Here is a 57,671-nt window from a genome sequence, read left to right on the forward strand (position 1 = left end):
CCCGCAGGATGTGTTCTTTGATAATGTAGTGGTGATGAGTACCCCTGGGCCGGTGCTGGAAGAGACGCATTATTATCCATACGGGCTCACCATGGCGGGGGTCAGTAGTAAGGCTCCGGGGAAGCTGGAGAATAAGTATAAGTTTACAGGCCAGCTATTGGACGATGATTTGGGCTGGAATACTTATCAGATGAAATGGCGAACGATGGATCCACAGATCGGGAGATTTTTGCAAATAGATCCTGTTGCAAGCAGCTATGTTCATAATAGTACATATGCTTATGCTGAGAATAAAGTAATTACTGGAATTGATTTGGAGGGCCTTGAGTGGGTGTCTAAAATAGACGGTTCCGGGGCGACTAATGTAAGTGTAAATGTGAATTTTAGCGTCGATAAGAAACTAAAACTTTCGCCGGAGCAGATAGCAGCGTACCAATATGCCATTAGTAGCCAGTTAAACAGCACAATGCAATTGTCATCAGGAGGAACAATGTCAGGCAAGGTAACATACAATGGGGGTGATCCCCAAGCATTAGGGGTTGTTGTTCCAAGTTTGAGCCTCTATGGAGAAGCTAGTATAATTGGAGGTCAATCTACATTTTCTGCAACAAACGTAAATGTTTTTGACAAGGACGGAAATATGCGATCTCCAGAAATGGTGGCTAAAGACGCTACTCATGAACTTTTACATACTTTAAGACTTGAACACCCATTTGAAAAAACACAAGGAGCAGATACAAAACTTGTTAGCGAAGGGAAAGATAATTATTCAACCACACCTACCACAGACCCAAAAATTCCATTTAATATAATGATTTATCCAATGATAAAAATAAACGGAACAAAGGCAGGCGATTTATGGAAAAGTACGGGGCAGAAACCCTCTTATTTAACCAAAGATCAAATTAAAATGTTATTAAATGAAATTAAGTTACAGAATAATGGAGTTGGTGTTCCTTGGCGTTCAGATTTTTTTAATTATTGGCTTAACACCCCTGGAGAAGAGGTTAAAAAGAAACAAAATGAATAAGGCTGTATTATTGTTTTTGCAACTCTGCATGTTTTCGAGTTGCGATGCACAACATAAAGTTAATAGTACCACGCAAATTTGTAATCAGGAATATGATTCCACCTTGCAACGCTGGGTATATACTACTGTAGATAAGATGCCTGAATTTGAAAAGGGAGAGGTTGGCCTTTTGGAGTTTTTTAAAAAAAATTTTCGATATCCTGAAAATCAGGATTTTTTTCAAGGATCGATCAATTTAGTATTTATAGTTGATAATAAAGGACTAGTTACAAATGGTCATATTCTAAAAAAATCAAAGGCAGAATTAACTTTAGTAGATAAAGAAGCATTGCGTGTGCTATCTAATATGCCCAGATGGAAAGCCGGAAGTTGTGAAGGGCGAAAAGTTCCAGTAAGAATATTTTGGCCTGTTAGGCTTTAGAACGAGGACCGGTATTGAAAAGATGCATTATTATCCGTTTGGATTGACCAGGGATTCCACCAAGGCCGCAGGAAAGTCAGAAAACCGGTACAGGTTTAATGGTATTGAGAAGATCGGGGATTTTGGATTGGAAAATTATGATGCAAAGTTCTGGAAACTCGATCCACAGCCTGGTAGATAGTTGCAAGTAGACCCGATTATTGAAAATATGGAGGCATAGTCTCCATATACGGAGAACAAAGATAATTCAATAAGGTTTTAGTGACTTTCTCGCGATGAGCCCGATGATGACGACTTTTAACCTAATGAGCTGCAGACACTGATCCGGGGTAAGCTGGTAATATTGATTTGGTAAAATATTTGAGAAGCCGGAAGTAAAAGTGACAGTTCAAAATTAAAGAGAATGAAAACCATAATGTTATTGGGCAGTTTTCTTTTAACTTATTCTATTGGGTGCCGTCAGGTTGCTAAGAGCAAATTTTCGGAAGAAGAATTAAAATGGCTGAATGCATACAATGCAGGTGATACTTTGATCTTCAGGTCAGATACTGGAGAGTTTGACACATCTTTTATTGTTGATAAGAAGATCTATTACCCTGAGTTTATTCCGATCGAGGTTCATGATAAATACCTTCCACATACGGGATTTGTCACATACAAAAATGCAGCAGTGAAGAATGTATCTAAGGGCGAAAAGCTCATTTATATGGTCAAAAATTTCCCCAACAAGGACTCCCGGCTTTTTATTGATTATTTAAATTCAGGCATTATCATATCTGACTTGACGAAAAAAGATTTTGAAAAATACAAGAACGGAAAAATATTTACATTCAATACATATCATCCCAAAGCTGGCCCTGACGAACCAAAAGAAATAATTTGACATGAGGACCACGGAATAGTTAAATACGTTAATCACAATGGAATGATATGGGAACGAATTAATCTTCCCCAAAAATAAACAGCGTAGATAAAACGAAAGCCCCGGCAAAACGCCGGGGCTTTCGTCTATAATTTCATCGCTTTACTCCAACTCCACCACCAGATCATCCTGCTGCACCATCGTCCCCTCCCGCAAATGTATCGCCTTCACCTTAGTATCCCGTGTAGCCGTCACCGTTGTCTCCATCTTCATCGCTTCGATAATGAACAGCGGCGTATTCGCGCTGATGCTGTCGCCGGATTTTACGAGTAGCTTAGAGAGTTTGCCCTGCAACGGCGCGCCCACTTCGATATCGGGATTGCTTACTTTTTTGTTGACGGGAACCTCGCTTTTTACTGACCGGTCGCGCACCTGCACGCGGCGGGTGTAGCCGTTCAGCTCGAACACTACGGTGCGCATGCCGCTTTCGTCCGCAGGCAATACATACAGCAGTTTTACGATGATGGTCTTGCCTTTGCTGAGGGTGATCAGGATCTCCTCTCCCAGCCTCAGCCCGTAGAAGAACGCGGGCGTGGGAATGGCTTCCACGTTGCCGAACACTTGCGCGTGCTGGTAATATTCATCGAATACTTTCGGGAACATGTGGTAGCTCAGGTAATCCAGGAACTCTGCCAGCGGGTATTTCAGCTGGAAGGCGGCGAAATCGCTGTCGAAGTCTACGGGGGCGAGATGTGCGTTGGGTTTGCCGTTCAGCGGCTGCTGCCCTTTCAGCACGATCTTCTGCAGCTTCTGCGGGAAACCGCCGTAGGGCTGGCCGATCTCGCCTTTGAAGAAACCCTGTACAGACGCGGGGAAAGCCAGGTTGCGCGATTCGTCGAGCACGTCGGCTGCCGTCAGGTTGTTGGAGGTCATGAACAGCGCCATGTCCCCTACTACTTTCGAGCTGGGCGTTACTTTCACAATATCGCCGAAGAGCTGGTTTACCACGGCGTAGTTGTGCTTGATGGTCTCCAGCTTGTCGCCCAAACCGAGCGACTCCGCCTGCTGGCGCAGGTTGGAATACTGGCCGCCGGGAATTTCGTTTTCATACACCTGCGCGGTGCCGGCTTTCATATCGGATTCGAAGGGATAGTAGTACTCGCGCACGTCTTCCCAATAATTGCTGTATTCGTTGAGCGATGCCAGGTTCATCGGCTGGCTGCGCTCGTGGCCCTCCAGGATGGCGGCCATGGCATTGAGATTGGGCTGCGAGGTGAGCCCGCTGAGCGATGCGATGGCACAATCTACCACGTTCACACCTGCCTCGATGGCTTTGAGGTAGGTAGCGGCCTGGACGGACGCAGTGTCGTGCGTATGCAGCACCACGGGCAGCTTCACGGCTTCGCGGAGCGAACTTACCAGCACGGTGGCCGCCTGCGGCTTCAGCAGGCCCGCCATGTCTTTGATGCAGAGCATGTGCGCGCCGGCGTCTTCCAGGCGTTTGGCGAGGTCCAGGTAATAATTGAGGGTGTATTTGCTGTTGTCCTTATTAAGGATGTCTCCCGTATAACTGATGGCTGCCTGTGCCAGCGAACTGGTGTTGTTGCGCACGAAACCGATGCTGGGCGTCATGGCCCCGATGTCGTTGAGGGAATCGAAGATGCGGAAGACGTCGACGCCGTTCTCGGCGGCTTTTTCGATGAACTTCGCGATCAGGTTTTCCGGGTAAGCGGAATAGCCTACGGCATTGGAGCCGCGGAACAGCATCTGCAGCAGCACGTTGGGCATGGCCTGGCGCATGAGCTGCAGCCTGCGCCATGGGCACTCGTGCAGGAAACGCATGGCCACGTCGAAGGTGGCGCCGCCCCACACTTCCATGGAAAAGATCTGCGGGTTGTTGCGGGTGTAGCCTTCGGCCACGGCCAGTATATCCTTGGTGCGCACGCGGGTGGCCAGCAGGCTCTGGTGCGCGTCGCGGTAAGTGGTGTCTGTAAAATAAACGGGCTTTTCGTTGCGCAGCCACTGGCTGAATCCTTCGCGGCCCAGGTCCAGCAGCTTGTTGCGGCTGCCTTCCGGCACAGGGGCCAGCGGGTCGAAGGAAGGGATATGCGGGGTGCGGAACTTGCGGCCATCGTGTTTGCCTTTCACATCGGGGTGACCATTCACGGTCACATCGGCGATGTACATGAGGGTTTTGGTAGCGCGGTCGCGGATGGGCGAAAGCTTGAACAACTCAGGGTGCTGGTCTATGAAACCTACGGTGCAGTTGCCTTTGCGGAAGGTGTCGTGGGTGATCACGTTCTCCAGGAAGCGGATGTTGGTTTTCACGCCCCTGATCCTGAACTCTTTCAGGGTGCGGAGAAGGCGGCTGGCCGCGCCGCTGAGCGTACGGCCCGAAGCGGTCACTTTCACCAGCATGGAATCGAAGAAGGGCGAGATCTTCACGCCGGAATAGGCGCTGCCCTCATCGAGCCTGATGCCGAAACCGCCGGCATTGCGGTAAGCGATCACGGTGCCGTAGTCAGGCGTGAAGTTGTTCTCCGGGTCTTCCGTGGTCACGCGGCACTGGATGGCGAAACCGTTCAGGCGTACATCGTCCTGGCTTTTGAGGAAGATCTCGGGGTCAGACAGGTGGTGCCCTTTGGCGATAAGTATCTGCGAACGCACGATGTCGATACCGGTCACTTCTTCCGTAACCGTATGCTCCACCTGGATGCGCGGGTTCACTTCAATGAAATAAACCTTGTTCTGGCGGTCTACCAGGAACTCTACGGTACCAACGTTATTATATTTTACTTCGCGGGCTAACGCCAGCGCATACTCGTAAATCTCATTCCTTGTTTCAACGGGCAGGTTGGGCGAAGGGGCGATCTCCACCACTTTCTGGAAACGGCGCTGCACGGAGCAGTCGCGCTCGTAGAGGTGAACGATGTTGCCGTGGTTGTCTCCCATCAGCTGCACTTCAATATGCTTGGGCTCTTCAATGAATTTTTCGATGAAGATGGTGTCGTCGCCGAATGCTTTGCCGGCTTCGCTGCGGGCTTCGAGGAAGGATCTCTCCAGCTGGGTCTCGTCGCGCACTACGCGCATGCCGCGGCCGCCGCCGCCTGCTGCGGCTTTGAGGATCACGGGAAGACCGATGCGGGCGGCTTCTTTTTTCACGGTTTCCACACTGTCCAGCTTTTCCTGGCTGTCTTCGATCAGCGGCACGTTCACCCTGCGGGCCAGCGTTTTGGCGGCTACCTTGTCGCCCAGCTGCGCCATCACTTCAGGGTCGGGCCCTACGAAAATGATGCCTTCTTCCTTGCAGCGGCGCGCGAAGGTCACGTTTTCGCTGAGGAAGCCGTAGCCGGGATGGATAGCGTCCACCTGCTGCGTCTTGGCCAGGTGAATGATGGCTTCAATGTCCAGGTACGGCTTCAGGGGCTCTTCGTCTTTTCCTATCTGGTAAGCTTCATCCGCCTTGTAACGATGGAGGGAATAACGGTCTTCATAGGTGAAGATCGCCACGGTCCTGATCCTTAATTCCGAGGCTGCTCTTAAAATCCGCACGGCAATCTCGCCGCGGTTAGCTACTAACAGCTTATGTATCCTTTTTAGCGAATCCGACATAACAGTGGTTTGGCAGTCAATATAACATTTATGCTAAAAATCAGCGGGCATAAAAGTAGTAAAAGAAACCTGTTTTTTCTTGGTTTATTTCTAAAAATACTTACTGAACAGTAAAATATATTCAAACAAGAGCAGTTTAACAGCCTGTTTGTCCAAAAAGAAGTCAAATTATACAAAAACTATATAATACGTGAAGGATGCTGTGTAGGGAATACGCTATGGCTGCGGTTATTGGCGGATCACTGAATGTTGTTTTTGTTTAATGTATGCTGAAGCCGGTTTTAGCCGGGAAGATATTATATTGTGCCCATGTGGGATGCCGCGATCAAAGGATTCAAGATACACCTCAAGCTGGAACGCTCCCTGTCTGCCAATACCATCGAGGCATACGAGCGGGACGTGCTGGCGCTTACCCGTTACCTCGTCATGGAAAACAAGCCCCTGGCGCCGGAAGAAGTGACGCTGGCGGAGCTGCAGGCCTTCGTGCAGTGGATCGCCACGTTGGGCATGACGGCCACTTCGCAAAGCAGGATCATTTCCGGGATCAAGACCTTCTTCCGCTTCCTGCTGCTGCAGGACATGATCAAGGCAGACCCCACCCAGCTGCTGGAAGCGCCCAAGGTGCGCCGCAAGCTGCCGGACTTCCTCAGTTTCGAGGAAATAGAGCTGCTCATCGGCCAGGTAGATCTCAGCAAGCCGGAAGGCCACCGCAACAAAGCCATCCTTGAAACCATGTACAGCTGCGGCCTGCGCGTGAGCGAGGCGGTCAGCCTTCAAATATCCCATCTATATTTCAGCGAAGGGTTTATCCGTGTGATCGGCAAAGGCAACAAGGAAAGGCTGATACCCATCGGCAGCTCCGCCATCAAACATATTGAACTGTATTATGAAGGCACCCGCCGGCATATGGCGGTGAAAAAGGGGCATGAGGATATCCTGTTCCTCAACCGCCGCGGCGCGGCGCTCAGCCGGGTCATGATCTTCCTGATGATCAAGGAGCTGGCGGGCAAAGCGCAGATCAACAAGACCATCTCGCCGCATACCTTCCGGCATTCCTTCGCCACCCACCTGGTGGAAGGCGGGGCCGACCTGGTGGCCGTGCAGGAAATGCTGGGGCACGAAAGCATCACCACCACCGAGATCTATACCCACCTGAACCGCGAATACCTGCGTGACATGCTGCAGCAATACCATCCCGGGTTTTAAAGCAGGAAGGCCGGATCATCCCGACCATTAAGGGCATACTTCCAGTAAAAAGATTTTGAAGAACCTCCGGCCACAGGCGGAAGGAAAGAAAAAAACAGCTGCCCGTGGGAGGCTTGGCTGAGGATTAGGCAGCTGTTTGTATAATTGGGGCTTTTCCAACATTGGAGGACTAGTACATGACGTACCGGTCTTTATAATTGCTTTTTGTGCTTTTGTTACTGATAAAATCACTGATCCACCCGGTGAGCCTGGCCGCCTTCTTTTCCCCGGCGCTGGGCACCACGGCGAGATTTATCTTTGTGCAATGGGCGATCTGCTGCCTTTCGGGCTGCAGGGCATTGTCCGGGTTTTCGCTCCAGATGAGGCCATGGTTGCCAAATACCTTGAAGTATACATCCGGCCCGTGTTTGCCGCCGATGCGGTTGAAATATAATTTATAGCGCCCGTTCTCGCCGGTGAAAGCGATGGCCAGGGGCTTTTGTGTAAGCGCGTTGTATACCTCCACCCTCACGCCTCTCAGCGCCTCATGCGTTTCGAAATGCCGCACGGTACCTGCAACGGCCCACGCGCCGAACTCGCGGCGGATGGCAGACCATTTCTCCGAGGGCACCACGTAGGCAAAAGCGGCCAGGTACTTGTCGCGCGAGCGCTTCCAGTGCGGCACGAAAGTGCTCAGGTGGTACTGGATCCAATCCTGTTGGCCTTGATCCCTGCCGGGAACATCGTTCAGGCAGATATCCATTTCCAGCGGTTCGGTGAACAGGTGCAGATCGTCCCAGCCAATGCTGAAATTCCCCCGTTCGTCCAGCCGGGATTCGGCCAACAGGCGTTCCTCCTTGGCTTGCACGTCCCTTTCAGACAGCTGCCTCAAATCTTTAAAGATGCCTACCGCCAGCTCGTCTGCCTCGTAAGGCGTACCCGGAAGATAGATCCGGATGCGGGCGTTGGCCAGGGGTTCAATACACTCTTCACAGATCAGCGCAGAAATGTTTCCGATCAATAGATAACTCATAAGCGATCAACTTTTGATTCTACAAAATGGGGTAACGTTCTTCTCCTCATGCGCCGGTTTCAGGGCAACCGGCCCGCCCTCTGCATACTAACGAAACAAACGATGGTAGAAAGGCCCGAGTGCGTGTAAAAAAATTGGAATTAACACGGTCTATAACCCTCCTTAACGTCTTCAATGTTCACTCCTACAAAGGTTAAAAAGAACCCGGTGCGGGTCAAGCGTTCAATCCCTGGAAATACGAATGCGTACTTCTACGCATTTTATGCGGAAAAACCCGTAAAAGGCCATCCCCATGAATGGGTATGCACCATCCGGAATCCGCAGTGGACGGGCATATGATTGACATACAAGGGCTAACTCCACGCTGGGCCGGAGCCCCGCCCCGGCTTTGAAAAGTGGGATTTTGTAATAATTTTACCGGCGACATTTTCTAACTAACTCTTAAAAAGCAACACATGTCAAAGTTCTCCAAAAGCGCGGGAGTATTTCTCTCCCTGCTGAAAGGCGCCAAACAAACGCAGGCCTACCGCATCGACCAGGTAGACCGCAAAAAACACAAAGATCCCTTACTGTCCGGCTTCTTCGGTATCGACAAGATACATGAGCTGCTGGCCGACAAACCTACCGCTACCGGCATCCGCATTTATTATGGACTGGATATCAACGGAGACGGCAAGCGCGACAAAAAATTCATCATCGTGGCCACAGACGCTGAAGGCAACGACATTATCCCTTCCGCTGAAAAAGGCCTGGGAAAAGACGGCGAACCTGTCAAAGACATCCTTGGCACCGACACTTATTGCCCCTTCGATTGTCCTAAAGCCAATCCTTTAAATTCAGATAACTAGGATAAAGACTACTAAGTGCCGCTTCATCACATTTTTTGGTATTGCATGTTGGGGATCGAAACCCTGCTTTTGATCCCCTTTGCAATAAACTCCAGACTGTTCAATAAAGAACAACGGATCATATACATCTACCTGATCTCCGCCGTATTTTACGGTATCGGATGTGAAGTGTTGGCACGCCTTTACGGCAACAACATGGCTTTCATTTCCTGTATGATGCTGGTCCAGTTCTATATTTTGTCCCTCTTCTATCTAAAGGTCCTCAAAAGCGAAAAGGTCCACCGGTACATCCGGATCCTGCTCGTGGTGTGCACGGCGATCTTCGTCGCAGACATCACCGTACTGGAAGGTCCGCTCAAATTCAACTCCATATTTATCTCTATCCGCACCTTCGTACTGATCGTGTATGCGATCCTCTTTTTCCTGCAGCTCATGCGGGATGAAAATCTCATAGAACAGTCCATTTTCATCAATTCCCTGCCGGTTTTCTGGTTCAATGCCGGGATCTTCGTGGAAATGTGCTGCTCCTTTATGCTGAACCTTTCCTTCAACATGCTCCAGCAGATGGGCGTCCAGGACCTATGGATATCCATTTACCGCATTACAGCCGCTTTAACATGGATTGCCGGCATAATTCAGGTCTTTCTTTTTTATATTGGGCTCCGAAAGATTAAAAAAGCGAAGGCATGAACACCCTGCAACTAATATTGATCGGTACTATCGTGATGCTCAGCCTGGGCATTTTCGTAGTGATCATGGTCGTTTTGCAGCAAAAGCAGGTGGTGCAGTACAAGCTCATCCTGAAAGACAAAGACCTGCAATTGCAGAAAGAGCGCCTCGTGGCCGTGCTCCAGGGGCAGGAAACAGAGCGCAAAAGGATCGCGGAAGACCTGCATGACGAAGTGGGCGCCCAGCTGTCCGTTCTCAAACTTTCGCTGAACCACCTCCAGCAGCTGGCCGGCAACGGGGAAAAGGAAAAACTCAGGGAAACGAAGGAGTTTGCGGACACCATTATCCAGCAGCTCCGGTTCATCTCCCAAAGCCTGCACCCCACCACCCTGGAGAACCTCGGGCTCAGCCATGCGCTGGATTCCTTTTCCAGCCTCATGAACAAGAACCGCGAGATACTCATCACCTTCCGGACAGACGGCACCTCCTATAACGTGGACCGCGAGAAGGCCCTGAACGTATACCGCGTGGTGCAGGAGCTGATGAACAACATCCTCAAACACGCCGAAGCCCGCAACGTGCTGATCACTTACCAGAGCACCCCTTCCACCCTGACCATTAAAGTGGAAGACGACGGCAACGGCAGGCTGGTCGATAAATTCGAAGAGTCCAGGAAAAAGACCGGGCACCTCGGTTTAAAAAATATCGAGAGCCGTTTGAATATTATCGGGGGAAACATCACCTTTGTAAAGAATTCTCCCGCCGGTACAGTGGCCGAGATCACCGTGGAGAACTACCAGCCTCTTGTTTAAAGCAAAAAATAACCATTATTTATGCTGCCGCCCATTAAAGTTGCGATTGCAGATGACCATAAGATTTTCCGCAGCGGGGTGATCAACACCTTGACCCCGTATGATAATATCAACGTGGTATTCGAAGCGGAAGACGGCGAGCACCTGCTGCAGATCATGCAGGACCAGCAGCCGGACGTGATCCTCATGGACCTGAAAATGCCGAAAATGGACGGCATCCAGGCCACCATCAAAGTAAAAGAAAAGTACCCCCAGGTAAAGGTGATCATCCTCACCATGTATGAAGACGACAACTTCATTGTCCATCTCGTGGAAAACGGCGCCAATGCCTACCTGCTCAAGAACAGCGAGCCCGAAGAAATATACGAGGCCATCTGCACCACGTTCGACAAGGGTTTTTATTTCAACGAGAACGTGAACCTCGCCCTGCTCAAAAAAGTGCTGCATAAGAACAAGCAGCAATTCAAGCCTACCTTCAAGAACGAAGTGCAGCTCAGCGACCGCGAGCTGGAAGTGCTGAAGCTCATCTGCAACGAATACACCACCCAGGAAATAGCAGACCAGATCTATCTCAGCTCCCGCACGGTGGAAGGTCTGCGGCAGAAGCTGCTTGAAAAACTGAATGTGAAGAACACCGTCGGGCTGGTGCTCTATGCTTTCCGCAACGGCCTCATTGAATAGTCAGCCGGGATTTTTGACGTTTCACCAGGATTTAATGACCACTACCCGTTTTTCTTCCGCAAAACCGGCATAAATTGCAGTGCAATTTTTTTATTACCACCAATAATATGCGAATTATGAAGCAACTATCCGCGTTTCTTTCCGCCGTGGCACTCTGTGTTATGACGGCCGCCGCTGCGCAGGCGCAGGGCATCAAGATGCCTGCACCCAGCCCCACCCAGACCATCAGGCAGGATTTTGCCCTGTCTTCTGTTGAAGTAACCTACAGCCGCCCGCTGGCCAAAGGCCGCGTGATCATGGGCGACCTGGTGCCTTACGGCAAACTCTGGCGCATGGGCGCCAACGCCGCCACCAGGATCAAATTTGGCGAAGACGTGAAGCTGAACGGCACGCCCGTTCCCGCAGGCGAATACGTGCTGTATGGCATTCCTTCCCCGGAAGGCTGGGAACTTGTGCTGAACAAGGGCCTGAAGAACTGGGGCATCGACGGGTACAAAAAAGAGGAAGATGTAGCCCGCTTCAAAACCGAAACACAGGAACTGCCCTTCCCCATCCAGTCGTTCATGATCCTGTTCGAGAACGTGCGCCCGGACGCCATGACCATGATGATCAGCTGGGACAGGACCCTGATCCCCGTGGAGATCACCGCAGACATCGACGGTAAAGTAATGGCTTCCATCGACGCGGCCATGAAAACCGAGAAGAAACCTTACTTCTCCGCCGCCGTGTACTACTACGAAACTAACCGCGACGTAAAAACCGCGCTGGATTACATCACCAAGGCTACCGAGCAGCCTGAGAACGCCAAAGCTTTCTGGGTATACCACTGGAAAGCCAAGATCCAGGCTAAATCCGGCGACAAGGCTGGCGCCAAAGCCACTGCCGAAAAATCCATCGCCATGGCCAAAGAAGCCAACAATGCCGATTACGTGGCACTGAACGAGAAGCTGATCGCTTCTTTGTAAGTTGAAAAGATATTATAGAAAAACGGCTGCTTCAAAATGAAGCGGCCGTTTTTTTATGAATTCTCCATAATGAGGAAAACGCTTTATTACGGAGCGTTACGGGTTTCGTCATTGCTCCAAAGTCCGTCATTGCGAGAAGCCGCGTGGGTTTTGTGCGGGGCGCGACGAAGCAATCTCTTCCATAGCCTGGAGTACGCCAATTCAACGCAGGAGATTGCTTCGTCACCCCTCCCGCTTTGGCTCGGCTGCTTCTCGCAATGACGCGCAATTGGCTAATGAGCAGACAAAATAACCTGCTGCCCTTTGATCAAAGCCTCATCCGCATCCAGTGTAGACACAACGTTGATGCCAAGGGCTTCACATGCCAGCGCATACAGCGGCGTATGCAGCGCGCCGCCCAGCAGGTGTACGGGCATACCGGGCTTCAGGGTACGCAGTTCTTCACCGATCAGCAAGCCGCTGAGGTAATAATAGTTTTGTTCCGCAGATAATCCTTTGAGCAATTGGTTGGTGCGCACTTTGAAGCTATGCGCCAGCAGCGAAACTTCCCTGCTGCGCTGTACCGCGTTGATAAAACTTTCACGGTCGGCGGGATCTGCAAGCTTTCCACCTTCCGCTATGGAACCGGCCAGGATGCTACTTCCTGATAGCAGCGCGAAGAATTCCCCGGTCATAAATGTCTGGAAAGCCGTTACCTGCCCATTGCGGAGCCATACATGCTTGGAATGCGTGCCCGGCAACAATAACAATTGTTCCTCCCCTGCATCCGGCAACGAAGCCGCGGCGCCTACGATCTTGGTTTCTTCGCCACGCATCACATCATCCTCCGTACAGGCGCCGGAAATGATCAGCAGCGGGTTTTGATTGTTTTGAAGGGATTGTACCGACAGGTCTGTGCCAGCTGTGGAAAAGGGCAATTTTTTATAGGGTAACTCCATCAGCCCGATGGAAGATGAAGCCATGCCGGATAATACGACCGGTATTCCATCGGGCGCTTTGCCCAGTTGGTGTGCTATTTCAGCGATCTGCCGGTTTAAGAAACCCGTATAATAATCCTGCCGGCTGATGCCGTGTTGTTGCAGCCAGGACCTTGCCAATTGAGAAATGCCCTGGTCGTTCTGCACCACTGCCAGCGTCTGCAGATCTGCTATACGCACGCAGCGCAGCCTGAAATTGCTGGTTCCCCAGTCGCAGCTTAAAAAAGTATCCATGTTCTTTCGACGTTAATGAACCGGTGCTGTTTTGGGCGTTACCCGCTCCACGTTTCCTACAAGGAAAAGATAAGAGCAGGCGCCCAGGCCGCCCAGCACGGCAATGAAAATAAGCGCTGGCGCGAAATTACCGCCACTCGCCAGGAACCCGATCGCGATAGGCACCACGATACCCGCCAGCTGGCCGATAAAATTAAACACCCCTCCCGTTACATCGATCAGGTGTTTTGGCGCCAGCGTGGATACGAAGATCCAGGTGATGGAAGCGAAGCCCACGCCAAAAAATGACAGCGACATAAACAGGATGATCAACCCCGGCGTATGCACATAATTGGCGCCGACGATACTCACAGAAAGCAGCAACCCCGCAATGATGGGCGTTTTGCGAGCCCTCGCTGCAGGCACTCCCTTCCGCACCAGGTGATCCGACAAAAAGCCGGAGCACAGCACGCCTGCAAAAGCCGCCAGGTAAGGCAAAGAAGCCCAGTAGCCGGATTTGATAAAATCCAGGCCGCGGTAGTCCACCAGGTATTTGGGAAACCAGGTGAGGAAAAACCATAGCGCGCCGTTTACCGCGAACTGGCCCAGGTAGATGCCCCACAATTTCCGGTGCGATAATACTTCCCTGAGGTCAGACCATTGAAACCCGCTCCGGGCGCTATTTCCGGGCTGGTTGCCCAACAGTCCTCCCCCATTTTCGATATGCGCCAGTTCTGCTTTATTGGCCCTTTTATGCCGGAGCGGATCGCGGTAGAAAATATACCATACCAGTCCCCATGCCACACCGATCAGCCCCGTTATCACGAACAGACCTTTCCACCCTGCCTGGTACTGGATCTTTGACAACACCGGCATCAAAAAAGCCAGGCCGAGGAATTGCCCCGAAGTATACACCGCGATGGCCGAAGCCCTTTCCTGGTTGGGGAACCAGCTGCTCACCACGCGGTTGTTGATGGGAAAGGCCGGCGCTTCCAGCGCGCCGGTGGCCATGCGCAGCCCGAACAGGGACACGAAGCCTTTTGCAAAACCCTGCAGCACGGTGGCCAGCGACCAGCTGACGAGGCTGATCGTATACAATATCCGTGGGGCAAATCTTTTCACGAGAATGCCGCTGGGTACCTGGAAAAGCAGGTAGGTCCAGCTGAAGGCGGAAAAGATCAGCCCCATCTGCACGGAAGAAAATTGAAATTCTTTACTGATGTCTGTTGCAGCCACCGCGAGGTTGCTGCGGTCCATGTAATTGATGACCACATTGACAAACAGGAGGAAAAGCACCTGGTAACGGACGCGGGTGGGTTTCATAACGGGTGTGGACGTGTGCATGTTGCTTTGTTTTACCATTCTGCGATGCTGCCATCGGTATGGCGCCATACCGGGTTTTTCCAGTTATGGCCAATGGCGGCCATTTTTCGTACATGCGCCTCATTTATTTCAATACCAAGGCCGGGCTTGTCAGGTATATTCACATATCCGGCCTTGTATTCAAAAACGGTTTTGTCGGCGAGATAATCCAGCAGGTCGCTGCCCTGGTTGTAATGGATGCCCAGGCTCTGCTCCTGTATAAATGCATTATGGCAGGTAGCATCCACCTGGAGGCAGGCGGCCAGCGCAATGGGGCCCAGCGGGCAATGCGGGGCAGCGGCCACATCAAAGGCCTCCGCCATGGAAAAGATCTTCTTGCATTCGGTAATGCCCCCCGCATGGGAAACATCCGGCTGGATGATATCGGCCACACCGGCGGTGAGCAGGTCTTTGAACTGCCATTTCGAAAACATCCGCTCTCCCGTGGCAATGGGTATTGCTACGTGGTTGGCGATCTCCCGCAGGGCTTCGTTGTTTTCAGGCAGCACCGGCTCTTCGATGAACATGGGTCGGAAAGGCTCCAGTTCTTTTGCCAGCAGCTTGGCCATAGGCTTATGCACCCGCCCGTGGAAATCGATGCCGATGCCGAATGCCGGGCCGGTGGCTTCACGCACCGCTGCAATGCGGGCAACAGCCTGGTCTATTTTGTCGTAGCTGTCTATGTATTGCAGCTCTTCCGTTGCGTTCATTTTCACCGCCAGGAAACCCTGCTCTGCCATCTGCCGCGCAGCCGCGCCTACATCCGCAGGCCGGTCGCCGCCGATCCAGGAGTATACTTTCATGGAATGGCGGGCCTTGCCGCCCAGCAGCTCGTGTATGGGCGCATTGTGGTATTTCCCTTTAATGTCCCATAGCGCCTGGTCGATGCCGGCGAGGGCGCTCATCAGTATGGGGCCGCCGCGGTAGAAGCCTGCGCGGTACATTACATTCCAGTGGTCTTCAATGGGCAGCGGGTCTTTCCCCACCAGGTATTCCATCAGCTCGTCCACCGCAGCTTTTACAGTGGCCGCCCGGCCCTCTATCACCGGCTCTCCCCACCCCGTGATCCCTTCATCGGTTTCGATCTTTAAAAAAAGCCAGCGTGGCGGTACCTGGAAAAGTTCATAGCTCTTGATTTTCATAGTCCTGTTTTTATGCATGAACGGCCTGTACAAATTGACGGGCCAGTTCTCTTAAACGATCGATGTCTGTTGCGGTTATTTTTTGTTTGATGTTGACCAGCGAGCTGCCAACGCCGAACCCAACGGCGCCTGTATTGAGATAGGCGCTGATATTGTCCAGCGTAATGCCTCCTGTCGGCAACAGCGGGATATGTGGAAGCGGGCCGGACATATCTTTGATGTAAGATGGTGAAGTAGCCGGGAATACCTTGATGATGTCGGCGCCTGCTTCGTAGGCGGTATAGATCTCGGTAGCCGTATAAGCCCCGGGAATGCTGGTAACGCCGAGTTCTTTCGCTGCGGCTATTACGGACTCCTTCACAATGGGGGAAAGGATAAACCGGGCGCCGGCGCTCACCGCATCAGCCGCCGTTGCAGGGTCCAGTACGGTTCCGGCGCCGATGACCATGGAATCGCCGAGCCTGGCAGCCACCTGTTCTATTGCCTGCAGCGGCGCTTCAGAGTTCATCGTGATCTCCAGCAGCCGGATGCCGCCTTCATACAAAGCGGTGGCGATCTGCACAACATCCGCGGGTGGAGCGCCCCTGAGGATGGCAATGATCTTATGTGTCGTAATTAGTTCGTATACCGCCATGATATTTTTATTTTAATGCTACTTTCAAAACACAATTATCGGCTGTGATGAATAGAGTTTTCTGATCACCGGAGAAAGCGCAATTGGAAGTAATGAGGTTGGTTTTGATCCTGCCCAGCGCTTTACCGTTCTTATCGAAGATCCAAACCCCGCCCGGGCCGGGTGCAAATACGATCCCTTTTTTATTGATCTTGATCCCGTCAGGACTGCGGGGTTCTTTTTTAAAAATGGCCGTGCCATCAAAGAAGATCCTTCCGTTGATGAGGTTTCCTTTTTCATTAAGGTCATAAATGTACCAATGCGGCAGCTGCGGGTCTGAATTGGCGATGAGCAGGCTTTTTTCCCCGGGAAAAAAGGCAATGCCATTGGGCCGGGTCAGACTGTCGGTGAGCAAAGTAACCGCCCCGCTTTTCGCGATACGGTACACGCCCTGGTAAGAAATTTCCCGTGCGGGATCCTGCGGGCCTTTTTCCAACCCGTAAGGCGGATCGGTGAAATAAATATCGCCGTTGCTTTTGATGGCAAGATCGTTGGGGCTATTGAATCTTTTGCCGTTGTAATTGCCGGCCAGCGTGGTAAACCGCGGCTGCGGATCAGCCGTTGCTGCGTTCATTACAGCTACGCGCCGGTCGCCATGCTGGCAAAGCACGAGCTGCCCCTGCGTATTCACTGCCAGCCCGTTCGAGCCCAGTTCTTCGCCGCGCGGCGCGGGCTGTGTATAGCCGGAAGGTTCCAGGTATAAGGTGGCGCCTTTTTGCGCGGTCCATTTGTAAATGCGGTTCCGCATTACGTCTGAGAACAAGAGCATTTTTTCCTTTTCGATCCATACAGGGCCTTCCACCCATTCAAAACCATCAGCGATGACAGCGACTTTAGCATTCACATCTATCACCGCATCCAGGCCGGGGTGTATCCTTTCTACCACGGCCACCGGCAGTTGCGCCTGCATGGGGGCAGGCATGAAAAAGAAGAGAGAAGAAAGGAGCGCGAGCATATTGTGGAATCTTGTTGAATCCCAAAATATACAAAATGATGCGGTTATTCTAAAACTTGCAGATTATTCCTTTGCCGCGATGAAGTTCTCAACAAATTGCCATAGCCCAGCGAAAAGCATTACCAGCGCGCATCCTATCAGGTTCAGCCAGAGGAACGACACGAGGTTAAAAGCATAGATGCCTACAATGAAAACCTCTGCCAGCAAAGCTCCCCAGAATACGGCATGGCCTTTCACGGATTTCATGGAAAATGCTGTTACGAAAATGCCAAGGATGGTGCCGTAGAACAATGAGCCCAGTATATTCACCGCTTCAATAAGGCTGCCCAACCCCGAAGCAAACTGCGCGACGGCAATGCTGAAGATGCCCCAGAAGAGCGTCCAGGCTTTGGAGGCGCGCAGGTTTTGCGCGTCCGTGCCATCCGGGCGGATCATGCGCTGGTAAATGTCTACCATCGTAGTACTGGCCAGCGAATTGAGCGCCGCGGCAATGCTGCCCCAGGAAGCCAGGAATATGATCGCGATGAGCAAGCCCACCATGCCTTTCGGCAGGTTGTTCACCACGAAGTGCAGGAAAATGTAGTTGGTATCATTCACTTCCGCCAGCGGGTCCGCTTTTTTTATCAGCCTGCCCGCCTGCGCACGGACGGTATCTCCCGCGGTTTCAGCGGCTTTAAGAGAGGATTTTACTTTTTCGATCTCGCTTTCATTCTCCGTCTTCAGCGCGGCGGCAAGGGCTTTTACATAACCGGCCTTCTGCACGGAAAGGGAATCGTAGCGCTGCTCCAGCACCTGCATTTCAGGGGCGTATTCGGAGTTATGCACTTTGTTCAGCAGCCCCTGGTTGAAGTTGATCGGCGCGCGGAAATACAGGTAGAACACGAATACCAGCGCGCCTATCAGCATAATGAGGAATTGCATGGGCACTTTCACGAGCCCGTTCATCAGCAGGCCCATACGGCTTTCGGTAAGCGTTTTGGCGGTAAGGTAGCGGCCCACCTGGCTCTGGTCTGTCCCGAAATAAGACAGTGCCAGGAAAAAACCGCCGATAACCCCGCTCCAGATGTTATAACGGTCGTTCAGGTCAAAGTCTGTCACGATCACGTTCAGCTTGCCCATTTTGCCGGACACATGCAGCGCTTCAGAAAACCCGATGTCTTTGGGCAGCAGGTGCATCACCATCCAGCCGGCGAGGAACATGCCGGAGAAAATAATGGCAAGCTGCAGGCTCTGCGTGTACGACACGGCTTTGGTGCCGCCGTACATCGTATAAATAATGAGCAGCCCGCCCATGAAAAGATTGGTGTAATAGATATTCCAGCCGAGCAGTGAAGAAAGGATGATACTGGGCGCATAGATGCTGATACCCGTGCTGAGCGCGCGCTGCAGCAGGAAGAGGAAACTGGTGAGCACCCTCGTTTTCAGGTCGAAGCGCTGCTCCAGGTATTCGTATGCGGTGATCACCTTCAGCCGGTGGAAGATGGGCACAAAAAAGATGCAGATCACGATCATGGCCAGCGGCAGGCCAAAATAATATTGCACGAAACGCATCCCATCCGAATACGCCTGCCCCGGCGCGCTCAGGAAAGTGATGGCGCTGGCCTGCGTGCCGATGATAGACAGCAGGATGATATACCAGGGCATGGAACGGTTGCCCAGGAAATAGCTGTCCAGGTCTTTCTGGCCGCGGCTTTTCCAGACGCCGTAAACGATGATGAAGATCAGGGTGCAGGATAGAACTATCCAGTCTAAAAAGCTCATGAATAGTTTTTAGTGAACAAATAGAAAAAGACGATCAATGCGGCCAATACGCCGGCCACCAGCCAGTACCAGGCGGACCAGCGGGAAAATACCGGCGGCTTTTCTTCAGGCGTCTCCTGCATTATTTACCTCTTTTGGATAATAAACCTCCGCCCAGCAGGCCCAGCGCCAGGCCGATCATTAAACCGATGTGCACGCGTTTGATCAGGAAACCGATCACCAGGCCGATGATAATGCACATGGCAGCGGATATCGTCACTCTTTCGTTTCTCATTGTCCGTTATTTAGAGAGCATGTTTACAAATAACCTGTAAGCGCCCGGCACTCCTGCGGGCAACTGGCGGAAGAACGACAGTCCGGTATAGATGTATCGCCCCTGGCCGTATGCGGCTACGATGGTAGAGCCATCCATGGGCTTTTCACCGGGATCGTTCATGGCAAAGGGCTGCTGGTATTCGCTGCCCAGGTCAGACGGGAAATAAAGCCCCCGCTCCTGCACCCAGCCCTCGAAGTCTTTTTCCGAAATGGCGTTGGGATAGGTGAACAGCTTGTCTTGCGGGCGGAGGAACTTCACCGGCGCATTTTCATTCGTCACCCTGTTCCGGGACAGCTTGAAGGGATACGGCCCCAGCTGATCCGTTACCAGGCCGCCGTTGGTATTGTATTGCACCACCAGCGTGCCGCCGTTCTTCACGTATTCCAGCAGGCGCGGCTGCCAATAGCGGAGCCTGTCCTGCGTATTATAAGCGCGCACGCCGGTAATGATGGCGTCGTAGTCTGTCAGGCTGCCGTTCATGATGTCTTTTTCTGAAAGCAGTGTTACGCTGTAACCCACCTGCCGCAGTGATTCCGCCACCTTATCGCCCGCGCCGGGGATATAACCCAGCCTGCGGCCGTTGTATTTCAGGTTCACGGTCACCAGCCTTGCGCTGGCTTGCGGGAAAATATTGATAGCGGGAATGTGGTCGTATTCGATGGTGGTAATGCTGTTCGTATAGGCCGTGCCGTTAACGTCCAGCACAACGGTCATGGTATCGGTGATGTTCTGCCCGTTCACTTTCAGCGGCGTCACGGTGAAGTTCACTTCGGTTTCATCCCCTTTGCGGTTGAGGTTGAAGGGAAGGGAAGCCTGGTCTGCCCTGAAACCCGCCGGCAGCTGCAGCTTCACGGTACCGCTTACTTTCTCTTTCATGGCCCTGATCTTCACCGGCACGGTTTGCGGCGCGGCCTGGGTGTAGATGTACACCTGGTTGTCCAGCTGGGCCACTACCGGCGGCGCTATCACCAGCGGGCGGAACACCTCTCCTTTTACAGGATCGGTGAATTTGTAGATGAAGGGACGGGTAACGGCGATGGTCTGCGTGCCTTTGCCGGTACCGAATTCGAGGAAGAAGGTGGCGGTGAGTGAAGGAATATTTTCAGGATTGCCAATGAGCGCTTCGTTGCGGATGCTGTACATGCCCTGCGGGTGCGGGTCCTGCAGCCAGTAAGGCTGCGAAATGGGCGTTTGCGCTGGCACAGTCACTTCTTTTTCCACGGACAGGAAGGCGTTGTTCACCAGGTCTTTTTTCACAGACTCATCTTCCTGGCCATTGATGGCCACTTTTTGCAAACGCACCGGTGTGAAGCTGCGGTTGATCACCTGCAGGTTACATTTCATGGGGCTGCCGGGCACCACTTCCGCGGAAGAAGAAAATGCTTCCGCCCAGATGCCGGCGCAGGCCAGGATGAGCTGTTCGGTCTCTTTGAGTTTCACCGTTTTCCAGTAACCATCCGGCAGGGCCATGAGCGAAGATCGTATAGCCAGCAACGTTGGTACGCTTGCGGCAGGGTTGTTCATATCATAATTCTCCGCCGCAGCCGCGGTTTGCGCGCCAATGGCCGCGCCGCCGGGCACGCGTTCCCAGGAGGTCTGCACGTCTTCCATCAGGTCCTTTTTAGGTTCGGGACCTTTAATGGTCGTGAAATATTCAATGGCAGTGCCGCGGGAAGAAGGTACGCCGAAGCCCTGGCTCTTGTGCTGGGAGCGGCTTTCAGCGGCTATTTCGCCATACCCGCGCCCCAGCAAGGGGTTGAAGGAACCCGCGTCTATCTTGAACTGGTCTTCGGATGTATTATTATTTCCGCCGAAATTATAGTTGTTCCACAACAGGCGTTTTGCCTGCCAGGGTTTGACGCTGGCAAGCTGTTCCGGGTATTGCGAAGGATCTGCCGCCGCGGTGAACGCTTCTGCGGCCAGTATAGCGGATGCGGTGTGATGGCCGTGCCCCGCCCGGCTGTCTGCCGGGAAGCGGCAGATGATCACATCGGGCTGGAATTTGCGGATCACCCATACTACATCGCCGAGTATTTTTTTACGGTCCCAGATGGTGAAGGTCTCTTCAGGATTTTTCGAAAAACCGAAATCATTGGCGCGGGTAAAGAACTGTTCCGCCCCGTCTATCCTGCGGGCAGCCAGCAGTTCCTGCGTGCGGATGAGGCCCAGCAGTTCGGCCTGTTCGTTGCCGATAAGGTTTTGTCCGCCGTCTCCCCGCGTGAGGGAAAGATAGCCGGTGCGGTAGCGGCTTTCGCGGGCGAGGTAGGCCAGCAGGCGTGTGTTCTCATCATCCGGGTGGGCGGCTACGTAGAGCACGCTGCCAAGGGTATTGAGTTTCTTAAGCTGCACCTGTATATCTGCGGCATTCATAACGGGGGCGGTCTGCGCATGAAGGCCCGAAAGGCCCGCCAGCACAGCAACAGCCAACCCGATTGCGGATCGTATCTTAAACATGGGAATAGTTACCAATTTTATCAAGTTGTCAAAAATAGTGATTTATCCCGGCAAGTGTTTACCGCTGGTGGATTAGGCCACAGCCCGTTATTTTTTGAACATAAAATAAACCGCGCCCAGCAGGAGCGAAAAGGAGATCAGGTAATTCCAGCGCAGCGGCTCCTTGAGGAACAAAATCGCAAATACGCAGAACACGGTGAGCGTGATCACTTCCTGGACCATCTTCAGCTGGAAGCCGTTAAACCCGTCCAGGTAACCCAAACGGTTGGCCGGCACCATAAAACAATATTCAAAAAAAGCAATGCCCCAGCTTACCAGCACTACTTTCCACAAGGGCACATTCGTGTTCTTCAAATGCCCATACCAGGCGAAGGTCATAAATACATTGGAGACCAAAAGCAGGATTATCGTACGCATTCCCGAAACTAATAATTTTTACGCTATGTTCTCCGCCGGACATCCATTGTACATTACCGGACATAAATTATATTATCAATATATATATCCAACTCGTTACAAAAAGCCTTTATCTTGGCACCTGCTTTGAAAACAGCAAAGCACCTAAATTACCGGCATGATCCGCAACTATCTTTTGCTTGCCTACCGCAACATTGTAAGGCACAAATTATTTACCGCTATCAACCTCATCGGGCTGGCTATGAGCATGAGTCTTTGTATGATGGTGATATTGCATGTGGCGGATAGTCTTTCCTACGACCGTTTTCACCCGCACCCCGACCGCACTTACCGGCTGCTCACGGAGCTGCGCAACCCTGAAGGCAAAGCGTTCCTGCTGGCCAGCTCCCCGCTGCCGCTGAAAGACGCCATGCTGGGCGACAGTGCCCTGGTGGCGGATGCGGTGAGCCTCTACCCTGCCCTGAAAGGCAATGCCCGCATCGGCGACCGCTCGCTGCCGCTGTACGGCGCTTTCACCACGCCGTCGTTTTTCAACATGTTCGGCTTCAGGCTGGCCAAAGGCAATGAAAGCACGGCGCTGGCGCAGCCTGGCGGCATTATCCTTTCGCATGAGGCCGCGCAGCGTTATTTCGGCACGGCAGACCCTATGGGCAAAACGCTGGAAATAGAGTCGCTGGGAGCTTTCCAGGTAACCGGCGTGCTGGAACCGCAAACGCAAAAATCGCATATCTCCTTCGATGCATACGCGCCCGCAGCGTCTGTGGCGCAGCTGGAGAAGAACAAGCTGCTGCCGGAGAAGATACAGTCATGGAATACTTACGCAGACGCCTACACGTACGTGCTATTGCAACCCGGCGCCGGTAAAAAACAGCTGCAGGCTTCGGCAGACCGCCTGGCCCGTACGCTTTACAACGATCCCAAACAGGGCACGATCTCCTTCCCTGTGCAGCCTTTCAGCCACATCACGCCCAGCTGGGAAGAGACCTATAACAACATCGGCGGCGGCCAGAGCTGGGGCAAGGTGCTCGCGGAGATCGGGTTGGGACTGATCATTTTGATATCCGCCTGTTTCAACTATACCAACCTTTCCATTGCCCGCTCCCTGTCCAGGGCCAAAGAAGTAGGCATCCGCAAAGTGGCCGGGGCCTCGCGCTGGCAGGTATTCGGGCAGTATATCATGGAAGCGGTAATGATCACTTTCCTGGCGCTGGTGCTGGGGTATTTCGGGCAGATCATTTCCCGCCATTATAATCTTTTTAATGCCAATACAGGTGAAGTGAACGAACTGACGCAATGGAGGATACTCGTGTCTTTCGGCGTATTCAGCCTGTTCACCGGCCTGCTTGCCGGCACCTTGCCGGCCTGGATATTATCCGCTTTTAATCCCGCGGAAGTGCTGAAGCGCCTTCCCTCCCACCGCGTGTTCGGGAAAATGGGATTGCGCCGGAGCCTGCTGGTGTTCCAGCTTGCGCTGTCGCTTATCATCACCGTGTTCCTTTTCGCTTTTTACCGCCAGTTCTCCCATATGGCCGCGGCCAACCGGGGTTACCAGGCGGATAACGTGCTCACCATAAGCCTGCAGGGCAATCCTGACAATTTGCTGCGCCAGGAGATTGCCTCCCTGAGCGGTGTTCAGGCCGTAGCCGCGGCCTCGTACGATTTTAAGAAATACCTCGGCGGCCATTTGTCCATAAAAAGCGCGCTGTCTAAAGAACCCGCTTCGATGGATTATTACGCTGCCGATGAGAATTTCGTCCCGGTGATGGGCCTGCGGCTGGTTGCGGGGCAGAACTTCCATGCGGGGCAAACCGGGCAGTTACTGATCAATGAAAAAGCGGCGCTCAGCCTGGGTTTCAAAGATGCTGCCAGCGCAGCGGGCCAGCAAGTGCAGGTGAGCGACACGGTTACCGCCACCATAGCCGGCGTGCTGAAAGATTTTAACTACCAGCATCTCGGCCAGCCCATCCGCCCCATGGCCATTGTGGCCAACGGCGGCGGCTATACGCTGTTGCAGGTAAAAACTGATCATACGGACCATGCGCAGTTCGGGCAGAAGGTGAAAGCGGCCTGGGCAAAATTATACCCCGGCCAGCCTTTCCAGGCGGAATGGCTGGCGGAAGAACTGTACCGCAATCAAAAGCAGGGAGACAGCGTGTCGTTCCTGGGTTATATTTCCATCATGACCGTGCTCATCGCCGTGATGGGGCTCCTGGCCATGGTAGTATATTCTACAGCTTTGCGCAAAAAAGAGATCGGCGTCCGGAAAGTGATGGGCGCCGATGTGAAAAGCCTGGTGCTGCTGCTTTCCCGCGGGTTCCTGAAACTGGTTATCATTGCGGGCTGCATTGCATTGCCGCTGGGTTGGCTGGCCAGCAATTTCTTCCTGGACAGTTTTCCTTACCGCATCCACTTCGGCCTGGGAAGTGTAATGATCTGCTTTGCCGCGGTGCTGGCGGTTTGCCTGCTGGCCATTGTTTCGCAAACCTGGCGGGCGGCCAATGCTGACCCTACGGATAGTTTGAGGAATGATTAACAGACAATTCTTTCACTGGTGACCCATAAAAAAATCCCGGCGTATTGCCGGGATTTTTGGTTTTTATGTTCATTCGTTTGTGTGCTATTCGTTCCTGCCCAGCAGGTACAGTACGGCCATGCGGGTGGCCACGCCGTTCTCCACCTGGTCCAGGATGATGCTCTGGCCTGAGTCTGCTACATCGGAACTGAGTTCCACGCCCCTGTTGATGGGGCCCGGGTGCATGATCACGATGTCTTTTTTGAGGCTGTCCAGCAATTTGCGGTTCACGCCGTATGCGAGAGAATATTCGCGGAGGGAGGAAAACAGGGGCATGTTCTGCCTTTCCAGCTGGATGCGCAGCACGTTGGCCACATCCGCCCATTCCAGGGCTTCGCGGATATTGTAGCTCACATTCACGTCCAGCGCCTGGGCAATGTGCTTGGGGATCAGCGTGGGCGGGCCTACTACAGTCACTTCCGCGCCCAGTTTCTTGAGGCAGTAGATGTTGGAGAGAGCCACGCGGGAATGCATGATGTCTCCACAGATGGCGATCTTCTTCCCTTCCACGCCGCCCAGCTTCTCGCGGATGGAGAATGCGTCCAGCAGGGCCTGGGTGGGGTGTTCGTTGATGCCGTCTCCTGCGTTCACGATCGGCACATTGATGTGCTTGCTGAGGAAGTGCGGAGCGCCCGTGGCGGAATGGCGCATTACCACCATATCCACTTTCATGGACAGGATGTTGTTCACCGTATCGATCAGGGTTTCGCCCTTGGATACCGAGCTGCCCGACGCGGAAAAGTTCACCACATCGGCTCCCAGCCGCTTTTCAGCCAGCTCAAAGGAAATGCGCGTGCGCGTGGAGTTCTCGAAAAATACGTTGACGATGGTAGTATCCCGGAGGGTGGGCACCTTCTTGATAGGACGTTGTAAAACTTCCTTGAATTGATCGGCGGTTTGAAAGATGAGCTCTATATCCTGACGCGTCAGATCGCGTATACCCAGCAGATGTTTAACAGACAGTGACATTCTAAGGTGCAAATATAAGAGGTTTAAGCAATCAACACAACTTCATCTTTACCATCCCTTTCTTTCCAAAGCACTTTTACGCGTTCTGTAATGATAGCGTCGATGGTGCGGCCTGTGTAATCTGGCTGTATAGGCAGCTCCCGGCTGAAACGCCGGTCTATCAGCACCAGCAGCTCCACCCTGGAAGGGCGCCCGAAGTCCAGCAGGGCGTCCATGGCCGAGCGGATGGTCCTTCCCGTGTACAGCACGTCGTCTATCAGTATCACACGCTTGTTATCTATGGAAAAATCGATATCGGTCTCATTAGGCACATGCAGGCTCTTGCCGGACTTGTAATCATCCCGGTAAAAGGTAATGTCTATTTTACCGTACGGGATGTCCGTGCCCGGGAGCAGCTGTTGCAGGTTATGATAGATCCTGTCCGACAGGTAAATACCCCGGGGCTGCAGGCCGACGATCACGGTATTGCTGAAGTCCAGGTGATTTTCTATCAGCTGGTGGCTTAATCTTTCAATGGTAATTGCTAATTGCCGGTCTGTGAGAATAGATTTCAAAACAAAGGGTATTTAAATAAAGGCCAAAAATAAGGATTAATGTAATTTTGAGCATATAATCATTGCAATCATGAAAATCCTCCAAACCATGCTTATCACCCTGGGGCTCTTCGGCCTGTTCTCCGATGCCAAATCACAGATCGCTACAGGCGCCACCGTACCGGATTTCTCGCTGCAGGACCAGGATGGGCAGACCTTCAAACTGTCTGACGCGCTGGCCAAAGGCCCGGTGGTGGTATATTTTTACCCGAAAGACGATACGCCGGGCTGCACCAAGGAAGCCTGCTCATTCCGTGATTCCTTCACCGAATTCCAGGACGCCGGCGTGCAGGTGGTAGGTATCAGTTCCGACGATGTGGCTTCCCACAAGCAATTCGCCGAGAAATACAAGCTCCCCTTCACCCTGCTGAGCGATACCAAAGGCGAAGTGCGCAAGCTTTTCGGCGTGCCCAAGACCATGATGATGCCCGGCCGTGTAACCTATGTGCTGGACAGCAAAGGCAAAGTGGTACACCAGTTCAATTCCATGACACAGGCCACGCAGCACGTGGAAGAAGCCATGGCAGCGATCAAGAAGCTGAAAGCATAAATTACAGGGATTCCCCGGCAGGCGTCTGCCGGGAATCCTTCCGTTTGCTTCAAAAATAAAAGGCTGTCCGGATGGACAACCTTTATTTCACAAATAACTGTACAAAATCAGTTCACCCAGTCCGGGTTTTGTTGCAGGTTGATGTTCATTTGCACCTCCTGCTCGGGTATGGCCCAGTTGTAGAGGTAATCGCCCGTCCAGAGGTAAGGAATATTCACGTTACCCCATATCTCTTTTACCCCGTTGCCCGGGTAGAATACGGTTTCTTTCCAGGTTTTCCAGCGCATTTCGTCGAAGAAGCTGATGCCTTCGTTCGGGAACTCCACTCTCCGTTCGTGGCGGATGCGGCGGCGCATATCTTCCTGCCCGGTGACGGTGGTGGCGGGTGAAGAATTCAGCAAACCTACGCCTGCCCTTGCTCTCACTTCATTCACCAGCGCGATGGCCTCGTCTGTTTTACCCTGTTCGTTCAGCGCTTCAGCCCACATCAGCAATACGTCCGCGAAGCGGATCAGCGGGAAGTCTGTAGGACCGGTAATGCGGTCCGGCAGTTCGGTGCTGCCGAGGTATACGAACTTGCGGTGCAGGTAGTAGAAGAACGTGCGCGTGTCCGTGGTAAGGTCCAGCGTGGGCAGGTTCTCGTTGCGGTGCGGCCAGCGGTAGGTGAACACGCGGTCCGCGCCCTCTATCGGGCGGCCCAGGTAAGTGGCATAGGGCGTGATCACGTTGGCCGTAAGGCGCGGGTCACGGCCGGCGTATACTTGTTTGATACGTTCTTCGTTGCCTGTGGGCAGGTAGGCGTCCATATTCACGCCCCTGTTCTTCGCAGCGGTGATCTCCGCGGCGGTAAGGTTGTTGCGGAAGAAATACACCTCGCGCTGTTTGGCGGGCATGGCGCTGTAACCCGGTATTACGGCATCCCAGTTAAAAGGGCTGCCATCCTGGTTTTCATACATATCCACCAGGTCGGGATGCACCATGAAAGAATTCCAGCAGGAGCCGAAGGAAGAGCGTGTGCCGGTGTAGAACTGCGTGGTGGAGCCGAAACCCGCCAGGTTTGTATGCTGGATGGAAAAGATCATTTCGTCGCACTGCTCATTGGCCGGGCGGAACAGGTCGTAATAATTGCCGAAAAGAGCATAGCCCGCTTCGCGCACTTTCTGGAAATCGGCCGCAGCCAGCGCCCATTTTTGCTGGTACATGTAGGCTTTGCCGCGCAGGGCATATGCTGCGCCTTTTGTAGCATGGCCGTTGGCGGCATTGCCCTTCGCGTATTTCAGCGGCAGCGCGGGTTCGCCGATGGCGTCCGTCAGGTCTTTTATCACCTGGTCCCACACTTCCTGCTCGGTAGAGCGGCCGCGGTTCATCTGGTCTACCGGCAGGGGCTCCAGGTAAATGGGCACGCCTTTCCAGAGCTGGTTCAACCGCATATAAAAATAGGCGCGCATGAATTTCATTTCTGCGATGTAACGGGCCTTTTTCTCTGCGGGCGAAGGGGATTTGACGGGAATGTTGGTAATGGCGTCGTTGGCGCGGTGTACGCCTTCATACAATTCTTTCCATACGTTGGAAAACATGCCATTGCCCGTGGTGGCGGTGCCTTGCAGCAGCGCGTCGCCGTCGCGGCCGATGCTGGTCACGAACCGGTCGTACATGTAAAGCTCGCGGCCGCTGGCCCCGCCGGTGGCGATCCCCAGGCGGAGCGCGTTATAAACTCCCGCTACGCCAAGGTCCGTCAGGTTGTCGGTGGTCCACATCGTGGAAGAGGCAATGTTGCCGGGAGGCACGGTGTCCAGCAGGTTGCTTTTGCAGCCGCCGAGGAAACTGGCGCCGCCTGCTATGGCCAGTGCCAGGAATGATTGCTGTATATATCTTTTGCGTGGTTGTTTGTTCATGATCGTCTCCGGATTAGAAGTTAACGTTTAAGCCCAGGGCAAACTGCTGCATGGTCGGGTATCCTACGTTCGGGCCCACCTCGGGATCCAGGCCCGGGAAGGCGGTGAAGGTGAGCAGGTTTTCGCCGGTGAAGTACAGGCGCGCTTTCGTGATCTTCAAACGGTCCGTCCAGTGTTTGGGGAAGGTGTACCCGATCTGCGCGTTCTTCAGTCTCACCCAGGCCGCATTGTCCATCCAGAAAGCATTTGCGGTGTTGTTGATGGCGTCGTTGTTCAGCTTCAGCCGCGGGAAAGTGCCGTTGATGTTGTTCGCAGGATCCGCCGCATTGTCTGGATTGTAATAGTAATGATCGTCTGCCATGCGCGTGCCTGCGGCGTTGCCGTTGCGGAGAATGGAGTTGTTGTACCCCTCCCCGTTCCAGTAGTATTGCATGCCCGCCATGCCGGCCCAGATCATGGACAGGTCGAAGCCCCTGTATTCCGCCGCGAGGTTGAGGCCGAAAATGAATTTCGGCTCTGTGCGGGCGTTGGTCAGGTATTGGTCGAATGCATTGCCGTAAACGCCGTCGCCATTCCTGTCTGCAAAAATGAAATCGCCGTAATAGAGTTGCGCCTTACCCACGGTGTTCACCGGCGAAAAGCTGTAACCCGCGGCTTTCATGGCATTCACCCAGGCGAGGTCTTCCGGTGTGCGGATCATCCCCGTTTGCGGGCCGCCATTGATGTTCACGCTGCCATCTGCATTGAAGTAGGAACCGTTGCCGGCATACAGGTCGCGGAGATAGTAGGAATTGATGCCATAACCTTCCACGATCCGCTCCAGGCCGCCGGATGATACGTCGCCAATGTTGCTGCTGTACACGTTATTCCCCGCGCTGTTCTTGCTCCAGCCTTCTTTCAGCGCGCCCTTGTATTTGTCCACCACGTTGTAATTGTACGCGAAGTTGGCGCCAACGGAGTAATTGAAATCGCCTTTATTGTCGCGCCAGTTGAGCGCCACCTCTATCCCGCGGTTCAGCACGGCGGCGGTGTTGCGCGTGGGGCCGGCCTGTGTGCCGGCAGTGAGGTAAATGGGCGGCACGGTAAGAATGCCGTCTGTATAGCGGCTGTAATAATCCATTTCAACGGATAGGCGGTGGTGCATCATGCTGAAATCAAGCCCCACATCGGTTTGCGTGGTCTCTTCCCAGCTCAGCGCGGCGTTGGCGTATTTGCTCTGCGCCAGGCCGATCACCGGCGAATTGTTGTAGGCATAGTTTACGCCGCCATAAGTGGCCATATAATCGTAATTGCCGATGTTGCTGTTGCCCAGCTTACCCCAGGATGCGCGAAGCTTCAGGTTCTGGAAAATGCTGGTCAGCCCTTTCAGGAAAGGCTCTTCTGAAAGCCGCCACCCTGCGGAAAAAGACGGGAATGTACCCCAGCGGTTATCTTCAGCGAAGCGGGAAACCCCGTCGTAGCGCAGGTTTGCTTCCAGCAGGTATTTCTCTTTATACCCGTAGTTTACGCGGCCAAAGTAAGAACGGTAGGCATAGTCGTACCCGCCGCCTGTAGTGGACACCATTTCCGTAGCGGAACTAAGCGTGGTCACAGACGCATCTATCAATCCCCTTTTCTGGGCGTTCACATCTTTGTAATGGTAGGCATATTCGTTGTAACCCACCAGCGCGCCGATGTTATGCATTTTATTGATCACGGTGCTGTAGCGCAGCACATGGTCGAAGGTGAGCTTGTTATTCTTGAAATAATCGAAGGTGGTGCCGAGCGTGTTGGGCAGGCCGGCGGGAACGATGATGGTGTTCTTCGCAAAATCCCAGCGGTCCAGCGGGATGCTGAAGCTGCTGCCGTCGAACTGGTTCATCTGGTAATTGATCTTGCTTTCCAGCTGCAGGCCTTTCCAGATATTGAGTTTGGCATACACGGTTGAGTTGAAGCGGGAAGTCTGTTCGTTGCCGCCATTGCCGTAAAGGTGCACCAGCAGGTTGTTCAGGCCGGCAGATTCGTCGGGAGACGACGGCGCCCCGAAACGCCCCTCGTACAAGGGATACAGGCCGGGCGTGGTTTGGCGGAGGAAATTGAAAGTATTGTCTGTATTCCCTTTCTGGCGGTCTTGCAGCGAACCGAAGGTTTGGGTGCCAAGGGTCAGGAAATCGGTGACCTTCACTTCCAGGTTGGCGCGCAGCTCGTACCGTTTGAGGCCGGTATTGTGCATCAGGCCGGGGTTGTTGAGGATGCGCGCGGATATGTTGTAATTCACGTATTCACTGCCGCCCAGGACGGAGAGGTTGTGGGTCTGCACAATGTTCTTCTCAAATATCTCGCTGCCCCAGTCTGTATTCGGGTAAGCCACGTAATTGGGAATGCCGTGCTCGTTCAGCGCATTGGGATTTTTATTGGCTTCCGTCCACAGGTCGATGCTGGCCTGGGAATACACGGGCGACTGCCCGAGGTTCCTGGCCGCTTCGTTGTAAAGGTTCATATGCCGCACGTAGTCGGATACGAACGTAGGCATGTTCGTGGGCTGGGTGATGGACAGCACGGAGGAATAGTTCAGCGAAGGTTTCCCCGTTTTGCCACGTTTGGTGGTGATGAGAATAACGCCGTTGGCCGCCAGCGAACCATAGATGGAGGCGGAAGCCGCGTCTTTGAGGATGGAGATGCTTTCCACGTCGTTCGGGTTCACGGCGTCCATGCTGCCGATGATGCCGTCTATCAACACCAGTGCATCGTTGTTGTTCAGCGTGCCCTGGCCGCGGATGCGGATGCTGGCGCCGTCGCTGCCGGGACGGCCGGAGCTCTGGCGTACGGCCACGCCGGGGGCAAGCCCTGCGAGCGATGAAGATACGTTGGTCACGGAGCGGTTCTCAATTTCTTTGCTGTTCACTGTAGCGACGGAACCGGTAAGATCCACTTTTTTTTGCGTGCCGTAACCTACTACCACCACTTCACCCAGATCCGATTCCGATTCGCTGAGGGTGATGCTCATCGCAGTGGGCCGCACGGGCGTTTCTATGGTCTCATAACCGATGTATTTGAGGATGAGTAATGCGGACGGGCTTTTCACCTTCAAGGAAAATTCGCCGTCTTCGTTGGTCACCGTGCCGTTGGACGTGCCTTTTTCGAGGATGCTGACGCCGGGAAGGCCTATGCCTTTTTTGTCCGCGACTTTTCCTTTAACGGTCAGCGAGCTGTCTGCCACGGCAGGCACGGGCGCTGGCAGTTCCACCCTGCGCATCACGGTAATAGTGCGGTTTTCGATGGAATAAGAAAGGGAGCGGTTCTTCAACACTTCGTTGAGCACCAGCTCCACGGGCGCTTTCTCCACGTCTATGGTCACCGGCGGCACATCTCTCAGGATGTTGGCGTCATAAAAAAAGCCATAGCCCGCCTGCTTTTCGATGGCTTTAAAGACCCTGGCCAGCGAGATCTTGCGGGCGGAAAGTGTAACGGTTTGCGAGTAGCTGCTGGCGCTTACATGCAGGGAACCGATCAGAATGAAGGCTGTTAATAACCTCATGGTCCTCCAGAATTTGGATGATAGGGACGTTGCGCCAAGGCAATGTTGGCGCAAAGCGGTTAAATTCATAACTTAGATTTGGGAATTTTAAAAATTGTTTACCATACAGTTTTTTTGCCCATTGCCGGGCCCGATGCCAGTCGGGTGCCGGTTTTTTATGGCGTCTTGATTTTGGCGACTCTTTAAGCGATACGTGAAATGTTTTAAGTGAACGATTTGGTTTCTATGGAATCAATGTCAGTTGTTTTCCTTCCAGCTTTGTATGTACGCCGCTCTTTTCCAGTATCCCCAACACCTGCACCAGCGTAAGGTCCCGCTGGATCTTTCCTTCAAACACCCTGTCAGGCACAGGCCCGGCGTATTTCACTTCCACGTCGTACCAGCGGGCCAGCTGCCGCATCACATCCGGCAACGCAGCCTGGTTGAACTGGAACCAGCCTTCTTTCCATGCCAGCACTTCGGCGGGGTCCGCATCGTTGCTGATAACAATGTTCCCGGACACGGCCTGCTGCGCCTGCTGCCCCGGGCGCAGTTCCTGTGCGGCGCCGTCTTGGGCGGAGACCTTTACTTTTCCTTCCAGCAAGGTGGTTTTGATCAGGCTTTCATCGTTGTAGGCGCTGATGTTGAAGCTGGTGCCCAGCACTTCCACGGTGCTTCGCCCGTCTGCCTCTACCCTGAAGGGTTTGAGGGCATCGGGCATTACTTCGAAATACACTTCCCCGGTGATCTCCACTTTCCGTGCTTCCCCTGTAAATGCCGTGGGATAGCGGATCGAAGAGGCCGCATTGAGCCAGACGCGCGTACCGTCAGGCAGGGTGATCCTGAACTGGCCGGCGCGCGGGGTGCTCAGTTTGTTCCAGACAGGCTGCCCTTCAGCGCCTTCGTAGCGCAGCTGGCCGCCGCTTTGACTGATGCGGGCACTCCCCTGCTGTATCACCTGGTTGCCCGCACTGTCCAGCGTTACGACGGAGCCGTCTGCCAGGGTGAGCGTGGCTTTCTTGCTCCCGGGAGCTATATCTGCAATGGATGAATGCGTGGATGGCGGCGGCGTGTTTACCGGCTTCGTCCTGAAATACCCGAGCGCTGCAATGCCCAATACCGCGGCTGCCGCGGCAGCAGGCCACCAGCGGCGGATGCGGCGCAATAAGGTTTGAGGCCGGGCGGTGATGTATTGGAATATGCCGTCGGCCTCCTGCGGGTTTATTTCCGCATCGGGCGTAAAGGTTGACCAGGTGCGTTCCAGCGCAGCCTGCAAACTTTCGTCGTGGCGGGCGTCTTCCAGCAGCTGTTGCAGCTCCTGCTGTTCTTCCGGGGTAGCTTCCCGGCTGAACCATTGCTGGAAAAGGTATTGCAGTCTCGATCCGGACATATGCTATTTGTGTTCCTCTTACTACGACAAATAATTCAAACAATAAGAGTAGCTGTGTTAAAAAATAATTTCCCGGTTAGTTCTTTGTCCCTGGTATTACGACAAATAACCCAGCTTCCGGGAGTAGCTGTTCAGAAAAAAAAATTTACAGGGGTGGATGAATGCCGCTGTGGCGGCATGCGGGAGGATTCGTAACAATTACTTCGATAAACGGGAATGAAGACGATCTGGATGAAAACGCGGTTCAATTTAACTGCAAACACACAGGCCCCATGGCAGCGATGACCAGGATAATGGCAGGATCCTGTCGGATAGCGCCTTTCAGCGCCTGTGTGGCCAGGCTCAGGTGTTTTTTTACGGTACCTTCGGAAATATGCAGCCTACGCGCAATGTCTTCTATGGCCAGCCCTTGCAGGCGGTTGAGCGTGAAAATGGTCTTCTGCTGCGGCGGCAGCTTGCCGATGGCTTTCTCCAGCTGGTCCTGCAGCGCTTTGTAACGCACCATCTGCTCCGTTTCATGCGAAGCGCCGGTTTCGCCGGCGTACAGGCTGCGGAGGATGTCGTTGCGGTAGGCGTTTTTTTTCACCAGGTTGAAGGCGTGATTCCGGGCCAGCGTAAAAACGTAGGCGTCGAAATTGCGGATACCGGGCAGCACGGAGCGTTCCGTCCATACTTTGAGGAACACGTCCTGCACAATGTCTTTCGCGGCCTCTGTGCTCCCGCTGAGGCGCAGCATGTAGGCGAACAGCTTATCCCGGTGCCCGTCAAAAAGGCAACGGAAGGCCGCTTCGCTGCCGGCGGCCACCTGCAGCAATACCTCCGCTTCTGAATACATTCCGCCTTTGTTCATGAATAAAGTTTAGCACCGGCTTTTGCCGCAACCGGTCAGTCAGGCTCTCTTCTTTTCGATACGGACGGTCCTGAAAAATGCATCCCTTGGCTGATTGCTTATCCTGGTACGTGTTGGGCCAAAAATATGTAAAAAAGGAAAACAGCGCGCATAAAAAAAGCCGCACCGGGAATCCGGCACGGCTGCGTATCTAGTTTCACATAATTCCGCCGTGGTGGCGGATATAACAATCTTGCTTATGCTTCTTTCAGGAAAGGATAACGGTAATCCGTAGGCGGCACCAGCGTTTCCTTCACGGTCCTGGCGCTCAGCCAGCGGTAAAGGTTCAGCTGGGAACCTGCTTTGTCGTTGGTACCGGATGCCCTTGCGCCGCCGAACGGCTGCTGGCCTACCACTGCGCCGGTGGGTTTATCGTTCAGGTAAAAGTTACCTGCGGCGTTCACCAGTTTTTTCGTAGCCAGGTCCAGCGCGTAGCGGTCCTGCGCCAGCACGGCGCCGGTGAGGGCGTATTCGCTGGTGCCGTCCACCAGTTCGAGGGTTTCTTCCCATTTCTCAGCATCGTAAGTGTAAACGGTGAGCACGGGGCCGAAAATTTCCTCGCACATGGTCCTGTATTTCGGATCGGTGGTTTCTATCACGGTCGGTTCAATGAAGTAACCTTCTGTTTTGCTGTAATTGCCGCCTGCGATGATCTTCGCATTCGGGTCTTTTTTCGCGTCTTCAATATAAGCGGCGATCTTATCGAAAGAACGTTCGTCGATCACGGCATTGATGAAGTTGGAAAAATCTTCCGTGGTGCCCATTTTCATGGTCTTCAGCTCGGCAGCCAGTTTCGATTTGATCTCTTCCGCGATATTGCTGGGCAGGTAGGCGCGGGAAGCGGCGGAGCATTTCTGGCCCTGGTATTCGAAAGCGCCGCGTGCCAGTGCGGTCACCACTGCATCCACGTTGGCGGATTTGTGGGCGATCACGAAATCTTTGCCGCCGGTTTCACCTACGATGCGCGGGTATGTTTTGTATTTCGCGATGTTGTTGCCGATGGTCTTCCACATGGTCTGGAACACGCCGGTGGAGCCGGTGAAGTGAATGCCGGCGAAATCGGGATGCGCAAAACAAACGTCGCCGATGGTGGGGCCGTCTGCATACACGAGGTTGATCACCCCGTCGGGCAGGCCGGCTTCGATGAGCACCTTCATGAAGAATGATGCGTGGTATACCTGTGTATTGGCGGGTTTCCAGATCACCACGTTGCCGCACATGGCGGCTGAAGTGGGCAGGTTGCCACCGATAGCGGAGAAGTTGAAAGGAGTTACGGCGAGCACGAAACCTTCCAGCGGGCGGTATTCCAGGCGGTTGTGCACGCCGGGGGAGCTAACCGGTTGCTGGCGGTAGATCTCGGTGAGGTAATGTACGTTGAAGCGCAGGAAGTCTATCAGTTCGCAGGCGCTGTCTATTTCAGCCTGGTAGGCGTTTTTGCTCTGGCCCAGCATGGTGGCGGCATTGGTATGCGCGCGGTATTTGGTGGCGAGCAGTTCGGCTGCTTTCAGGAACACGGCCGCGCGCTGTTCCCAGGGCGTGTCCGCCCATTGCTGGCGGGCAGCCAGTGCGGCGTTGATGGCATCTTTCACATGGCTGGCGTCTCCCGCGTGGAAGTGGCCCAGCTTGTGTTTGATCTCGTGCGGGGGGCGGATGTCCACCGTTTTGCCGGTGCGCACTTCCTTGCCGCCGATGTACATGGGTATGTCCAGCTCCGTGGCCTTGAAGGCGGCCAGCTGCTGTTTCAGTGCTGCTCTTTCCGGGGAACCCGGCGCAAAGCTCATTACAGGTTCGTTGTGAGGCGCTGCAAAGTCAAAATAAGCATTATGCATGGCTTGATTTTGTTGTTTCGGTTTATTAATTAATGGCCGGCTATCTTATCAGCCTTTCTCATCTTCTTTCTGCATCATCAGGTAAGCCTTGATAAACCCGTCCAGCTCTCCGTCCATGACAGGGCCTACGTTGCCTACTTCAAAGTCGGTACGGTGGTCCTTGATCATCTTGTACGGATGGAAAACGTAGGAACGGATCTGCGAGCCCCATTCAATCTTGCGCTTATTGGCGTTGGTGGCGTTCTTCAGCTCTTCCCTCCTGCGGATCTCCTCTTCATAGAGGCGCGATTTCAGCATGGTCAGCGCCTTCTCCCGGTTCTCGCCCTGGGTGCGGCTCTGCTGGCATTCAATGATAATGCCGGATGGAATGTGCTTCAAACGTACCGCGGTCTCCACCTTGTTCACGTTCTGCCCGCCTTTACCGCCGGAACGGTAGAATTCCCATTCCAGGTCAGCGGGGTTCACGGTCACTTCGATGGTATCGTCTACCAGCGGGTACACGAAAACGGAAGCAAAGGAAGTATGCCTGCGGGCATTGGAGTCGAACGGTGAAATACGCACCAGGCGGTGAACGCCGCTTTCGGCTTTGAGAAGGCCGTAGGCAAAGTCGCCGTCGAACTCCAGGGTAGCGGATTTGATCCCGGCCCCGTCGCCGTACTGCACGTCTATCTCGCTCACTTTCCAGCCCTGTTTTTCGCCGTACATGCGGTACATACGGAGCAGCATCTCAGCCCAGTCCTGGCTTTCGGTGCCGCCTGCGCCCGAGTTGATGGTCAGTACCGCGGGCATCTCGTCTTCCGGCTGGTTGAGCGTGCTCTTAAACTCCAGCTCGTCCAATGCCTTGAGGGCAACGTCGTATGCTGCGTTCACATCTTCTTCGGTGGCTTCGCCTTCTTTCTGGAATTCCTGCAGGGTGGCGCTGTCGTCTATAGCAGTGTGCACGTTGTCATACAGGTCTACCCAGAATTTGTGCACCTTGATCTCTTTCAGGATGGCAGTCGCGCGTTCGTTGTCGTCCCAGAACCCGGGCGCCAGCGTCATTTGCTTATCATTTTCTATTTTGTCTATGCGGTCCTGTACGTTAAAGAAAACCTCCCAGGACGTACAAGCGGTCCCTCATAGCTTTAAGTTGCTCTGCTGTCATAAGTCCGCAAAGATAAATCATTATTAATGAATTATGAAACCGCGTAAGCGGCTCATTTTTAATGCGTAAATTAGAACTGGAAAGATTTTTGCTGGAATTCAAACCAAACCCGAACCCAATGGAAACCCGCATGAGCCTCCCCCATTTCCGTCAGCAGACCTCTTTTAACCTGATCGCCCTGCTGGTGGTGATCGGCGTGAATGTGATGGCCAATACCGCCACGCTGAACGGCGTTACCACGGGGGAGATATCAAACCGGTACCCGAGCCTCTTCACCCCGGCCAATGTTACTTTTTCCATCTGGAGCGTTATTTACCTGGGATTGCTGGGGTTCGCCGGCTACCAGCTGTGGCTTTCCTTCACCAAAGGCCACGAAGCGGAACTAAGCGCGTTCATCGCGCGCATGAAATACTGGTTCCTGCTGAACTGCCTGGCCAATGCCTGCTGGCTGTTCGCCTGGCATTACGAGCAGATATGGCTTTCGCTCCTCTTCATGTTCCTTCTCCTGTTCACATTGGGGAAAATTCACGCCAGTTTCGGTATAGCCCACCCCGGTGCCCCCCTGCGGGAAAAGATCTTTATTCATTTTCCATTCGGCGTATACCTGGGCTGGATCGTGATAGCCTCCATCGCCAACATATTCGCGTTCCTGACCTCCATCGGCTGGTCCGGCTGGGGCTTCAGCCAGGCGGCCTGGGCCATCACCGGCATGATCGTCGGTACGCTGGCCGCGCTGTTCATGATCTTCCGGCACAACAACATCTGGTACGGCGTGGCCAGCATCTGGGGCTTTTATGGCATTATCCTGAAGCGGGAGTCGCCTCTCACGGCAAACTCCGCTCCCATCATCGCCGCCGGCACGCTGGTGATCGCCGTGCTGGTATTGTCCGTTCTCATGCAATTGTTGCGGAAACGCCCGCTTCTGTAAATCATCGCTTTCATCTTTGGGTCCGCCTGCGTATTTTTGGGTGAATCATTAACTGCAATAACAGATAAAAGATAGATCATGTTCTCATCCGTAAAGCCTGATGCCACCAAAGCCTGGCAACAACTACAATCCCACGCGGCAGTGATGCGCGAAAAACACATACGGGCCCTGTTTGCGGCCGATCCCGGCCGCTTCAGGGATTTTTCGCTGCAATTTGAAGACATCCTGTTCGATTATTCCAAGAACCTCATCGATAAAGAAACGCTGCAGCACCTGCAGGCGCTGGCAAAGGAATGCAAGGTAGACGAAGCCATCAAAGCCATGTTCGGCGCTGAGAAGATCAACGCCACGGAAGGCCGAGCCGTGCTGCACACCGCCCTGCGCAATACTTCCAATACGCCCGTTGTGCTGGATGGCAAAGACGTAATGCCGGACGTGAATGCCGTGCTGCAGCAGATGAAGGACTTCTGCGCCCGCGTGCACAGCGGTGAATGGAAAGGATTTTCGGGTAAGCGTATCCGTTATATCGTAAACATCGGCATCGGCGGCTCCGACCTCGGCCCGGTAATGGTTACCGAAGCGCTGAAACCTTACTGGGTGGAAGGTATCCAGACCTGGTTCGTATCCAATGTAGACGGTACGCACATCGCCGAAACGCTCAAAAAAGTAAAAGCAGACGAAACGCTTTTCCTTATCGCCTCCAAAACTTTCACTACCCAGGAAACCATGACCAACGCGCATTCCGCGCGCAGCTGGTTCCTGGACAACGGGGGGTCTGAAAAAGACATCGCCCTGCATTTCGCCGCGTTATCTACCAACGAAAAAGCGGTGACCGCCTTCGGCATAGACGCGAAGAACATGTTCGCCTTCTGGGATTGGGTGGGCGGCCGTTACAGCCTTTGGAGCGCCATCGGCCTGTCTATCGCCCTCACCATCGGTTACGACCATTTCGCTGCGCTGCTGGATGGCGCACATGCCACAGACGTTCATTTCCGCGACACGCCGTTTGAGCAGAACATCCCGCTCATCATGGCACTCATCGGCATATGGTACGGCAATTTCTTCGACGCCCAATCTGAGGCCATCCTGCCTTACGACCAGTATATGCACCGGTTTGCAGCCTATTTCCAGCAGGGGAATATGGAAAGCAATGGCAAAAGCACCAGCCGCAGCGGCCAGCCCGTGACCTGGCAAACCGGCCCCGTGGTATGGGGCGAACCCGGCACTAATGGCCAGCATGCGTTCTACCAGCTCATCCACCAGGGCACTAAAATGATCCCCTGCGACTTCATAGCGCCCGCCATCAGCCACAATCCTATCGGCGACCACCATCCCAAGCTGCTGAGCAATTTTTTCGCGCAAACGGAGGCGCTGATGAACGGGAAAACCGCGGAAGAGGTAAAGGCCGAAGGCACGCCGGAAGAACTGGTGCCTTACAAAGTTTTCAGCGGCAACCGCCCTACCAATTCCTTCCTGCTGAAAAAGATAACACCCCGCAGCCTGGGCTCCCTCATCGCGATGTACGAACACAAGATCTTCGTGCAGGGCGTGATCTGGGACATCTACAGCTTCGACCAATGGGGCGTGGAGCTGGGCAAGCAGCTGGCCAACCGGATATTGCCGGAATTAAGCGACAGCGGAACGGTTTCCAGCCATGATTCTTCCACCAACGGGCTGATCAATGCATATAAGCACTGGCGGTCGTAAAACATATGATCCATTCAAAAAAGAAAGCCCCCGGAAAACAACCGGGGGCTTTCTTTCAGGCCATACGGAAAATGAAGGCATAAAAAAACCTCCGGGCTTCCGGAGGTTAAGTATCTTAGTTGACAGGGAGAAAGAATTTTTACCATTTATCCACATCCTCTCCGGAGGGAGCCTGGACCTCAGCTTCAGCTTCAGCAGCTACCTCGGTGTGTTGTGCACGAACGGGTGCAGAAACTTCGGATACCACACCTTCACCATCCTGCTCGTCTTCGCGGGATTCAGAATAATCATGGTTGTAAGCATCAAAGTCGAAATCGGGCATCAACTCGGTTTTTACGTAGTTGATGGTTTCGGTTAAAGCATTGAGAAACTTGTTAAAGTCTTCTTTGTACAGGAATACTTTATGCCTGTCGTAACCGTTATCGTTGAAACGTTTTTTACTTTCGGTGATAGTCAGAAAGTAGTCGTTGCCCCGAGTAGTTTTTACATCAAAGAAATAAGTTCTTCTTTTGCCCGCTTTCAATCGCTTGGAAAAGATGCTGTCATTGTTTCTTTCCTGTTGATTGTTGTTTTCGTACGCCACAGTTGATAGATTTAAGTGTTAACGAATCAAATCCTGTTTGAATGATCAATAATCAACAAATATACTATTGTTTTACAAATATCAAAATAATTTTAAATGATTTTGAAAAATCATCTTATATTTCGCGCAAAGCTTGATGGTAGCGGTTTACAACCCAATGACATTTACTCGTTTATGCGTTCTTCTTCCCCCGATTGCTGACGGGCATACAGCTCGGCATAATACCCATTCCTTGACAATAATTCTTCATGTGTCCCGCTTTCCACCATCCTCCCTTCGTCCAGCACAATGATCCGGTCGAACGTAAAAAGCGAGAAAATACGGTGCGTGATGATAATGGCCGTTTTATGTTTCAGGTAAGCATACAGGTTGCCGATGATCTCCTTTTCCGTGCGGGCGTCTACGGCTGAAAGGCAGTCGTCGAACAGCATGATATCCGGGTTGCGGATGAGGCCGCGGGCAATGGATACGCGCTGCTTCTGGCCGCCGCTGAGGGTTACGCCCCGCTCCCCCACTACAGTGTTGAACCCTTCGGGGAAAGCCAGGATGTCTTTCTCCACGGAAGCCTGCCGGGCCGCCAGCTGCACGGATTCCTCGTTGGCCGTGGGTTCACCGAAGCGGATATTGTTGGTGATGGTATCGGAGAACAGGAACACGTCCTGCGGCACATAGCTGATCTGGTTGCGCAGCACGGAGAGTTTCAGGCTGCGGATGTCGTACCCGTCTATCGTGATCTTCCCTTCCTGCGGGTCGTACATGCGGATGAGCAGCTGCGCCAGGGTGGATTTGCCGGCGCCCGTACGGCCGATGATGGCCACTTTCTGCCCGGGCTGTATAGTAAGATCAAAATCCTTCAGCGCCTGGATGCCTGTATGCGGGTAGGTGAAAGACACGTTCTGGAAGCGGATCTCCCCTTGCAGGGATACCGTGCGGGCATCCGGGCGGTCATGTATCTGCGGCCTTTCATCCAGGAACTCGTTGATGCGCTGCTGCGAAGCCGCCGCCCGCTGTATCATGGATGCCACCCAGCCGATGGAAAAGAACGGGAACGTAAGCATGTTCACATACAACACGAACTCCGCCAGGTTGCCGATCGTGATATTCCCTTTGATCACCTGCATGCCGCCGATGAAAATGGTCAGGATCACGCTCAGCCCGATCATCAGCATCATGGCCGGCTGGTAGAGGGCGTCGGTTTTAGCAAGACTGATAGAGCTTTTTTTGTACGCTTCGCTGGCCTCTTCGAAGTGCTGCGCGCTGGGTTCTTCCTGCACATATGATTTGATCACACGGATGCCGGAGTAGTTCTCCTGCGCCACAGATGTAATATTGCTGAGCTGCGACTGTATGCGTTCGCTTTTGCTGTGGATAACACTGTTCACGAAATAAATAGTGAGCGCCAGCAAAGGCAGCGGGCTGAGCGTGTAAAGCGTCAGCACGGGGTTTACGGACCACATCAGCCAGATGATGATCACCATCATGATGATGGTACGGGCGGCGTACATCAGCGCGGGGCCCACGTACATGCGCACGCGCGACACATCTTCCGTGATGCGGCTCATCATATCGCCCGTACGGTTCATTTTGAAAAAGTTAAGGTCCAGCCGCTGGTACTGCTGGAAGATCTCGTTCTTCAGGTCGTATTCGATGTGGCGGCTCATCACGATGAGGGTTTGCCTTTGCAGGAACATAAAGAACCCGCTGAGCAATGCCATGCCCAGGATAGAGAGGCCATAAAAAGCAAGCGTGCCTGAAAACACCGACCGGAAGGGCGTTTTCAGGTCTGAATCGCTGATCATCCGGTAGTTTTTCAGGTTCTGGTCCAGCAAGTCGAATATCTGCCTGACCAGTATGGGCTGGAAAACACTGAATACGATGGAGATGGAAGTGAAAAGCATTCCCAGCAGGAAAAGCCATTTATATTTGACGAAGTATTTGTTGAGCGCTGCGAGATGTTGCATACAAGATAAAGTCTTCCTAATGGTTCCGTTTAAGCCTTACAAATGTAGGCAAAGCCGGTCATTTTTAAACAGCACTTTCACGGCGGCATGAGAGAATTTACTTATATTTAGCAAAACCAGCGAACCCAGAAACCCATACCCGTATGTCAACTCCAGCTTTTGCCCTTCCCACGCAACAATCGGAACGGCTCCAGATCATAGACAGCCTGCGCGGCGTTGCGCTGTTAGGCATTTTACTGATGAACATTCCCTTCTTCGGCATGCCGGACCAGATGGACTTCGACCTCCGGCTGCGTAACGAGCTTTCCGGCCCTAATTATTACGCCTGGTGGATCGTGCGCCTGTTCTTCGAAGGCACTATGCGCGGCTTTTTCAGCCTCCTGTTCGGCGCAGGCTGTGTGCTGCTGCTGGAAAGGCTTGAAAAAAGACCTCCCGGCGCAGTGTCTCCCGCAGACATTTACTACCGCCGCCTGCTCTGGTTGCTGCTTTTCGGGTTGATAGACGCCAACGTGCTGCTCTGGAACGGTGATGTGCTCTATGTCTACGCCGCCGGCGGCCTGCTGCTTTATCCTTTCCGTCATGCCAAACCCAGGCTCCTGCTCATGATGGCGGTCATTGCCCTGGCGGTCGGCACTTTCAAAGGCACCATGAACCTGTATGAACAAAAAGCAAAACGCACCAAAGGCGAATATGCCCTGCAGCTGGAAAAACAAAAAGTAAAGCTCACCGAACAGCAAAAAGAAGACAAAGAAAAATGGGAGAAATATCAAAAAGAACATACCCGCGAAGCGAAGCTGAAAGAAGCGCAGGAAGAGGTGGACGCCTACCAGGGCAGCTATCTCACCACCCTGCGGCATATTTACCCCAGGAACGAAGAATTCCAGTCGTTCAGCGTTTACAATTTCTTTTTCTGGGATCTGATGGTGTGTTTCTTTTTAGGCATGTATTTCTACAGGACCGGCGTGCTCACAGGCCTGAAGCCGGTATCGTTCTATTGGAAGCTCATGCTGGCGGGCTATGCGCTGGGGTTGCCGCTTAACTCTTGGATACTTAGTTCCATCTTCCGCCTTGATTTTGATTCGACACGGGTGGCGGACAATATGTTCATCAGCTGGTATGAGATCCGGCGGATACTCTTGCTGCTGGGGCACCTGGGGCTGCTGATGCTGCTGTACAAATATGGCCTGGCCACGGGATTTTTTAAAAAGATGGCAGCCGTCGGGCAAATGGCCTTTACTAATTACCTGATGCAAAGCATTATCTGCGGTTTTATTTTTTATGGTGTAGGACTGCGCTGGTATGGCGCGGTGGAAAGATACGAACTGTACCTTATCACTTTTGGCATATGGATCTTCCAGGTCATTTTCAGCAACGTATGGCTGAAACACTATCGTTTCGGGCCGCTGGAGTGGGTTTGGCGCAGCCTCACGTACTGGAAAAAACAGCCGTTCAAACGAAGCACGCCGGCGGTGGCGGACCTAGCATAAACGTGCGCTGAAGGCATAAAAAAGAGGCTGCTCCATCCTGTAAGGGCAGCCTCTTTCCTATTTTTACCGGTGGATCAATACAGGTAGTTCAGCGCGATGATATCATTCGCGTTGAAGGTCCGGTTGCCGCCATTGGAGCAGGCCAGCATCCAGGAGCCGGAATCGGGGCCGGTGGGCGTGCCCGGGATGTGCACGGCGCCTACCCCTGCGCTGCCTTCATTGCCGCCGCTGCCGCAGCTGAATGCGCGGTTCATATAATCCGTATGGCGGAAGCCGATGCAATGGCCCAGCTCATGCTGGATAACGGAACCCACGTACTGCACGTCAGGGTTGGTGCCGTAAGCCTGCGGATGGGTATTCATGCTGATGCTTCCATAAGGATCGCCGTTCCTCTTGGGGAAACCGGCAGAGCCCAGCGTGATGAAGCCGCCGCTGGGGCCTTCATAAAAACCTTTGATGACAATATCAGCCCGGCCGCTGGTGATCCGCTTGAAAGTAATATTCAGCCCCAGGGCATTGTACCGCTGGATCGCCAGGTCTGTGCCATCAACGAAAGCGGTGCCGAGATTGGAAACCTGGATGCTGATGACCCTGGGCAGGCTTTTTACGAGGTTGTTGGTCCGGTACTGTTCCACTTCGGCGATGCGTACATTGGGCGTGGAAGATTCTGTGGTGAGCGTTTCCTGGTCCAGGAAAATGTCGTTTTCTACAATGTAGCCGCCGTTCCAGGCCCGCACATTTTCTGTGCTGAACCCTTTCGCTTTGATCTGGGCAAGCGTTTCTTCGGAAACCTGGCCCTGGGCGCTGGTTTCAGTCTTCTGGTCTTTTTGGCAGGCGGCGAGGGTTACGATCGCCGCAACGAACAGGATGGAAAAAATAAAACTGTTTTGCTTCTTCATAGCATTCAGATTTTGGGTTTTTGAAAATGAAAAAAATAAAAAAGTATATCCGTTACCGTGATGCTCCTTCACGGCGGATCAAAAAACAACAGGACTATAAATCCGCCTGCTGGAATACTCTCCGGCAGGGATTTACGGGTTAATAAAAGATTTTTAAGTTAAGCCTGATTGAATGTGGATTTTAGATCTTCGGTTTAGATTATAAGTGCTCTCTTAAGGTCTTTCGTAGTCAATAATACTATTTTTTTTCATGATAAAAAAAAATGATAGTTTTAGTGCATGCGCAATTTTTTTAACCTGCTTCGCCTGACGTTGACCCTCTGCGCCTGGGCCACCACCTTTTCTTTGCGGCTTGCCGCCCAGCAGCCGGACATCATACGCCGTTATGCCGTTTCCACGCAGGATACTTCCGGTCGCAATAAAACTGCCCGCAGTACCACGCCGTTTTTTCTCGTACATGCAGCCGCCGGAAAATTGCAATCGATGCAAATCAAACGTTCCCTCACACCTTACTTCCATATCGTGCAAAACCGCCCGGCAGACAGCAGCATCGTATACTGGCCGGCCAACAGCAACTGGAAAGCTTCCGAAACGCTGCTGCTCGCGGTGGAAGCAGCAAAAGAAAAAGACAGCATCTTCGTTCTGTCTGGTATTTCTCCTCATGCCCGTTTTGTAAGATGGGAAACAAAAGGCCACACGGCCTTGCAGAAAGTGGCGAAAAAGGATTGGGGAAAATTCATCAGCGACACAGCCATCGCGTTCGCGGATACCCGCCGCATTGCGAAGCCGGAGATACTCATTACGTCTACCGATCCGGGGCTCAACCGCATTTCCACTGTATGGCAGCAGCTGCCTGCATTGCGGGGCAACGGCCTCCGGGTGTCTGTCAAAGAAACACTTTTCGACACAACGGATACAGACCTCCTGCAACGTTACATTCCCACTGCGCTGGCGGCAGAACTGATGGAGCCGCATTCCACGATCATGGCCACCTTCATTGCCGGCGCGGGAAATTCAGGCGCGGCGGGCAGAGGCGTGGCGCCAGGCGCCTTGCTGGCTTCTTCTTCGTTCGATCGTTTGTCTGCCGACGACGTTACCTATTTCACGCAGCATGGCATTGCCCTGCAAAATCATTCTTACGGCACGGGCATCGAAAATTATTACGGGTTGGAGGCCGTTGCGTACGACGAACAGGTGTACGGGGCGGACACGCTGCTGCATGTATTTTCTTCCGGCAACAGCGGGCAGCAAACCTCCGCCACCGGGCCTTACAGCGGTGTGGCGGGCTGGGCCAACCTGAGCGGTACTTTCAAGCAAGCGAAGAATGTACTGGTGGCGGGCGGCACAGAAAGCAACAACGCAGTGCCGGCCGCCAGCTCCAAAGGACCTGCGTACGATGGCCGCATTAAGCCGGAGATCGTTGCTTACGGGAAAGACGGCACTTCCGGCGCGGCGGCGCTCGTATCGGGTACAGCCCTCCTGCTGCAGCAGATCTACCGCGAACAACACGCCTCCCTCCCGCCGGCTTCACTGCTGAAAGCTGTGCTGGTCAATAGTGCAGACGATATAGCGCAGCCCGGCGCAGACCATAGCAGCGGGTTCGGGGCGCTGAACGCCTGGGAAGCCGCGCAAACCCTCATCAACAGCCGGTTCGCCATTGCAGGGGTTAGTAATGCCAATGAATATATGCAAACGCTGGAAATACCCTCCGCCACTGCATTCTGCAAAATAACACTCTCATATACAGACCCGCCCGCTGCAATAAACAGCCTGCAGGCGCTGGTCAACGATCTTGATCTCTATTTGTCAGACGCAGCGGGCAATATTCACCTGCCCTGGATTTTGCGCACCGAACCCAATGCCGCAGCCCTCGCGGCGCCCGCGCAGCGCGGCCGGGACAGCATTAATAATACCGAACAGGTTTTCATTTCGCTGCCCGCCGCGGGTACTTACATCATTCATGTAAAGGGCACACGGGTAACCGCCAGCACGCAAAAGTTCACCATAGCCTGGCAGCTTATGCCGCAGGATCATTTTGAATGGCAAAGCCCCGCGGAAAATGAGGCCATCCCCGGCGGGGAAATCATGGCGCTCCGCTGGAAAAGCTCCATCACCACCAAAGGCATGGCTTCGTACAGCCTTGACAACGGCGCCAGCTGGCAGCCCATTGGCGACAGCACCGGGCTTCTGCAGGACGGTCTTTCCTGGCCCGTACCCAACGTGCTTTCCCCCGCCCTGCTGAAAATGGAAACCGCCGGGCGCACGTTCATCAGCCCGCCGTTCATGGTTTCGCCGCTGCTGCGGCTGCAAACAGGCTTCAATTGCGCAGACTCTGCCATGATCTCCTGGAACACTCTCAGCGGCGCTTCGCATTATATCATTTACGGCCTTTCCGGGCCTGCAATGACCGCTTTCGCGCAAACAACCGATACTTTCCTCGTATTACAGAAAAACGCCGCGCTGCCCGGTTATTTTGCCGTGCAGCCCATTGCCAATGGCCAGCCGGGACTGACCAGCAACAGCATCCCTTATGCAAACCAGGGCCTGGATTGTTATGCCCGGCAATTTACCGCAGACCTGCTGGAAGACGGGCAGGTATTGCTCCAGCTTCAGCTGGGCAGCACCTACGGCCTTCGGCAGCTCAGCTGGGAGCGCCTGCAAAAGCAGGAATGGCTGAGCCTCGGCAGGCAAGCCGTTTCATCCGCCCTCAGCTATTCCATGCGCGATGGGCAGCCGCCTGAAGGCATCGTGTATTACCGCGCCGCGCTGGAAACGCTCCAGGGCAGCTTGATCTATACAGACCCTGTGGCCGTGAACATATTGCAGCGCGGAGATTTCCTCATCTTCCCCAACCCCGCCGCCCGCACGCTGCAGCTGCTCAGCCGCAACATCCTGGGCCGCGACCTGTACATCCTCAACGCACAGGGCCGTATCGTGAAGCAGGTGAAAGTGACAGACCTGCAACAGGCCATCCTGCTGGATGGCTTGCCTGCGGGCAGCTACTGGTGCGTGATCTATGAGGGCGCGCAAAAAGTATTTACGGCGCCGTTCATCAGGTTGTGATCATGGCTGCCCATAAAAAAAGGGCGGTTGCCCGCCCTTTCCTGTTTTATACCTGCCAAAAATTATTTCATGCCATTCAGCACTTCAATAATCTTTTTCTCTGAATCTTCCTTGCTTACATTTTCTTTTTTGAATTGCTGGCCGGTGATGTTCTCGAACAGCTCGATGTAACGGTTGGTCACGCTTTCCACGAAGGCGTCAGTCATTTCGGGCACCTGCTGGCCGTCTTTGCCCTGGAATCCGTTCTCCATGAGCCATTCGCGTACAAACTCCTTGCTGAGCTGCTTTTGCGGCTCGCCGGCCTTTTGTTTTTCCTCGTAACCTTCCGCGTAGAAGAAACGGGAAGAATCCGGCGTGTGAATTTCGTCGATCAGGTAAATGGTATCGCCGATCTTGCCGAATTCGTATTTCGTGTCCACCAGGATCAGGCCGCGTTTGGCAGCCAGTTCGCGGCCGCGCTGGAACAGGGCGAGGGTGTACTTTTCCAGTTGCTCGTAATCTTCCCTGCTCACCAGGCCGCTGGAAATGATCTCTTCGCGGGAAATATCCTCGTCGTGCCCCTCGTGCGCCTTGGTGGTGGGGGTAATGATCGGGGAAGCGAAATAATCATTTTCTTTCAGGCCTTCAGGCAGGGCCACGCCGCAAAGCTCGCGTTTGCCGCTTTTGTAGGTACGCCATGCATGGCCGGTAAGATTGCCGCGCACTACCATTTCAACGGGGAAGGTCTCGCATTTCAGTCCTACGGTAGCATTCGGCAGCGGTACGGATTTCACCCAGTTGGGCACAATATCCTTCGTAGCATCCAGCATAATGGCCGCGATCTGGTTCAGCACCTGACCCTTGTAAGGGATAGGGCGCGGAAGCACCACGTCGAATGCGGAAATACGGTCGCTTACAAACATCACCATCCATTTATCTTCAATGGTGTAAACGTCTCTTACCTTACCTTTATAAAAGGCAGTCTGATGAGGAAAATTAAATGTAGACTCTAACATGCCGGTTTTTTTTAATAGATTACCTTTTTCAGTGCTGCAAAAATAGGCCAGCCAGGGTTAATTTTACAAAGCAATTTTTATGAATACGCCCGAACCCGCATATACGCCCATCAATTGTGATTATTACGACCGCCTGGAGGCCTGGGCAACCATGCGCACCGTTTGCCTGTTAAAGTTCTACGACGAAGAAGGAAAGGAACATGAGGTCTCTGCCGTGATCAAAGACCTTTACGTGCTGAATAAGGCAGAGTATTTGCTGGCTGATAACGGGCTGGTGATCAGGCTGGACAGGCTGATAGCCGTGAACAACATTCCCGTTCCTCAAAGCTGTTGATCTGATGGAAATATCGCATGACATAGCCGGCGTGATGATCATCCGCCTGCTGGCCGCCACGCTGGCGGGCTTCCTGCTGGGCCTCGAAAGGGAGATCCACCGGAAGGCTGCGGGCGTACGCACCATTTCGCTGATCTGCATCAGCTCCGCCCTCTTTACCATGCTGAGCCAGCAGGTGGGCGGCGGCGTATCGGCAGACCGCATTGCCTCCAACATCCTTACCGGCGTGGGTTTCATTGGCGCGGGCGTGATCTTCAGGGGCGGCTTTACGATAGACGGCATCACCACTGCCGCCGTGATATGGATCTCTGCCGCAATCGGCATGGCTGTTGGCACAGGGCAGTACATTACGGCTTCGGCCGCTGTGGTCATCACCCTGCTCGCCCTGTGGATGTTTTCCTACGCGGAAGACCTGATCGTGAGCCGAAGGGAAAGGAAATATTACGCAGTGAAATACCGTCAGAAAGCTTTCAGCCAAGAAGCCCTGGAGGCGCTTTTCCACAGCCACAAGCTGAATTATACCCGGCTCACCACTGGAAAATATACGGACGATAAAACGGGGGACGTGATCTTTGAAGGCAAATACGAGATCCGCGGACCTGACGGCCTGATCGCCCAAATGAACGACCACCTGCTGCAGCACCCGGACGTGATACAGTTCGACGTGGAGCTGGCCAAATAACTACTTCTTCCGGATGGTCATCAGCACCACTCCCGCTATTACGATCACAGAACCAATGAAAGCATGCGTGCTGAGGGTTTCTCCCAGGAATGCCCATCCCAAAATGAGCGCCACTACGGGATTCACATAGGCATAGGTGGCGGAAACCTGCGTAGGCGCATTGTTTACCAGCCAGCTGAAAGCCGTATACCCCACCAGGGACCCGAATATCACCAGGTATGCAATGGCGGTCCAGGTGCGGGTGGTCATGGCCTGGAACGCAGCCTGCTGGTCACTTTCCAGCAATGCGCTCAGTATGATGGAGCAGATCACCCCGGAAAGCATCTGTATGCCCGAGGAAGTGAGCTGGCGGGGCGTATCCAGACGCGGCGACAATAAAGACCCGAAGGCCCATGCAATGGAACCGCCTGTGAGCACAAGGATGGGCCACAGCGGGTAATTTCGTATAACCGTATCCGGGTGAATAATATAGAAGGGATCAAAAATGCAGAAAAGTCCCACGAAACCCAGCACCAGCCCCCAAAGGGTCAATGCCCCCGGGCGTTGTTTCGAAAAAAACAGCCAGTCCAGCCCGATGAACCACGCCGGCAACGCGGCAATGAACAGCGCTACCAGCCCTGAAGGCATATATTTCAGCGACAGCGCCACACTGCTGTTGCCCATGCCTATCAACAATACGCCTATGATGGAGGCGTTGATCCACTGTTTGCGGGTGGGTTTCTCTTTCTCTACGGCAAAACCGATGGCCAGCATAATGCTGCCCGCAAAAATGAAACGGATCACAGAGAGGAAAAACGGCGGCAGCACCTCCGTTACGATCTTCACGCCCAGGTAAGTGGAACCCCAGAGGATGTATACCAGGCCGAGCGCCAGGATGAGCTTAGGTTTGTTAGAGCCGGTTGTATTCATAATGCCAGGGTTCCCCGGCGGACTGTTACCACCGGGAAACCGGGCGCAAACTTACATGTTATTTTACAAAAACCTTGATAGTCGCACTGGTGGTGGGTCTGCGGGGTGCCAGGAAACTATCCACCTGCCGGTAGTGTTTCCGCAGTTCATCCTGGATAGCCCAGGGAAAGAAATTATTATGCCTGGGCATATCCTCATACAGCACCAGGTCGTAATGTTTCTGACGGATCTTTTTAATATAACCATCCAATTGCTGGTTGAACATGCCCACTCCCAGGTGATGCCAGAGCGGGATATTCCCGCCGGTCTCCAGTGGATAGCCGATGGCATGGTCCAGCGGGGTAAGCTCGGTAAGGTTCAGCACCCTGGCTTCTTTGCCCTTCTTCGCTTCCGGCATGGCCATAATACGGTCGATGCCTTCTTTTGTAGATGCAGGCATGTATATTTTCCTGAATTCCGGCAGGGAGGAGAATACCCATTGCGATACAGGTACGTCGGCCGTATCGGTGGTAAACTGGTAATTACTGCGGCCTACGACATTTTCTCCTGTTGGCCCCGTGCGGATCGCCTCACTATTGTCGTCCCCGGGGAAAAGACGGTCCACAATGCGGCCGGCGTACCTGTAGTAAGCCCCTGACCACCAGAAGAGCACCAGCACCGCACTCAGTATAAAAGTCCGCCATTGCTCTGTTTGCAAGCCGAGCAACGGCGCCAGGCTGGTAAAGAGGTAGGCAAAAGCAAAGCTGTGAAAGAAAATATTGTTATCCGGCGGAGTATAACTGGTAACCTGGAACAGCGTGGCTTCCACAAGGATGCCGAGCGTCAGCAGCAGGAAGAGCATCTTTTGTTTGTCCTGCCAGAGCTTTTTCCAGTCACGCAGCGCCGGGATGGTCACTGCTAATACGGCGACGAAATAGAACTTCAGCCATTGGGAGTTATAGAGGAACTCATTGATGATATCGTGGATGGACAGGCGCGAGCTGTGCGGCGGCTGCCCGTGGTTGAACCAGTAACCAAAGCCGTAAGGCACAAAAGGCAGTATAAATGCACAGGCGGCCAGGATGTAGAACCCAATGAAACCTGCCAGCTCCTGCCAGCGTTTTTCCACCAGGCTGTGATACACCAGCAGCGCGAGCGCGAGCAACAGCGCAAGCCCGCCGCCGTCCTGCTTTGTGAAAAAACTGAGGAAGGTGAACAGGGCTGCGGCAAAAAGTGCAGGCCATTTCCAACGGCTGCCATCCTTATTCAACGCGCACAGCAGGAAAGCCAGCCCGGCTAACTGGTAAATGATCACCGTATTGTTGTACCATGGCCAGAAATTAAAAAACGAATAAGAAATCACGAACAGCATCACAGACAGCACCCTTACGCCAGGCGCCACGTCCAGGTGGCGGAGAATACCACGGAAAGAGAAACCGCCTACGATGTTGAGCAGCACCTGGGCTTTCACGAGCGAGATCAGCTGCGGGCCGAAAAGCTTGAAAAAAAGCGCCGGAACCAGCCAGTAACCATAGCCGAGCGGGAGCCCGAAGTCCTTGTAAGGCGCCTGCCCCTCAGACAAGCGGTATGCCCCTTCCCACGACAGGAAGATGTTTACCCGGTAAGGAAATGTGACGAACAATGGAACAAGCGCAAGGCCAATAATGATCAAACTTTCAAGCAGGAGCGCTTTGCGGGGCGTAAGAGCTGGCAGTTTCATGTCTGGGGATAATTTACTAAGAAACAATACTTTAATAATTAAGGGGTTAAAAATAGTGACAAATCCTCAGATTCATCGTATTTTGCGGCGCATTAATGTTTAATCCCCGTGCAATATATTAAATTATTACGGCCAAAACACTGGGCTAAGAACCTCTTCATGTTTATCCCCCTCTTTTTCGCAGGTGAGATATGGAATATTGACAAGATCATCGCGGCTTTCCTGGGGTTCATTTGTTTCAGCATGATCGCGAGCAGCATCTATATTATCAACGATTACCGCGACATCGAGGCAGACCGCGCCCACCCTACGAAAAGCAAGCGCCCCATGGCTTCAGGCGCTGTGCCGCCCAAAGCGGGCCTCGCGATCTTCTTTACTCTGGTGATAGCCGGGTTTGCAGGCGCAGTGTACCTCGCGGAAAAATTCGCGTTCGTGCTCAGCATCTATTTCGTGCTGAACATGGCTTATTCCTTCGGCCTGAAGAATATTTCCATCCTGGATATCTTCATCGTGGCCTCCGGTTTTGTACTGCGCGTAAAATCGGGCGGTGTGCTCACCGATATTGCTGTTTCCGAATGGCTGATGCTGATGGTGTTCCTTCTCGCACTGTTTATGGCCATCGCGAAACGAAGGGACGATATTGTGCTGAAAGACGTAACCGGCAAGGATATGCGCAAAGCCTCCAAAGGGTACAATATGGACTTCCTGAACGTTTCCCTGGCCCTCGTTTCAGCCGTGATCATCGTGGCCTACATCATGTATACCATGGCGCTGCCCACCATGCTCTACTTCAAAACGTACCGGCTCTATTACACAAGTATTTTTGTAATTGCCGGATTAATGCGATATTTGCAAATAACCTACGTGGACAACGATACAGGTTCTCCCACAAAAATCCTATACAAAGACCGCTTTATTCAAATAACCATTCTCCTGTGGATCCTCAGCTTTTATGTGATCATTTATTTACCGACGAATAAAAGTTTTTTTGAATAATGCGAAAACAATTATCAAACTGGGGCAATTATCCCACATTGGACTGTGACGAAGCGGCCTTCTCCGTGGAAGACCAGCTGAAGCAGTATGTTGACACCCATGAGCACATCATTGCCCGGGGCAACGGCCGCTGTTATGGCGACGCGTCCCTCGGCGAGCACAGCATTTCTACCCTCCGTTACGATAAAGTACTGGCTTTCGACGAAACTGCCGGCATATTTGAATGCCAGAGCGGCATTACGCTGGACCAGGTGCTGGACATCACCGTGCCGAAAGGCTGGTTCCTGCCTGTTACCCCCGGCACCAAGTTCATCACCATCGGCGGCGCCGTAGCGTCTGACGTGCATGGCAAGAACCACCACGCCGAAGGCAGCTTTTCCAATCATATCATCAGCATGCAGGTGTTTACCGGCAAAGGGCTTCTCTCCTGCTCCCCGCAGCAGGAAAGCGACCTATTCTGGGCTACCTGCGGCGGCATGGGCCTTACCGGCGTGATCACCACCGTGAAGTTCAGGCTGAAAAAGATCGAGACCGCCTACATCAGGCAGAAACAGATCAAAGCCAAAAACCTGGACGAGATCATCCGCCTGTTCGACGAGCATAAACATTATACATACAGCATGGCCTGGATAGACTGTCTCCAGAAAGGCGACAGCTTTGGCCGCAGCATCCTCATCGTGGGCGAGCACGCCACCGAAAACGAGCTGAACGCCAAACAGCGCCAGGCGCCGCTCACGCTGCCCGGCAAGCTCAAGCTCACCGTGCCGTTCAACCTTCCCGGCTTTGTGCTGAACAACTTTACCGTAAAGGCCTTCAACGCGCTTTATTACGCCAAGAACACCAAAAGAGTGATCGGGAACGTGGTGCCTTACGAGCCCTTCTTTTACCCGCTGGACGCCATCCATCACTGGAACCGCGGCTACGGGAAAGACGGCTTCGTGCAGTACCAGTTCGTGCTGCCGCTGGAGCATAAAGACGGGCTGGCCGCCATCCTCCGCCGCATCAGCGAAAAAGGCTGGGGCTCCTTCCTTGCCGTGCTCAAGGTTTTCGGCAGGCAGGACGACCTGATCTCCTTCCCCATGGAAGGTTACACCCTGGCGCTGGACTTCCCCGTGCGCAAAGGCTTGTTCCCTTTCCTGGACGAGCTGGACGCATTGGTGCTGGATTATGGCGGACGGCTCTACCTGAGCAAAGATGCGCGGATGCAGCAGGACGTGTTCTGGAAAAGTTACCCCAATGCCCGTAAATTCGAAAGCATTGTGCAGGCCTACAATCCCGGCGGAAAATTCCGCTCTGTCCAGAGCGACCGCCTGCAATTCAATTACGGCGCCAATTCTTAAACATCACACCGTTAATACGTAAGTTCTTATATGCCTACTGTACTGATTTTAGGCGCAGGTTCAGACATGGCCGTGGCCATTGCACGCAAATACGCCTCGGCAGGTTACGCCCTGCAGCTGGCGGCCCGCAACCCTGCGCAACTGCACGCCCTGGAGCAGGATCTGAAGATCCGCCACCAGGTTGCGGCTACCTCCCATGCCTTCGACGCGCTTGATTTCGATTCGCACGCTTCCTTCTACCAGTCACTCCCTGCGCAGCCCGATGTGGTGATCTGCGTGTTCGGCTACCTGGGCGTGCAGGAAAAAGGCCAGCAGGACTGGCAGGAAGCTTCCCGCATCATCAGCACCAATTATACCGGCGCCGTATCCATCCTGAATATTGCCGCCGAAGCCATGGCCGCCCGCGGCAACGGTTCCATCATCGGCATCAGCTCCGTGGCGGGCGACCGCGGCAGGATGAGCAACTACCTGTATGGCAGCGCCAAAGCGGGTTTCACGGCTTATCTTTCCGGCCTGCGCAACCGCCTGTTCCATAAAGGCGTGCACGTGATGACCGTGCAGCCCGGTTTCGTGGATACGCAAATGACCCAGCACCTTACCCTTCCGCCCCTGCTCACGGCCAAACCGGCGGAAGTTGCCAACGATATATTTAAGGCCGCAGGTAAAAAGAAGAATGTGATCTACACCAAATGGTTTTGGCGTTACATCATGCTCATCATTACCAGCATTCCCGAATTCATGTTTAAAAAGCTGAAGCTTTGAAGAACGTTATTGCCTTTTTTGACTTCGACGGTACCATTACCAGCAAAGACACCCTTTTTGAGATCATCCGGTTTCAAAAAGGGGCTGCTGCGCTGTATGCGGGCATGGCCCTGCTTTCTCCCCTGCTGGTGATGTTCAAGCTGAAGCTCATCAGCAATCACCGCATGAAGGAGATCGTGCTGAAATTCTTTTTCCGCAATACCCCGCTGGACGTGTTCCAGCAGCAATGCGACGACTTCTGTCGCCTGCGCCTGCCCGCGCTGCTGCGGCCTAAAGCGCTTAATGCCATCGCCTGGCACCAGGCCGAAGGACATAAAGTTTACATCGTGACCGCTTCCGCGGAAAACTGGGTGGCACCCTGGAGCCAGACCCTCGGCATTCCCTGCCTGGGCAGCCACCTGGAAGTGAATGACGGCCGCATTACCGGCATGCTCACCGGCCCTAACTGCAATGGCAACGAAAAGGTTTGCCGCATCCGCGAGGCCGTGCACCTCACCACCTTCGAAACCGTGTATGCCTACGGCGACAGCAGCGGCGACCGTGAAATGCTGGCCCTGGCGCAGCACAAGGGATTTCGTGCATTCGAATAAAATAATTTGAGTATTTTCAGGCATTGTTACCTCCCAGGAAAAAACAGCTATGCCTGCACGAAAAAACCTTATTCCGGCTGATTTCACCGGCCATCCGCGCGTAACCGCCGTGCTGGAGCAGCTGGCGGATGCAAAAGACCGCCCCGGCGAGCCGCGGTTCAATTTCAAAGACCTTACCGTTTCCGACACATTCGACGCAGAAGGCCATCAATATGTGAACCTCGTGCAGGAAGGCGGCGGCGTGCTGGGTGTGGCGCTGGTGGGTTACACTTATATCCTCGAAAAAGCCGGCATCCGCTTCATGCGCCTGGCAGGCACCAGCGCCGGCGCTATCAACACCATGCTGATGGCCGTGGTAAAGCCGGACAAAACGAAGAACCTCACCAGTTCCGAACGCATCCTGCAATACCTCTGCGATAAACCTTTCTTTGATTTCGTGGACGGCCATCCTTTCGCCAAATGGCTGATCAAAACCGTGATCAGGACCACCAACTTCGGCGCCCGCGTGCGGAAGGCGGCCATCATCACCGCCATCACGCTGGGAGGCTTGCTGCTGCTGGATATTGTGGCTACCGGCCTGCGCACCAAATATCCGGTATTTCACGGCATTGCTATTACTTCGTATATTCTTACCGGTATTTTGCTGATGGCGCTGGGCCTGGCGGGCGGCTATTTTGCGTACCTGTTCCAGCGGCTGAAGAACCGCGGCTTCGGCATCAATCCCGGCAGGAACTTCACCGACTGGATCAGTATGATACTCGAAGAGAACGGCGTGAAGTCCATCGAAGACCTGGAACGCGCCGCGGGCCAGGCGCCGGAAGGGCTGCACATCCGCAGCAATTTCACCGACCCGAATATCAGGAACGATCCCACCAAAGGCCTGGTGCCCGATATCACGCTCATCACTTCCGATATCATTACACAGAACAAAATAGAATTCCCGCGTATGTGGGACCTGTTCAGGGTTACCAAAGATTCCCTGCACCCGGCCGAGTTCGTGCGCGCATCCATGAGCATTCCC

At 53.5% G+C, this 57,671-nt stretch carries 49 protein-coding genes (1 of these 49 running past the window's edge); 22 read left to right on the forward strand and 27 right to left on the reverse strand.

Translation table 11 applies throughout. From position 1 onward, the window contains the following. From R3I13_RS25320 to R3I13_RS25330, 3 genes are all read left to right on the forward strand, one after another. On the forward strand, positions 1 to 1,030 hold a 1,030-nt coding region (locus R3I13_RS25320; RefSeq protein WP_346320789.1), incomplete at its 5' end, for an RHS repeat-associated core domain-containing protein. Next, positions 1,023 to 1,451 carry an energy transducer TonB gene (locus R3I13_RS25325; RefSeq protein WP_346320790.1) on the forward strand — a complete coding sequence of 143 codons (429 nt, stop codon included), beginning with the start codon at positions 1,023 to 1,025 and terminating at the stop codon, positions 1,449 to 1,451. The genes R3I13_RS25320 and R3I13_RS25325, both read left to right, overlap by 8 nt. A 403-nt stretch (positions 1,452 to 1,854) precedes the next feature. Further along, the gene (locus R3I13_RS25330) at positions 1,855 to 2,334 is read left to right on the forward strand and encodes a hypothetical protein (RefSeq protein WP_346320791.1); all 480 of its coding nucleotides are present in this window, start codon (positions 1,855 to 1,857) and stop codon (positions 2,332 to 2,334) included. Positions 2,335 to 2,475: 141 nt separating this feature from the next. Here the strand turns inward: R3I13_RS25330 and R3I13_RS25335 are convergent, their stop codons facing one another. Continuing rightward, on the reverse strand, positions 2,476 to 5,925 hold the full coding sequence (locus R3I13_RS25335) for a pyruvate carboxylase (RefSeq protein WP_346320792.1): 3,450 nt from the start codon (positions 5,923 to 5,925) through the stop codon (positions 2,476 to 2,478). Positions 5,926 to 6,234: 309 nt separating this feature from the next. Here R3I13_RS25335 and xerD point away from each other — a divergent pair, with 309 nt between their 5' ends. Continuing rightward, on the forward strand, positions 6,235 to 7,131 hold the full coding sequence (gene xerD / locus R3I13_RS25340; RefSeq protein WP_346320793.1) for a site-specific tyrosine recombinase XerD: 897 nt from the start codon (positions 6,235 to 6,237) through the stop codon (positions 7,129 to 7,131). 169 nt (positions 7,132 to 7,300) lie between these two features. On the opposite strand, the gene R3I13_RS25345 is transcribed toward xerD, so the two are convergent. Beyond that, positions 7,301 to 8,143, reverse strand: a complete 843-nt coding sequence (locus tag R3I13_RS25345) for a hypothetical protein (RefSeq protein WP_346320794.1) — start codon at positions 8,141 to 8,143, stop codon at positions 7,301 to 7,303. A gap of 455 nt (positions 8,144 to 8,598) precedes the next feature. Between R3I13_RS25345 and R3I13_RS25350 the strand changes: the two genes are divergently transcribed. From R3I13_RS25350 to R3I13_RS25370, 5 genes are all read left to right on the forward strand, one after another. Beyond that, entirely contained in the window at positions 8,599 to 8,991 is a 393-nt protein-coding gene (locus R3I13_RS25350) for a hypothetical protein (protein WP_346320795.1), read from the forward strand. A gap of 45 nt (positions 8,992 to 9,036) precedes the next feature. Next, the gene (locus tag R3I13_RS25355; RefSeq protein WP_346320796.1) at positions 9,037 to 9,681 is read left to right on the forward strand and encodes a hypothetical protein; all 645 of its coding nucleotides are present in this window, start codon (positions 9,037 to 9,039) and stop codon (positions 9,679 to 9,681) included. Continuing rightward, positions 9,678 to 10,472 carry a histidine kinase gene (locus tag R3I13_RS25360; RefSeq protein ID WP_346320797.1) on the forward strand — a complete coding sequence of 265 codons (795 nt, stop codon included), beginning with the start codon at positions 9,678 to 9,680 and terminating at the stop codon, positions 10,470 to 10,472. The genes R3I13_RS25355 and R3I13_RS25360 overlap by 4 nt, the downstream gene beginning before the upstream one ends. Before the next feature lie 21 nt (positions 10,473 to 10,493). Beyond that, positions 10,494 to 11,153 carry a response regulator transcription factor gene (locus R3I13_RS25365; RefSeq protein ID WP_346320798.1) on the forward strand — a complete coding sequence of 220 codons (660 nt, stop codon included), beginning with the start codon at positions 10,494 to 10,496 and terminating at the stop codon, positions 11,151 to 11,153. Between the two features lie 116 nt (positions 11,154 to 11,269). After that, complete coding sequence (locus R3I13_RS25370) at positions 11,270 to 12,118, forward strand: DUF2911 domain-containing protein (RefSeq protein WP_346320799.1); 849 nt, start codon at positions 11,270 to 11,272, stop codon at positions 12,116 to 12,118. 272 nt (positions 12,119 to 12,390) lie between these two features. Here the strand turns inward: R3I13_RS25370 and R3I13_RS25375 are convergent, their stop codons facing one another. From R3I13_RS25375 to R3I13_RS25420, 10 genes are all read right to left on the reverse strand, one after another. Then, entirely contained in the window at positions 12,391 to 13,329 is a 939-nt protein-coding gene (locus R3I13_RS25375) for a 2-dehydro-3-deoxygalactonokinase (RefSeq protein WP_346320800.1), read from the reverse strand. 12 nt (positions 13,330 to 13,341) lie between these two features. Continuing rightward, entirely contained in the window at positions 13,342 to 14,652 is a 1,311-nt protein-coding gene (locus R3I13_RS25380) for an MFS transporter (RefSeq protein WP_346320801.1), read from the reverse strand. Between the two features lie 11 nt (positions 14,653 to 14,663). Beyond that, complete coding sequence (gene dgoD, locus R3I13_RS25385; protein ID WP_346320802.1) at positions 14,664 to 15,812, reverse strand: galactonate dehydratase; 1,149 nt, start codon at positions 15,810 to 15,812, stop codon at positions 14,664 to 14,666. A 10-nt stretch (positions 15,813 to 15,822) separates the two neighbouring features. Next, complete coding sequence (locus R3I13_RS25390) at positions 15,823 to 16,446, reverse strand: bifunctional 4-hydroxy-2-oxoglutarate aldolase/2-dehydro-3-deoxy-phosphogluconate aldolase (RefSeq protein WP_346320803.1); 624 nt, start codon at positions 16,444 to 16,446, stop codon at positions 15,823 to 15,825. 7 nt (positions 16,447 to 16,453) lie between these two features. After that, the gene (locus R3I13_RS25395; protein WP_346320804.1) at positions 16,454 to 17,440 is read right to left on the reverse strand and encodes an SMP-30/gluconolactonase/LRE family protein; all 987 of its coding nucleotides are present in this window, start codon (positions 17,438 to 17,440) and stop codon (positions 16,454 to 16,456) included. A 63-nt stretch (positions 17,441 to 17,503) separates the two neighbouring features. Continuing rightward, a complete protein-coding gene (locus R3I13_RS25400; protein WP_346320805.1) occupies positions 17,504 to 19,201 on the reverse strand; it encodes a sodium:solute symporter in 1,698 nt (565 codons plus the stop codon). Next, complete coding sequence (locus R3I13_RS25405) at positions 19,198 to 19,323, reverse strand: hypothetical protein (RefSeq protein WP_262898788.1); 126 nt, start codon at positions 19,321 to 19,323, stop codon at positions 19,198 to 19,200. The genes R3I13_RS25400 and R3I13_RS25405 overlap by 4 nt, the downstream gene beginning before the upstream one ends. After that, positions 19,323 to 19,475: a hypothetical protein gene (locus R3I13_RS25410; RefSeq protein WP_346320806.1), complete on the reverse strand. Its 153-nt coding sequence runs from the start codon at positions 19,473 to 19,475 to the stop codon at positions 19,323 to 19,325. The genes R3I13_RS25405 and R3I13_RS25410 overlap by 1 nt, the downstream gene beginning before the upstream one ends. Before the next feature lie 6 nt (positions 19,476 to 19,481). Continuing rightward, on the reverse strand, positions 19,482 to 21,971 hold the full coding sequence (locus tag R3I13_RS25415; protein ID WP_346320807.1) for a PIG-L family deacetylase: 2,490 nt from the start codon (positions 21,969 to 21,971) through the stop codon (positions 19,482 to 19,484). Positions 21,972 to 22,058: 87 nt separating this feature from the next. Then, complete coding sequence (locus R3I13_RS25420) at positions 22,059 to 22,388, reverse strand: DMT family protein (RefSeq protein ID WP_346320808.1); 330 nt, start codon at positions 22,386 to 22,388, stop codon at positions 22,059 to 22,061. A gap of 157 nt (positions 22,389 to 22,545) precedes the next feature. Between R3I13_RS25420 and R3I13_RS25425 the strand changes: the two genes are divergently transcribed. Next, positions 22,546 to 24,921 carry an ABC transporter permease gene (locus R3I13_RS25425; protein WP_346320809.1) on the forward strand — a complete coding sequence of 792 codons (2,376 nt, stop codon included), beginning with the start codon at positions 22,546 to 22,548 and terminating at the stop codon, positions 24,919 to 24,921. An 84-nt stretch (positions 24,922 to 25,005) separates the two neighbouring features. On the opposite strand, the gene R3I13_RS25430 is transcribed toward R3I13_RS25425, so the two are convergent. Both R3I13_RS25430 and pyrR read right to left on the reverse strand, forming a co-directional pair. Next, entirely contained in the window at positions 25,006 to 25,941 is a 936-nt protein-coding gene (locus R3I13_RS25430) for an aspartate carbamoyltransferase catalytic subunit (protein ID WP_346320810.1), read from the reverse strand. 11 nt (positions 25,942 to 25,952) lie between these two features. Next, positions 25,953 to 26,483 (reverse strand): bifunctional pyr operon transcriptional regulator/uracil phosphoribosyltransferase PyrR, encoded by a 531-nt coding sequence (gene pyrR, locus R3I13_RS25435; RefSeq protein WP_346320811.1) that lies wholly within the window; start codon positions 26,481 to 26,483, stop codon positions 25,953 to 25,955. A 70-nt stretch (positions 26,484 to 26,553) separates the two neighbouring features. Here pyrR and R3I13_RS25440 point away from each other — a divergent pair, with 70 nt between their 5' ends. Further along, positions 26,554 to 27,072 (forward strand): peroxiredoxin, encoded by a 519-nt coding sequence (locus R3I13_RS25440; protein ID WP_346320812.1) that lies wholly within the window; start codon positions 26,554 to 26,556, stop codon positions 27,070 to 27,072. A 107-nt stretch (positions 27,073 to 27,179) separates the two neighbouring features. Here the strand turns inward: R3I13_RS25440 and R3I13_RS25445 are convergent, their stop codons facing one another. The 6 genes from R3I13_RS25445 to prfB form a co-directional block, all read right to left on the reverse strand. Beyond that, positions 27,180 to 28,967 (reverse strand): RagB/SusD family nutrient uptake outer membrane protein, encoded by a 1,788-nt coding sequence (locus R3I13_RS25445; RefSeq protein WP_346320813.1) that lies wholly within the window; start codon positions 28,965 to 28,967, stop codon positions 27,180 to 27,182. A 13-nt stretch (positions 28,968 to 28,980) separates the two neighbouring features. Then, complete coding sequence (locus R3I13_RS25450) at positions 28,981 to 32,484, reverse strand: TonB-dependent receptor (protein ID WP_346320814.1); 3,504 nt, start codon at positions 32,482 to 32,484, stop codon at positions 28,981 to 28,983. A gap of 223 nt (positions 32,485 to 32,707) precedes the next feature. Continuing rightward, entirely contained in the window at positions 32,708 to 33,853 is a 1,146-nt protein-coding gene (locus tag R3I13_RS25455; RefSeq protein WP_346320815.1) for a FecR domain-containing protein, read from the reverse strand. A gap of 244 nt (positions 33,854 to 34,097) precedes the next feature. Continuing rightward, positions 34,098 to 34,703: an RNA polymerase sigma-70 factor gene (locus R3I13_RS25460; protein WP_346320816.1), complete on the reverse strand. Its 606-nt coding sequence runs from the start codon at positions 34,701 to 34,703 to the stop codon at positions 34,098 to 34,100. 236 nt (positions 34,704 to 34,939) lie between these two features. Beyond that, on the reverse strand, positions 34,940 to 36,571 hold the full coding sequence (pruA, locus tag R3I13_RS25465) for an L-glutamate gamma-semialdehyde dehydrogenase (protein ID WP_346320817.1): 1,632 nt from the start codon (positions 36,569 to 36,571) through the stop codon (positions 34,940 to 34,942). A 48-nt stretch (positions 36,572 to 36,619) separates the two neighbouring features. Further along, positions 36,620 to 37,715, reverse strand: a protein-coding gene (gene prfB / locus R3I13_RS25470) for a peptide chain release factor 2 (RefSeq protein ID WP_346320818.1) whose coding sequence is annotated in 2 segments (ribosomal slippage) — positions 36,620 to 37,654 and positions 37,656 to 37,715 — 1,095 coding nt in all. Because the reading frame shifts where the segments join, the coding sequence is not laid out codon by codon here. Positions 37,716 to 37,776: 61 nt separating this feature from the next. Between prfB and R3I13_RS25475 the strand changes: the two genes are divergently transcribed. Continuing rightward, the gene (locus R3I13_RS25475; protein ID WP_346320819.1) at positions 37,777 to 38,643 is read left to right on the forward strand and encodes a hypothetical protein; all 867 of its coding nucleotides are present in this window, start codon (positions 37,777 to 37,779) and stop codon (positions 38,641 to 38,643) included. 78 nt (positions 38,644 to 38,721) lie between these two features. Then, positions 38,722 to 40,350 (forward strand): glucose-6-phosphate isomerase, encoded by a 1,629-nt coding sequence (pgi, locus tag R3I13_RS25480; protein ID WP_346320820.1) that lies wholly within the window; start codon positions 38,722 to 38,724, stop codon positions 40,348 to 40,350. Positions 40,351 to 40,489: 139 nt separating this feature from the next. Here pgi and R3I13_RS25485 read toward each other — a convergent pair whose 3' ends face one another. Further along, a complete protein-coding gene (locus tag R3I13_RS25485) occupies positions 40,490 to 40,933 on the reverse strand; it encodes a DUF3276 family protein (RefSeq protein ID WP_346320821.1) in 444 nt (147 codons plus the stop codon). A gap of 164 nt (positions 40,934 to 41,097) precedes the next feature. Beyond that, complete coding sequence (locus R3I13_RS25490; RefSeq protein ID WP_346320822.1) at positions 41,098 to 42,894, reverse strand: ABC transporter ATP-binding protein; 1,797 nt, start codon at positions 42,892 to 42,894, stop codon at positions 41,098 to 41,100. 143 nt (positions 42,895 to 43,037) lie between these two features. Between R3I13_RS25490 and R3I13_RS25495 the strand changes: the two genes are divergently transcribed. Next, entirely contained in the window at positions 43,038 to 44,381 is a 1,344-nt protein-coding gene (locus tag R3I13_RS25495) for a DUF418 domain-containing protein (RefSeq protein ID WP_346320823.1), read from the forward strand. A gap of 74 nt (positions 44,382 to 44,455) precedes the next feature. Here the strand turns inward: R3I13_RS25495 and R3I13_RS25500 are convergent, their stop codons facing one another. Further along, complete coding sequence (locus R3I13_RS25500) at positions 44,456 to 45,280, reverse strand: M57 family metalloprotease (protein ID WP_346320824.1); 825 nt, start codon at positions 45,278 to 45,280, stop codon at positions 44,456 to 44,458. A gap of 213 nt (positions 45,281 to 45,493) precedes the next feature. Beyond that, the gene (locus R3I13_RS25505) at positions 45,494 to 45,739 is read right to left on the reverse strand and encodes a hypothetical protein (RefSeq protein WP_346320825.1); all 246 of its coding nucleotides are present in this window, start codon (positions 45,737 to 45,739) and stop codon (positions 45,494 to 45,496) included. 24 nt (positions 45,740 to 45,763) lie between these two features. On the opposite strand from R3I13_RS25505, the gene R3I13_RS25510 reads away from it, so the two are divergent. After that, entirely contained in the window at positions 45,764 to 48,343 is a 2,580-nt protein-coding gene (locus R3I13_RS25510) for a S8 family peptidase (RefSeq protein ID WP_346320826.1), read from the forward strand. 62 nt (positions 48,344 to 48,405) lie between these two features. Here R3I13_RS25510 and R3I13_RS25515 read toward each other — a convergent pair whose 3' ends face one another. Further along, entirely contained in the window at positions 48,406 to 49,338 is a 933-nt protein-coding gene (locus R3I13_RS25515; RefSeq protein WP_346320827.1) for a phosphoribosylaminoimidazolesuccinocarboxamide synthase, read from the reverse strand. A gap of 79 nt (positions 49,339 to 49,417) precedes the next feature. Here R3I13_RS25515 and R3I13_RS25520 point away from each other — a divergent pair, with 79 nt between their 5' ends. Together R3I13_RS25520 and R3I13_RS25525 are read left to right on the forward strand one after the other, a co-directional pair. After that, positions 49,418 to 49,672, forward strand: a complete 255-nt coding sequence (locus tag R3I13_RS25520; RefSeq protein ID WP_346320828.1) for a hypothetical protein — start codon at positions 49,418 to 49,420, stop codon at positions 49,670 to 49,672. A 4-nt stretch (positions 49,673 to 49,676) separates the two neighbouring features. Further along, entirely contained in the window at positions 49,677 to 50,354 is a 678-nt protein-coding gene (locus R3I13_RS25525) for an MgtC/SapB family protein (RefSeq protein ID WP_346320829.1), read from the forward strand. On the opposite strand, the gene R3I13_RS25530 is transcribed toward R3I13_RS25525, so the two are convergent. Both R3I13_RS25530 and R3I13_RS25535 read right to left on the reverse strand, forming a co-directional pair. Further along, the gene (locus R3I13_RS25530; protein ID WP_346320830.1) at positions 50,355 to 51,263 is read right to left on the reverse strand and encodes an EamA family transporter; all 909 of its coding nucleotides are present in this window, start codon (positions 51,261 to 51,263) and stop codon (positions 50,355 to 50,357) included. Positions 51,264 to 51,321: 58 nt separating this feature from the next. Continuing rightward, positions 51,322 to 52,962, reverse strand: coding sequence for a hypothetical protein (locus R3I13_RS25535; RefSeq protein WP_346320831.1), 1,641 nt, complete (start codon positions 52,960 to 52,962; stop codon positions 51,322 to 51,324). Positions 52,963 to 53,070: 108 nt separating this feature from the next. Here R3I13_RS25535 and R3I13_RS25540 point away from each other — a divergent pair, with 108 nt between their 5' ends. The 5 genes in view from R3I13_RS25540 to R3I13_RS25560 are tightly spaced (at most 49 nt apart) and all read left to right on the forward strand, a layout consistent with a single transcriptional unit that may run on beyond the window. Continuing rightward, positions 53,071 to 53,958, forward strand: a complete 888-nt coding sequence (locus tag R3I13_RS25540) for a decaprenyl-phosphate phosphoribosyltransferase (protein ID WP_346320832.1) — start codon at positions 53,071 to 53,073, stop codon at positions 53,956 to 53,958. After that, positions 53,958 to 55,298, forward strand: coding sequence for an FAD-binding oxidoreductase (locus R3I13_RS25545; RefSeq protein WP_346320833.1), 1,341 nt, complete (start codon positions 53,958 to 53,960; stop codon positions 55,296 to 55,298). The genes R3I13_RS25540 and R3I13_RS25545 overlap by 1 nt, the downstream gene beginning before the upstream one ends. A 30-nt stretch (positions 55,299 to 55,328) precedes the next feature. Further along, entirely contained in the window at positions 55,329 to 56,060 is a 732-nt protein-coding gene (locus R3I13_RS25550; protein WP_346320834.1) for an SDR family oxidoreductase, read from the forward strand. Then, a complete protein-coding gene (locus tag R3I13_RS25555) occupies positions 56,057 to 56,650 on the forward strand; it encodes an HAD family hydrolase (RefSeq protein WP_346320835.1) in 594 nt (197 codons plus the stop codon). Before R3I13_RS25550 ends, R3I13_RS25555 begins: the two co-directional genes overlap by 4 nt. 49 nt (positions 56,651 to 56,699) lie before the next feature. Beyond that, a protein-coding gene (locus tag R3I13_RS25560; protein WP_346320836.1) for a patatin-like phospholipase family protein crosses the window boundary here: on the forward strand, positions 56,700 to 57,671 show its 5' portion. Its footprint extends 573 nt past the window's final position; 972 of the gene's 1,545 nt are visible here — the first part of the coding sequence; the start codon lies at positions 56,700 to 56,702; the stop codon falls past the right edge of the window.

The sequence above is a fragment of the Chitinophaga sp. YIM B06452 genome (assembly GCF_039655965.1).
GTDB lineage: Bacteria > Bacteroidota > Bacteroidia > Chitinophagales > Chitinophagaceae > Chitinophaga.

Excerpts from the sequence above, each read along its gene's own strand:
- pgi (WP_346320820.1), top strand. The coding sequence starts at position 38,722 with ATGTTCTCATCCGTAAAGCCTGATGCCACCAAAGCCTGGCAACAACTA.
- R3I13_RS25515 (WP_346320827.1), bottom strand. The coding sequence starts at position 49,338 with ATGTTAGAGTCTACATTTAATTTTCCTCATCAGACTGCCTTTTATAAA.
- R3I13_RS25390 (WP_346320803.1), bottom strand. The coding sequence starts at position 16,446 with ATGGCGGTATACGAACTAATTACGACACATAAGATCATTGCCATCCTC.
- R3I13_RS25375 (WP_346320800.1), bottom strand. The coding sequence starts at position 13,329 with ATGGATACTTTTTTAAGCTGCGACTGGGGAACCAGCAATTTCAGGCTG.
- R3I13_RS25495 (WP_346320823.1), top strand. The coding sequence starts at position 43,038 with ATGTCAACTCCAGCTTTTGCCCTTCCCACGCAACAATCGGAACGGCTC.
- R3I13_RS25350 (WP_346320795.1), top strand. The coding sequence starts at position 8,599 with ATGTCAAAGTTCTCCAAAAGCGCGGGAGTATTTCTCTCCCTGCTGAAA.
- R3I13_RS25330 (WP_346320791.1), top strand. The coding sequence starts at position 1,855 with ATGAAAACCATAATGTTATTGGGCAGTTTTCTTTTAACTTATTCTATT.
- R3I13_RS25345 (WP_346320794.1), bottom strand. The coding sequence starts at position 8,143 with ATGAGTTATCTATTGATCGGAAACATTTCTGCGCTGATCTGTGAAGAG.
- R3I13_RS25440 (WP_346320812.1), top strand. The coding sequence starts at position 26,554 with ATGAAAATCCTCCAAACCATGCTTATCACCCTGGGGCTCTTCGGCCTG.
- R3I13_RS25370 (WP_346320799.1), top strand. The coding sequence starts at position 11,270 with ATGAAGCAACTATCCGCGTTTCTTTCCGCCGTGGCACTCTGTGTTATG.
- R3I13_RS25420 (WP_346320808.1), bottom strand. The coding sequence starts at position 22,388 with ATGCGTACGATAATCCTGCTTTTGGTCTCCAATGTATTTATGACCTTC.
- R3I13_RS25405 (WP_262898788.1), bottom strand. The coding sequence starts at position 19,323 with ATGCAGGAGACGCCTGAAGAAAAGCCGCCGGTATTTTCCCGCTGGTCC.
- R3I13_RS25415 (WP_346320807.1), bottom strand. The coding sequence starts at position 21,971 with ATGTTTAAGATACGATCCGCAATCGGGTTGGCTGTTGCTGTGCTGGCG.
- R3I13_RS25445 (WP_346320813.1), bottom strand. The coding sequence starts at position 28,967 with ATGAACAAACAACCACGCAAAAGATATATACAGCAATCATTCCTGGCA.
- dgoD (WP_346320802.1), bottom strand. The coding sequence starts at position 15,812 with ATGAAAATCAAGAGCTATGAACTTTTCCAGGTACCGCCACGCTGGCTT.
- R3I13_RS25335 (WP_346320792.1), bottom strand. The coding sequence starts at position 5,925 with ATGTCGGATTCGCTAAAAAGGATACATAAGCTGTTAGTAGCTAACCGC.
- R3I13_RS25525 (WP_346320829.1), top strand. The coding sequence starts at position 49,677 with ATGGAAATATCGCATGACATAGCCGGCGTGATGATCATCCGCCTGCTG.
- R3I13_RS25460 (WP_346320816.1), bottom strand. The coding sequence starts at position 34,703 with ATGAACAAAGGCGGAATGTATTCAGAAGCGGAGGTATTGCTGCAGGTG.
- R3I13_RS25505 (WP_346320825.1), bottom strand. The coding sequence starts at position 45,739 with ATGTACGAGAAAAAACGGCGTGGTACTGCGGGCAGTTTTATTGCGACC.
- R3I13_RS25355 (WP_346320796.1), top strand. The coding sequence starts at position 9,037 with ATGTTGGGGATCGAAACCCTGCTTTTGATCCCCTTTGCAATAAACTCC.
- R3I13_RS25500 (WP_346320824.1), bottom strand. The coding sequence starts at position 45,280 with ATGAAGAAGCAAAACAGTTTTATTTTTTCCATCCTGTTCGTTGCGGCG.
- R3I13_RS25545 (WP_346320833.1), top strand. The coding sequence starts at position 53,958 with ATGCGAAAACAATTATCAAACTGGGGCAATTATCCCACATTGGACTGT.
- R3I13_RS25365 (WP_346320798.1), top strand. The coding sequence starts at position 10,494 with ATGCTGCCGCCCATTAAAGTTGCGATTGCAGATGACCATAAGATTTTC.
- R3I13_RS25400 (WP_346320805.1), bottom strand. The coding sequence starts at position 19,201 with ATGAGCTTTTTAGACTGGATAGTTCTATCCTGCACCCTGATCTTCATC.
- R3I13_RS25490 (WP_346320822.1), bottom strand. The coding sequence starts at position 42,894 with ATGCAACATCTCGCAGCGCTCAACAAATACTTCGTCAAATATAAATGG.
- R3I13_RS25410 (WP_346320806.1), bottom strand. The coding sequence starts at position 19,475 with ATGAGAAACGAAAGAGTGACGATATCCGCTGCCATGTGCATTATCATC.
- R3I13_RS25360 (WP_346320797.1), top strand. The coding sequence starts at position 9,678 with ATGAACACCCTGCAACTAATATTGATCGGTACTATCGTGATGCTCAGC.
- R3I13_RS25535 (WP_346320831.1), bottom strand. The coding sequence starts at position 52,962 with ATGAAACTGCCAGCTCTTACGCCCCGCAAAGCGCTCCTGCTTGAAAGT.
- R3I13_RS25520 (WP_346320828.1), top strand. The coding sequence starts at position 49,418 with ATGAATACGCCCGAACCCGCATATACGCCCATCAATTGTGATTATTAC.
- R3I13_RS25450 (WP_346320814.1), bottom strand. The coding sequence starts at position 32,484 with ATGAGGTTATTAACAGCCTTCATTCTGATCGGTTCCCTGCATGTAAGC.
- R3I13_RS25325 (WP_346320790.1), top strand. The coding sequence starts at position 1,023 with ATGAATAAGGCTGTATTATTGTTTTTGCAACTCTGCATGTTTTCGAGT.
- xerD (WP_346320793.1), top strand. The coding sequence starts at position 6,235 with ATGTGGGATGCCGCGATCAAAGGATTCAAGATACACCTCAAGCTGGAA.
- R3I13_RS25380 (WP_346320801.1), bottom strand. The coding sequence starts at position 14,652 with ATGCACACGTCCACACCCGTTATGAAACCCACCCGCGTCCGTTACCAG.
- R3I13_RS25475 (WP_346320819.1), top strand. The coding sequence starts at position 37,777 with ATGCGTAAATTAGAACTGGAAAGATTTTTGCTGGAATTCAAACCAAAC.
- pruA (WP_346320817.1), bottom strand. The coding sequence starts at position 36,571 with ATGCATAATGCTTATTTTGACTTTGCAGCGCCTCACAACGAACCTGTA.
- R3I13_RS25550 (WP_346320834.1), top strand. The coding sequence starts at position 55,329 with ATGCCTACTGTACTGATTTTAGGCGCAGGTTCAGACATGGCCGTGGCC.
- R3I13_RS25455 (WP_346320815.1), bottom strand. The coding sequence starts at position 33,853 with ATGTCCGGATCGAGACTGCAATACCTTTTCCAGCAATGGTTCAGCCGG.
- R3I13_RS25530 (WP_346320830.1), bottom strand. The coding sequence starts at position 51,263 with ATGAATACAACCGGCTCTAACAAACCTAAGCTCATCCTGGCGCTCGGC.
- R3I13_RS25395 (WP_346320804.1), bottom strand. The coding sequence starts at position 17,440 with ATGCTCGCGCTCCTTTCTTCTCTCTTCTTTTTCATGCCTGCCCCCATG.
- R3I13_RS25425 (WP_346320809.1), top strand. The coding sequence starts at position 22,546 with ATGATCCGCAACTATCTTTTGCTTGCCTACCGCAACATTGTAAGGCAC.
- R3I13_RS25510 (WP_346320826.1), top strand. The coding sequence starts at position 45,764 with ATGCAAATCAAACGTTCCCTCACACCTTACTTCCATATCGTGCAAAAC.